Origin of the sequence: Streptomyces formicae, assembly GCF_002556545.1 — a bacterium.
In the GTDB taxonomy this organism is placed as follows: domain Bacteria; phylum Actinomycetota; class Actinomycetes; order Streptomycetales; family Streptomycetaceae; genus Streptomyces; species Streptomyces formicae_A.
Genome location: NZ_CP022685.1, coordinates 3,562,498 through 3,616,411, shown reverse-complemented (window position 1 = coordinate 3,616,411; position 53,914 = coordinate 3,562,498). Strand labels below are relative to the sequence as shown.

The following is a 53,914-nucleotide window of genomic DNA, read 5'->3' as shown; positions in this document are numbered from 1 at the left end:
ATAGCGGTGCGGAGGGTGCGTACCGGGTTTGTCCTGCACTTGTCCCGGCCTGTCCCGGCTGTCCCGGGCGCGGTGCGGGTACGAGTGCGCGTTGGGTTTGGACGGTACGGCGGAGGTGGGCGCGGTGGAAGAACGCAACGACGGTATGGACGAACCGGGTTGGGACGTTGACCCGAGCGATGAGATCAGTTCGGTGGTGGAGTTCGTCGGCCGACAACTCAAACTGCGCAGGGAGGCGGCGGAACTCCGCGTCTCCGACTTCGCGGAGATCATCGGGTACGGGGAGGACCTCATCCGCAAGATCGAGCGCGGGGCACGGATCCCTCGTCCCGAGTACCTGGACAAGGTGGACGGGGTGTTGGGGGCGGATGGGCTCATCTCCTCCATGAAGAAGGAAATGAGGGAGGCCAGGTATCCGAAGAAGGCGAGGGACTTGGCGAAGCTGGAGGCGCAAGCGGTCGAGATCGGGTTGTACAGCAACCACAACATCCACGGGCTGCTCCAGACGGAAGAGCACATGCGGGCGCTCTTCGAGATGCGGCAACCCTCCTTCTCGCGAGGCGAGGTGGAGCGAGGAGTCGCCGCACGAATGGGCAGGCAGGCGATCCTGCAGCGCTCGCCTACCCCAGCTCTCAGCTTCGTGCAGGAAGAGGCGACGCTGCGGCGCTCCATCGGAGGGACAATGGCGCTACGGCGACAACTGGAACACCTTGCGGAGGTAGCCCAGTTGAGGGGCGTCACCTTCCAGGTGATGCCGCTCGACTGTGAGAGCCATGCCGGAATGGGAGGCCTGATCGAAGTGCTGAAGTTCCGTGACGGCACGGGAGTTGGGCGCTCCGAGGGGGCGTTCGGCGGCCACCCTGTCTCCGACCCGAAGCAGCTCAGGATCCTGGAGTTGCGCTATGGGATGATCCGGACTCAGGCTCTCAGGCCACGGGAGTCGCTGGCCTTCATCGAGCGAATGCTGGGAGAAACATGATCGGCAAGGTCTCTGTCGGGGGCGCCTCCGGGCTTGCGTGGTTCAAGAGCAGCTACAGCAGCAGTAGCGAAACGGACGACTGCGTCGAGGTAGCCACAACCCCCCACACCATCCACATCCGCGACTCCAAAACCCCCACCGCCCCCCACTTCACCGTCACCCCGAACGCCTGGTCCGCCTTCCTCACGTACACCCAACGCTGAAGGCCCAGGGGCCAGCAGGACGTAAGACCAAGGGACCAGCCAGACCCCGCCTCCCGACAGGGGTAACACGCCCCTACGCCTCTTACTCTGGCCGCATGACCGACACTGGCGTCGCCGCCGACCCCACATCCCCGCCCAGCCCCCCGCAGGGACCCGGCGGCGTACTGGCCAAGCCCTACCGCGCCCTCAGCATCGGCATCGTCTCCGTCGTCCTCCTGATCGCCTTCGAGGCGACCGCCGTCGGGACCGCGATGCCCGTCGCCGCCCGCGAGCTCGACGGCGTCTCGCTCTACGCCTTCGCGTTCTCGGGGTACTTCACCACCAGCCTCTTCGGCATGGTGCTCAGCGGGCAGTGGGCCGACCGGCGAGGCCCCCTCGGGCCACTCACCACTGGGATCGGGCTCTTCGCCGCGGGGCTGCTCCTGAGCGGGACCGCGGGCGCGATGTGGCTGTTCATCGTCGGACGCGCCGTCCAGGGGCTCGGTGGCGGCCTCGTCATCGTCGCGCTGTACGTGATCGTCAGCCGCGCCTACCCCGAGCACCTGCGGCCGTCGATCATGGCGGCGTTCGCGGCGAGTTGGGTGGTGCCCTCGGTGGTGGGTCCCCTCGTCTCCGGGACGGTCACCGAGCACCTCGGCTGGCGCTGGGTGTTCGTCGGCATTCCCCTCCTCGTCGTCGCGCCGCTCGCCCTCGCGCTGCCCGCGATACGCAGGACCGCCTCCGGTCCTGTCGACCCGGACGCGCCCGTCGCCGCGTTCGACCGGCGTCGTATCCGTCTCGCGCTCGGGATCTCGCTGGGCGCGGGGCTGCTCCAGTACGCCGGGCAGGACCTGCGGTGGCTCTCGCTCCTGCCCGCCGCGCTCGGCGCGGCCGTCCTCGTGCCCGCCGTCCTCGGGCTGCTGCCCAAGGGGACGTACCGGGCCGCGCGCGGGCTGCCCTCCGTGGTGCTGCTGCGCGGCGTCGCCGCCGGGTCGTTCATCGCGGCCGAGTCGTTCGTACCGCTGATGCTCGTCACCCAGCGCGGGCTGAGCCCCACCATGGCCGGGCTCTCGCTCGCCGTGGGCGGCGCGACCTGGGCCCTCGGGTCGTACGTGCAGTCCAGGCCGCGCATGGAGCCCTACCGGGGGCGGCTCGTCGCCTTCGGGATGGTGCTCGTCGCCGCCTCGATCGCCACCGCGCCGACCGTCCTCATCGCGTCCGTACCCGTGTGGATCGTCGGGGTCGCGTGGGGCTTCGGGTGCTTCGGCATGGGCATGGTGATCGCCTCCACGAGCGTGCTGCTGCTCCGGCTCTCGCCGCCCGCCGACGCCGGGTCGAACTCGGCCGCGCTCCAGATCTCCGACGGCCTCTCGAACGTGCTCCTCCTCGCCGTCGGCGGCGCCGCCTTCGCCGCGCTCGGCGGCGGCACGGTGGGCGCGGCACACGGGGCCTCCGACGTGAGCGCGTCCCACCCGGGCGCCTTCGTCGCCGTGTTCCTGCCGATGGCGGCGGTCGCCCTGGCCGGGGCCTGGATCGGCACGCGGCTCAAGGAGCGGACGGACACCGAGCGGACCGTCTGAGACGTCCTCGCAGGTGAGCGTGTGACACCCGTCGCACCCGCCCCGGCACCCGCCCCGATCTCACGGGTACGTCAACACATCACCGGTAAGGTGGCCCGGTTGTCATACGTGCCGCCGACCTGCGAACCCGGAGACCGTGACTACCACCAGCACCGCCGCCAACTCCTCCCACCACCTCTCGCCCGCCTTCCCGGGGCGCGCTCCCTGGGGCACAGCGAACAAGCTGCGTGCCTGGCAGCAGGGCGCGATGGAGCGGTACCTCCAGGAGCAGCCGAGAGACTTCCTCGCCGTCGCCACCCCCGGCGCCGGCAAGACGACGTTCGCGCTCACGCTCGCCTCCTGGCTGCTGCACCACCACGTCGTGCAGCAGGTCACCGTGGTCGCGCCGACCGAGCACCTGAAGAAGCAGTGGGCCGAGGCGGCCGCCCGTATAGGCATCAAGCTGGACCCGGAGTACAGCGCGGGCCCGCTCAGCAAGGAGTACCAGGGCGTCGCCGTGACGTACGCCGGTGTCGGCGTGCGCCCGATGCTGCACCGCAACCGCTCCGAGCAGCGCAAGACCCTCGTCATCCTCGACGAGATCCACCACGCGGGCGACAGCAAGTCCTGGGGCGAGGCGTGCCTGGAGGCGTTCGAGCCCGCCACCCGGCGCCTCGCGCTGACCGGTACGCCGTTCAGGTCCGACACGAACCCGATCCCCTTCGTCCAGTACGAAGAGGGCAACGACGGCATCCGGCGCTCCTCGGCCGACTACACCTACGGCTACGGCAGCGCGCTCGGCGACGGCGTCGTGCGGCCCGTCATCTTCCTCTCCTACTCCGGCAACATGCGCTGGCGTACGAAGGCGGGGGACGAGATCGCGGCGCGGCTCGGCGAGCCCATGACCAAGGACGCGGTCAGCCAGGCGTGGCGCACCGCCCTGGACGCGCGCGGCGAGTGGATGCCGAACGTCCTCAAGGCCGCCGACAAGCGGCTCACCGAGGTCAGGAAGGCCATCCCGGACGCGGGCGGCCTCGTCATCGCCTCCGACCAGGACTCCGCGCGCGCCTACGCCAAGCTGATCCGCGAGATCACCGGGACCAAGGCGACCGTCGTCCTCTCCGACGACACCGGCGCCTCGAAGCGCATCGACGACTTCGCCGAGGGCACCGACCGGTGGATGGTCGCGGTCCGCATGGTGTCCGAGGGCGTCGACGTGCCGCGCCTGGCGGTCGGCGTGTACGCCACCACCATCTCCACGCCCCTCTTCTTCGCGCAGGCCGTCGGCCGTTTCGTACGGTCCAGGCGGCGCGGCGAGACCGCGTCCGTCTTCCTGCCCACCGTGCCCGACCTGCTCGGCTTCGCCAACGAGATGGAGGTCGAGCGCGACCACGTGCTCGACAAGCCGAAGAAGGACGGCGAGGAGGACCCCTACGCCGAGTCCGAGGCCGAGATGGACGAGGCGAACAAGCAGGAGGACGAGGACACCGGCGAGCAGGAACAGTTCTCCTTCGAGGCCCTCGAGTCCGAGGCCGTCTTCGACCGCGTCCTCTTCGACGGCGCCGAGTTCGGCATGCAGGCGCACCCGGGCAGCGAGGAGGAGCAGGACTACCTCGGCATCCCCGGGCTCCTCGAACCCGACCAGGTGCAGATGCTGCTCCAGAAGCGGCAGGCCCGGCAGATCGCGCACAGCAAGAAGAAGCCGGACGAGGAGGCCGACCTCCTCGAACTGCCCGCCGAGCGGCGCCCCGTGGTCTCCCACAAGGAACTCCTCGGGCTCAGGAAGCAGCTCAACACGATGGTCGGCGCGTACGTCCACCAGAGCGGCAAGCCGCACGGCGTGATCCACACCGAGCTGCGCCGCACCTGCGGCGGGCCGCCGAGCGCGGAGGCGACGGCGGGGCAGCTGCGGCAGCGCATCGAGAAGGTCCAGGAGTGGGCCACCCGCATGAAGTGACCCCTTCCGGCCCGGGCGGGGCGGGGAGCGGGGTGTTCCGACTGCGGAGGGCTTGTGCGGAGGTCGTGCAAGCCCTCCGTGCCGTGTGCCCCGCGTAACGGGGCAAGTGGGGGCGCTAGGGGCGCCGCGGTGCCCGGATTCTGGACGAAGTCTTCCGCTCAGCGGGACGGCCTCGCTAATGTCCCCGCAAAGCACACGCCCCGTGGCAGCGCCGCCGCGGAGCGCAGCCGGTGTTCCGACCGGCGGCCTCTGACGCGCGTCGCCCACGGGACCGGCGACGCAACCGCCGCGTAGGGGGGCCGCCGACCCTCACCTAAGGAGTGGGCGTCGTGACCGCGGAGACTTCCCAGACGCTCGACAGAGGACTGCGCGTCCTCAAGCTGCTGGCCGACACCGACCATGGCCTGACGGTCACCGAGCTGTCCAACAAGCTCGGCGTGAACCGCACCGTGGTCTACCGCCTGCTCGCCACGCTGGAACAGCACGCCCTCGTCCGCAGGGACCTGGGCGGCCGCGCCCGCGTCGGCCTCGGCGTGCTGCGCCTGGGCCGCCAGGTGCACCCGCTGGTGCGGGAGGCCGCGCTGCCCGCGCTGCGCTCGCTCGCCGAGGACATAGGGGCCACGGCGCACCTGACGCTGGTGGACGGGACGGAGGCGCTCGCGGTCGCCGTCGTGGAGCCGACGTGGACGGACTACCACGTGGCCTACCGGACCGGCTTCCGTCACCCCCTGGACCGGGGCGCCGCGGGCCGCGCGATCCTCGCCGCCCGCCAGGGCCTGGTCACCGACCCCGGCTACGAGCTCACCCACGGGGAGCTCGAGGCGGGCGCGAGCGGGGCCGCGGCGGCGTTGGTGGGGGTGACGGGGATAGAGGGCAGCGTGGGGGTGGTCATGCTGTCGGACTCGGTTCCGGAGCGGGTGGGGCCGCGGGTGGTCGACGCGGCGCGCGAGGTCGCTGACGCGTTGCGCTGAGGAATAGCTGAGGAATAGCCGAGGAATATCAGCCCGTCCGGCGATTGAGGACGAGCCCGGCGCAGCCGGCGACGGGCAGCACCCCGGAGCCGACCGGCCGGAGCACGTTAGATTGGCACCGTGCTCTCCTCCCTCTCTCGTCTCACGCGTCCCCAGGCCATCGCCCTCTGCGCACTCCCCGTCGTCGCGCTGCTCGCCGTCGCCGGGTTCGCGCCGTTGCCGTTCGCCGTGGCGCAGCCCGGTGGGACGGCGGACGTGCTCGGGAAGTACGAGGGGAAGCCGGTCCTCAAGATCACCGGCGCGCCCACCCGGGAGACGAAGGGCGAGCTGCGGATGACGACCATCGTGGCCACGGGGCCGCAGATGGACGTCCGCCTCGGCGACGTGCTCGACGGCTGGTTCCGCACCGACCGGGCGGTGATGCCCAAGGAGGCCGTCTACCCGGTCGGCGACAACGAGAAGGAAGTCGAGAAGCACAACCTCGGTGACATGAAGGAGTCGCAGGACGACGCCACGAAGGCGGCCCTGGCGTATCTGAAGGCGAACGGCATGGACGGCACCGAGAAGGTGAAGGTCGACGCCGACCTCGGTAAGATCGGCGGGCCCAGCGCGGGCCTGTTCCTCTCGCTCGGCATCATCGACAAGCTGGACGGCGACGGCAGCGGCGGCGACCTCACGGGCGGCCGCAGCATCGCGGGCACCGGCACGATCAAGGCCGACGGCAAGGTCGGCCCGGTCGGCGGCGTCTCCATGAAGACGCAGGGCGCGTGGCGCGACGGCGCGAAGGTGTTCCTGGTCCCGAAGGCGGAGTGCGGGGACGCTCAGGCGGAGCTGCCGAAGGGGATGAAGCTCATCCCGATCACTACGCTGTCGGGCACGGTCGACGCGTTGCGGGCCCTGGAGAAGGGCGAGAAGGTCCCGAGCTGCTGATCAGCCGGAGGCCCAACTCGACCATGGTCCAGCCCAGTTGAGCGCGGAGCACGGCGTGGCGCTGGGGGCGGGGAGGTGCCGTGCGGTGTAATTCCTCGGCGCGCTCGCGGTGCAGCATCAGGTGGATGTCGGCGTGCATGACGTGCCCCTCTCAGTCGTTGTCGGCCAGTGGCCTGGCGGGGAAGATGTGGGAGTGCACGCGCACCTGGGCGGCGTCCGGTGCGCCCTCCTCGGGCGCCAAGTCGCGGTAGCTCTCCATGAGTTCACTCACCTTGTGGCTCAGCTCGCGGACCTGCGCGGGCGTCAGGCGCAGGGTGAAGTCGCTGGTGTCCGCCGCTTCGTCCCACTCCTGTGACCACTCGTGCCGCGTGGCGATCCAGGTGTTCACCTCCTGCGCGCGCTGCGCGGCGTACTCGTACAGGAGCGTGCTGAGCGCGCCCTGCACCTCGGGGTCGCGGTCGCGGATGAGGTCCTCGTCGGTGCGCGTGCCCTGGTGGGCGGAGCGCCACCACCGCTCCCTTCCCTTGCCGCGCTCCGGGTCGTCCTCGACGAATCCGTACTCCGCGAGCTGGCGCAGGTGGTAGCTGGTCGCACCGCTCGACTCGCCCAGCCGGGCGGCGAGTTGGGACGCCGTCGCCGGTCCGTCGAGGCGCAGGGAGCTGAGCAGGCGCATGCGCAGCGGGTGCGCGAGGCCGCGCAGTGAACGTGGGTTGAGGTGGTGGACGTTGCGGGTCGGCGGCTGCGGGTCTTCCGTCATGCCCAGCAGCGTAGAGTTGCAAAGACTCCGTTGCAACAGTTTTTGCAACGGAGTCTTTGCAACTCGCCACACGCCGCGCAGCGTTGGCTCACTCCTTGACGAAGCCCTCCTTGATCAGCCAGTCCTTCGCCACCTCATGAGGGTCCTGACCCTCCACGTCCACCTTGGAGTTGAGGTCCCGCGCCACCGTGTTGTTCAGCTTCGCGGTGATCGGCGCGAGCACCTCCGCCATCTCCGGGTACTTCTTGAGGGCCTTGCTGTTCATCTCGGGGGCCGCGTTGTAGTTGGGGAAGAAGTGCTTGTCGTCCGCCATCACCGACAGGTCCATCGCCTTGATGCGGCCGTCCGTGGTGAAGACCTCGCCGAACGTGCACGATCCCTTGGAGACCTGCGTGTAGATGATCCCGGTGTCCATCTTGGTGATGCTGGAGCTGGGGATCTTCATCCCGTACGCCTTCTGCATGCCCGGAAGACCGTCCTCGCGCGAGGAGAACTCGCTCTCCACGCAGAGCGTGACCGCCTTCGGGTCCGACTTGGAGAGGGCCGCCACGTCGGAGAGCGTCTTCGGCTTGTACTTGGCCTCGTTCTTCTTGTTGATGGCCAGCGCGTAGGTGTTGTTGAGCGTGGCGGGCGGCAGCCACGTGATGCCGTTCTTCAGGTCGGCGTCCCGCACCGCCTGCCACTGCTTCTGCGGGTCGGTGATCGGCTTGGAGTTGCCCTGGTAGGTGATCCACGCGGTGCCCGTGTACTCGTACATGGCGTCCGCGTCACCGCCCTTGACCGCCTCGCGCGCGCCGATCGAGCCCTGGATCCCGGTGCGGTCCAGCACGTCCGCGCCCGCCGCCTCGAACGCGATGCCCATGATCGCGCCGAGGATCAGCTGCTCGGTGAACTCCTTGGAGGTGACGGTGAGGTCCGCGCCCTTCAGCGGCAGGCCCTTGCCGATCGAGCCCGGCTTGACGTCGTCGACCATCGGGCTGCCGCTGGTGAGCCCGCACCCGGCGAGCAGCGCCCCGGCCACCGTCGCGATGACCCCCGTACGCAGCGAGATCCTCATGACCGCACCTCCAACCCGCGCGGACGCAGGAACAGTTCGGCCAGGGACGCCAGCCAGTCCACGAGCAGCGCGAGCGCGATCGTCAGGATCGAGCCGAGCATCAGGACCGGCATGCGCTGATTGGTCATACCCGTCGTGATCAGGTCGCCCAGGCCGCCGCCACCGCCGAAGGTGGCGAGCGTCGCGGTGCCCACGTTCAGGACGAGCGCCGTCCGCACGCCCGCGAGGATCAGCGGTACGGCGAGCGGGAGTTCGACCTTGCCGAGCACCCCGAGCTGCGACATCCCGATGCCGCGCGCCGCTTCGAGGAGCGTCGGGTCGTTCGCCTTGAGGCCCGCGATCGTATTGGAGAGCACCGGCAGTACGGCGTAGATGATGATGCCGATCAGGGCGGCCTTCTCGCCGATGCCGAGCCAGATCACCAGGAGCGCCAGGAGGCCGATCGCCGGGGTCGCCTGCCCGATGTTGGCGAGCGCCATCGCGGCGGGGGCCGCCTTGCGCAGCTTCCTGCGGGTGAGCAGGATCCCCAGCGGGATCGCGATGATCAGTACGAAGAAGGTCGAGATGGCCGTGAGCTCGATGTGCTGGCGGAGCCTGAGCCACACGTTGCCGTCCGCGAGCGCGTTCTTCGAGATCGAGTCCAGGTCCGCCTGCCGGAACCACCACCAGGTGCACAGCAGGATCACGGCGAGGACCGCGGGCAGGAAGACGAGCTTCTGCCAGCTGACCCGCGGCGGCTGCTTCTCGGGCGCCACGGGCGGCGGCGCCTCCTGCTCGCCCTCGCCGATGTCCCGGAAGGCCAGGCCCTTGACCTCGTGCTCGCCCACGGGGCGGCTCTGCGAGACGTCCTTGGGGGAGGGTTTGCGGTCGGGGATCCGGGGTGTGTTCCCCGGCGGCGGGGGCGTCATGCCTTGCCCTCCCCGCCGTCACCCTCCTGGGCCAGATGCGTCAACTGGGCCCGCTGTTCCTCCAGTTCGTGCTGGTGCTCCACGGCTTCGAGCCGGTCGGCCTCCAGCATCTCGTGCACGGAGTTCATCAGCGTCTCCATGTCGACCACGCCCGTGTACTCGCCGCGCCGCCCGGTCACCGCGACCCGGCCCGCGTTGTCCGTGAGCACTGCCTCCAGGGCGTCGCGCAGGGTGGCGTCGCGGGTCACCGTGTCGTGCACGAGGGTGCCCGCGCGCGCGAGCGAGCCCTTGGCGCGCATCAGGTCGCCGCGCCGCAGCCACTTGTAGGGGCGGCCGCGCTTGTCGAGCAGGAGCAGTTCGTTGGTGCCGCCCGCGCGCAGCTTGTTGAAGATGTCCTGGAGCGGGTCGTCGATCGTCACCGTGGGCACGTCGGCGATCTCCACATCGCGTACGCGCGTGAGGTTGAGCCGCTTCAGGGCCGCGCCCGCGCCCACGAAACCGGAGACGAAGTCGTCGGCGGGGTTGGTGAGGATCGCCTCGGGGGTGTCGAACTGCGCGATGTGCGAGCGCTCGCGCAGCACCGCGATGCGGTCGCCGAGCTTGATGGCCTCGTCGAAGTCGTGCGTGACGAAGACGATGGTCTTGTGCAGCTCGTGCTGGAGCCGGATCAGCTCGTCCTGGAGGTGGTCACGGGTGATGGGGTCGACGGCGCCGAACGGCTCGTCCATCAGGAGTACGGGCGGGTCTGCCGCCAACGCCCGCGCCACGCCCACGCGTTGCTGCTGTCCGCCGGAGAGCTGACGCGGATAGCGGCCGTGGAACTCGCCCGGGTCGAGCCCGACGAGGTCGAGCATCTCCTCGACCCGCGACTTGATCTTCGACTTGCTCCAGCCCACCATCTTCGGCACGAGGGCGATGTTCTGGGCGACCGTCATGTGCGGGAAGAGCCCGGAGGACTGGATCGCGTAGCCCACCTTGCGGCGCAGCTTCACCGGGTCGATGTCGGTGACGTCCTCGCCGTCGATGCGGATGCGGCCGCTGGTCGGCTCGATCAGGCGGTTGATCATCTTCAGCGTCGTCGACTTGCCGCAGCCCGAGGGGCCGACGAAGATGACGATCTCGCCCGCCTTGATCTCCATGTTGACGCTGTCCACGGCCGGTTCGGCGCTGCCCGGGTAGCGCTTGGTGAGGTTCTCCAGCTCGATGGTCGCGCCCGACGTCCCCGAGCTGGTGGAGGCGTCCGCCGCCTCGTCCCGCGCGGTCTCGGTGGTGGTCTCAGACACGGATACCCCTCGAAATCGTGAGCCTGCCGATCAGGACGTACGCGGCGTCGAAGAGCAGCGCGAGGATGATGATCCCGAGCGTGCCCGCGAGCACCTGGTTGATCGCGTTCTTGGAGCCGAGCGAGCCGATGCCGCGGAAGATCTCGTTGCCGAGTCCGGGACCCGACGCGTACGCGGCGATGGCGGCGATGCCCATCAGCATCTGGGTGGAGACGCGGATGCCGGTCAGGATCGGCGGCCAGGCGATCGGCAGCTCCACCTTGAAGAGCCGGGCGATCCTGGACATCCCGATGCCCTTCGCCGCGTCGACGAGCGAGGGGTCGACGCCGCGCAGGCCCACGATGGCGTTGCGCACGATCGGCAGCAGCCCGTACAGGGTGAGCGCGATGACCGTCGGCGCCACACCGAGCCCCACGACCGGGATCAGCAGGCCGATCATGGCGAGCGAGGGGATGGTCAAGATGGTGGAGGTCGCGGTGGTGGCCACGTTGCCCGCCCACTCGCTGCGATAGGTGAAGACGCCGATCAGCACGCCGATCACGGTCGCCACGACCATGCACTGGAAGACGGCGCTGGCGTGCTGAAACGCATCCGTCAGCAACTGCTGGTGACGGTTGCCGAGGTAGTCCCAGAAATTCACTGAAGTGCTCACCTCGTTCTGCCGAAGGGGACTCACGGACTGATGACCCCGACCCGCGGGTCTGCGGCGCAGACGCACGGGTCCGTGACTCACGGGTCTTCGGACGCCTGTTCCACCAGCGGAATGATCCGCAGCGGAACGGGATTTTCCATGACGATCGCCGTGGAGGCCCGGACGATGCCATCAAAGCCCACGACCCGGTCGATCACACGTTGGAGATCGGCGTTGGACCGGGCCACGAGACGGCAGAGCATGTCGCCGTGTCCCGTGGTGGTGTGCAGCTCAAGGACCTCGGCCACGCCCGCCAAATGGGCCCGTACGTCCGCGCCCTGGCCCTGTTTGATCTCCAGCGTCGCGAACGCCGTGACGGGGTAGCCCAGCGCGGCCGGATCGACCTCCGGGCCGAAGCCCCGGATGACTCCATTGGACTGAAGCCGGTCCATCCGCGCCTGCACCGTGCCGCGCGCCACGCCGAGCCGCCGGGACGCCTCAAGAACCCCGATACGCGGCTCCCGCGCCAGGAGCACGATGAGCCTGCCGTCCAAATGATCGATCGCCATGCCGCCTCCGGGATGGTCATGATGTACAGATAGCCCGGCCATACTGGTATGTCGCTATGCAGATTGACCACTGAAAACGCGAACTATTGCGCACCTTGTGGAACGGCGGGAGCCTCGGGCCATGGCAACTTCCGCGAACCCCACCCACCCCACCCCCGACACCGCGCGCGAGGCCGATCCCTTCCCGGTCAAGGGAATGGACGCGGTCGTCTTCGCCGTGGGCAACGCCAAGCAGGCGGCGCACTACTACTCCACCGCCTTCGGTATGAAGCTCGTGGCCTACTCCGGACCGGAGAACGGCAGCCGCGAGACCGCCAGCTACGTGCTCACGAACGGCGCCGCCCGCTTCGTCCTCACCTCCGTCATCAAGCCGTCCACCGACTGGGGACACTTCCTCTCCTCGCACGTGGCCGAGCACGGCGACGGCGTCGTCGACCTCGCCATCGAGGTGCCCGACGCGCGCGCCGCGTACGCCTACGCCGTCGAGCACGGCGCGCGCGGCATCACCGAGCCGTACGAGGTCAAGGACGAGAACGGCACCGTCGTGCTCGCCGCCATCGCCACCTACGGCAAGACCCGGCACACGCTGGTGGAGCGCGTCGACTACGACGGTCCATACCTGCCCGGATTCGGCCCCGCGAAGCCGATCGTCGAGCCCCCGGCCAAGCGCACCTTCCAGGCCATCGACCACTGCGTGGGCAACGTCGAGCTCGGCAAGATGAACGAGTGGGTCGGCTTCTACAACAAGGTCATGGGCTTCACGAACATGAAGGAGTTCGTGGGCGACGACATCGCGACCGAGTACAGCGCGCTGATGTCGAAGGTGGTGGCCGACGGGACGTTGAAGGTCAAGTTCCCGATCAACGAGCCGGCCATCGCCAAGAAGAAGTCGCAGATCGACGAGTACCTGGAGTTCTACGGCGGCGCCGGCGTCCAGCACATCGCGCTCGCCACGAACGACATCGTCGAGTCCGTCCGCACGATGCGCGCGGCGGGCGTGCAGTTCCTGGACACCCCGGACTCGTACTACGACACGCTCGGCGAGTGGGCCGGTGAGACCCGTGTGCCGGTCGAGACGCTGCGCGAGCTGAAAATCCTCGTCGACCGCGACGAGGACGGCTACCTGCTCCAGATCTTCACCAAGCCGGTGCAGGACCGGCCGACGGTCTTCTTCGAGATGATCGAGCGGCACGGGTCCATGGGATTCGGCAAGGGGAACTTCAAGGCGCTCTTCGAGGCGATCGAGCGTGAGCAGGAGAAGCGGGGCAATCTGTAACGGCGGGCTCTTGGCGGGGCTCGTCGCGGGCTGCGCCCAGCTCGTCCTCAATCGCCGGACAGGCTTGATCTGTCCGGCGATTGTGCGTTCCGTTGCGGCTAGGGTGCGGGCATGGCCAGGATCAACGACGTCGGTGGCATGCAGGGCTTCGGGGCGCTCGACACCAGCGACGACACCGAGCCCTTCCACGCCGACTGGGAAGCGCGCGTGTTCGCCCTGAACAGCGCACTCGTACGGGAAGGCGTCTACAACCTCGACGAGTTCAGGGACGCCGTCGAGACGATGGAGCCCTCCGCGTATCTGGCGGCCTCGTACTACGAGCGCTGGTTCCACGCGATCCGCACGCTCCTGGACCGCAAGGGCGTCGTCGCCATGGCGGAACTCGATGACTGACCGCTTCAGGCCCGGCGCCCGCGTGCGCACCGCGCGCCACGACCCGCCCCACCACACCCGCCTGCCGCGCTACGCCCGCGGCAAGCACGGCGTGGTCGTCGAGCCCGAGGGCCGCCATCCGCTGGCCGACGTCCGCTCGCAGGGCAGGGACGACGCGCCCGTCGAGCAGGTCTACGCCGTGCGGTTCGCGGCGCGCGAGCTGTGGGGCGAGGGCGATCACCACGTCGTACTCGACCTGTGGGAGAGCTACTTGGAGAACCCGGAGGACGGGACGTCATGAGCGGTACGCACGCGGACGCGCTGATCTCACGCCAAGTACGGCGCCTGGAAACCCTGTTGGAGGACCGGGCCGTCGTCGTCGGCGCCGCGCTCGACGAGATGCTCGACGCCTTCCTGAGCGGCGCTACCCCGCTCAACGGTGCCCGGGTCGTCGCGCGGGCCTGGACCGACCCCGCCTACAAGGAGCGGCTGCTCGCCGACGGGACCGCCGCGGTGGCCGAACTCGGCTACGCGGCAGGGGGAGTCCAGCCCCAGCGGCTGCGGGTCGTCGAGAACACGGAGGACACCCACAACGTCGTGGTCTGCACCCTGTGCTCCTGCTACCCGGTGCGGCTGCTCGGGCCCTCGCCGAGTTGGTACAAGAGCGAGGCGTACCGGTCCCGGGTGGTGCGGGAGCCTCTTGAGGTTCTCCGGGAGTTCGGGGTCGAGTTGCCGTCCACGGTGGCTGTCACCGTCTGGGACTCCAGTGCGGAGACGCGGTATCTGGTGCTGCCTCGACGGCCTGCTGGCACGGGGGCTCTCGCCGAGGAGGAACTGGCCGGTCTTGTCACCCGGAACGGGTTGATCGGGACCTCGGTTCTCTGAGTGCGTTGGCTGCGGGCCGTTGTGGCTTGTCGCGCAGTTCCCCGCGCCCCTTAAGGGGCGCCACTGGTGGAGCCGGGGCGTACATCTCCTCCGGGCCGCCCTCCGGGGGGTCGCCCAGGGCCGTCAGGGCCTCCTGTGCCGCGGGGGCGTAGAGCGGGGAGAAGAAGGGGTTGAGGCGCAGCGCCTCGCCGAGATGTCGTCGCGCCGCGCCGTACTCGCCGAGCTCCCGCTCGATCTGCCCCCGGTGGTAGGCGAACAGGGCGCTGCGCGGGCCCTTCTCCATCGCCTTCGTGACCAGCTTCAGGCCCGCCTCGCCGTCGCCGGAGCGGTGCAGTGCCCAGCCGAGCGCGTCGGCCGTCGCGGGGCTGCCGTGCCGCTTGTACTCGGCGGTGAGGCGCTCCACTGCCGCGTCCGCGTCCCCGTGGTCCGCCTCGAACAGACCGAGCACGCGCTCGTTGTTCACCCCGTCCGCGCTCTCCTGCCGCACCCGCGCCCGCAGCACGTCGTACTGCGCGCGTGCCGCCGGGGCCAGCTTCAGCGACTCGTACAACTCGCCCAGTTCCAAGGCGTATTCGGGCATCGGCTGCTTGGCGAGTGCCGAACGGTAGGCCTGTAGCGCGTCCGACGAGCGGCCGAGCGCGGCGAGGGCACGGCCCCGGCCCGCGAGGGAGGGGTGGTGCTCCGGGTCGGCCGCGAGCGCCGCGTCGTAGTAGCGCAGCGCCTCCGTCGGCTCGCCCCGCTCCCAGGCGAGCTCGGCGACGCGGTACAGGCACGCCGCCTTCTCCGCCGGGGCCTCGGCGAGCGCCGCCGCGTCGGCGAGCGCGGCGCCCGCGTCCTCGCGCCAGCCCCGGTCCCGGTAGACCTGCCCCGCCCGCGTCATGACCGAGGGGCCCGAACCCAGTTCCTGGAGGGACTCCAGCGCCCTGCCCACCGCCTTGGCGTCGCCGAGCCCGCTGTAGGCGTCGATCAGCGCCGGGTACGCCGTCCACCGCTTCGGCGCCTGCCGGACCGCCTGCTCGCCCCAGGTGCGGGCGGCACGGTAGTCGTGCCGGGCGTTGGCCAGCGTCGCGAGCCCCGTCAGGGCCTCGGCGTTGCCGCGCGGCCTGGCCTTGAGCGAGGCGCGCAGGGCGTGCTCGGCCTTCGGGTAGTACGCCACGTCGGCGGTCCGCACGCCCCGGGCGACGTACGCCGAGCCGAGCACCGCCCAGGACTGGTCGTCGCGGGGGTGGGCCCGCACCTGCGCCTCGCGCTCCCCGATGAGCGCCGTCAGATCGGGCAGGGCAGCGGGGACGCCCGCGCCCACGGCCACCATGGCGCGTCCGGCGGGCCCGAGCGCGGGCGGCGCCGACTTCCCGTCCGAGGAGGGCAGCAGCACCAGGACGCCGCCGAGCACGACGCTCCCCGCGACGGACGCGATCACCAGACGCTTCACCGAGGGCCTCATGACGATCACTGTGCGGCAGTGACGTCCATATGAAGAGCACATCCCGGCGGCACGGAACGGCGTCGCACACGGGTTCACACCGATGGCCCCGGGTGCGAGGCTGTGATCATGAGCCGCACACTCATCGAACTCCTCCACGAGGGCCTGCCCGCCGAGGCGGTCCTCACGGATCCCGACGTCACCGCCGCGTACTCCCACGACATGGCGAGCTTCTGCGAAGCGGGCGTCCCCGCCGCGGTCGTCCTGCCGCGCACCGTGGAACAGGTCCAGCACGTCATGCGCACCGCCACCGAACTGCGCGTCCCCGTCGTCCCGCAGGGCGCGCGCACCGGCCTGTCGGGCGCGGCCAACGCCAGCGAGGGCTGCGTCGTGCTCTCCCTGGTCAAGATGGACCGCATCCTGGAGATCAGCCCCGTCGACCGGATCGCGGTCGTCGAGCCGGGCGTCGTCAACGCCACGCTCTCCCGCGCGGTCGGCGAACACGGGCTCTACTACCCCCCGGACCCCTCCAGCTGGGAGACCTGCACCATCGGCGGCAACATCGGCACCGCATCGGGCGGGCTCTGCTGCGTGAAGTACGGAGTCACCGCGGAGTACGTCCTCGGGCTCGACGTCGTCCTCGCCGACGGCCGCTTGATGAGCACCGGACGCCGTACCGCCAAGGGCGTCGCGGGATACGACCTGACCCGGCTCTTCGTCGGCTCCGAGGGCAGCCTCGGCATCGTCGTCCGCGCCGTGCTCGCGCTCAAGCCGAAGCCGCCGCAACAGCTGGTCCTCGCCGCCGAGTTCGGCTCGTCGAAGGCCGCCTGCGACGCCGTGTGCAAGATCATGGAGGGCGGTCACGTCCCGTCGCTCCTGGAGCTGATGGACCGTACGACCGTGAAGGCCGTGAACGACCTGGCCCACATGGGCCTGCCCGAGACCACCGAGGCGCTGCTGCTCGCCGCCTTCGACACCCTGGACCCGGCCGCCGACCTCGCCGCCGTCGGCGCGCTCTGCGAGGCTGCGGGAGCCACCCAGGTGGTCCCTGCCGAGGACGTGGCGGAGTCGGAACTCCTGCTCCAGGCGCGGCGGTTGTCCCTCACGGCACTCGAAGCCGTCAAGGGCACCACGATGATCGACGACGTGTGCGTACCGCGCACCGCGCTCGCCGACATGCTCGACGGCGTCGAGCGCATCGGTGAGAAGTACGGCCTGACCATCGGGGTCTGCGCGCACGCGGGCGACGGCAACACGCATCCCACCGTCTGCTTCGACGCGGCAGACCCCGACGAGGCACGGCGTGCCCGCGAGTCCTTCGACGAGATCATGGCCCTCGGCCTGGAACTCGGCGGCACCATCACCGGCGAGCACGGTGTCGGGGTCCTCAAGAAGGAGTGGCTGGCACGCGAGATCGGCCCGGTGGGAGTGGAGATGCAGCAGGCCGTCAAGGCGGCCTTCGACCCGCACTCACTCCTCAACCCGGGCAAGCTCTTCTGACCCCGGGTCAGCTCTTGGCTCTCCGCGGTCGCCCCCGTGGCGGCGGAGCTCACTCACCGTCCTTGGACTCGTCCGAGGGCCAGGGGTCGCTCAGCCACAGCTCGTCGGCGTGGCCGCGGCCGGGTGTGGGTGCGAGCAGCTCGGCGAGGCCGTCGTCGATGCCGAGCTGCTCGGACTCAGAGCCCGGAGGAACCACCCGCAGCGTCCGCTCCAGCCAGGCGGACACGGCCGCGGCGGGGGCTTCCAGGAGGGCGTCGCCGTCCGGCGAGCTGAGCGCCATCAGGACGACGCTGCGCCCCTCCACCTTCGTGGGCCAGACGCGTACGTCACCGTGGCCGCAGGGCCTGAACACCCCCTCCACCAGGAGCTCGCGGGCGAACGTCCAGTTCACCGGGTGCTCCGAGCCGATGTGGAAGGCGATGTGGACGGCGTAGGGGTCGTCGGTGCGGTAGGTGAGGCGGGCCGGGACGGGGATGGCCCGTTCCGGCGAGAGGACCAGCTTGAGTTCGAGCTCGCGTTCCACCACAGAGTGCATGTCGTGTGCTTCCTTTCCTCGTGCGGGCCCTGGGAGCGGACCCGTACGAGTGGAGAGCGCGAGATCGCCGGAGCATTACGCGGGTTCCGGAAAATTTCTTCGCGGACTTTTCGAGGGGCACGACGAGGTGCGCGAAGAGGTGCCGGGCCGGGGGTGCGCGGCACGCGGGGGATGTGTGGGGAGCGTGCCCGGAAAGTGGTCCGTAGGGCGGGACCGGCCCAGTGGGACACCGGGGTCTGATAGATGTGGAGCACCTAAAAGACCCCCGAGCAGATACGGGACGACGGACATGAGCGCCCCAACTCCGGCCCCAGGCGACGACAGGCCCCGCGAAGGCTACTACCCGGATCCGTCCATTCCCGGATATGTCCGGTACTGGAACGGTGCCGCCTGGGTGCCCGGTACGAGCCGTCCCGCGCCGACCGACGGCGAACCCCTGCCCGCGCCGCCCGGAGCGGGCCAGGTGGCCCCCGCGGCCCCGGTGTTCCCCGCGCCCGCCGAGGAGACGGGGCCCGTCTTCTTCGACGAGGAGTCAGCGGGGGAGCCGTCGGCAGGACTTGGGGCCGACCCCACGTCCGGAACCGCCTCCGCCACTGACCCCGCCGCTGCTTCCGCCTCCGCCTCCGCCGCCGACTCCGCGCAGCACGGTGCGCGTCCCGAGCCCGCGTCCGCCTGGCAGGCCGACGCCACCCGGCAGTCCGGCCTCGGCAGTGAGGCCGAGCGGCGCATCTCCTGGGGCGCTCAGGGACAGACCGACCCGCGCGTACCGAGCGACGCGGCGGTCCAGGGCACCCCCGAGGCCGCCCAGGCACCACAGCAGTCGCAGTCGCCGCAGCAGCCCAAGACCCCCGAGCCCGCCGCCCCCGCCGACGACCACGGCAGCCCCGGGACCGTCGCGATCCGCGCCATCAAGCCGGGTGCGCCGAAGCCGCCGTCCGGCGAGGGCACAGTGACGTTCCGCCGCCCGACCGGGCCCGTGCGGCCCGCGGGCGCCGCGAGCCCCGCGGGTCCTGTGGCGGGCAAGCCCGGCGGCTCCGCCACCCCCGCCGCGTCCGGCGGCACCGAAGGCACCATGGCGATCCGCGCGCTGCGGCCCAAGTCCGCCTCCGTACCGCCGCAGGCCGCCGCGCCCGCGCAGCCCCAGCCTCAGCCCCAAGCGCAGCCCCAGCCCCAGCAGTCGGTGCCGCAGCAGGGCGGCGCCCCCTCGCCCGTTACCCAGGGACCCGGCGGCGGCCAGCCCTCCTGGGCCCAGCAGGTCCACCAGCTCGCGGGACCCGCGCCGGGCGCCGAAGGGCAGCCCGTCGTGCCGTGGAAGCCGGTGGCCAGCGACCCGTTCGGCGCGCTCGCGCAGGCCCAGGCATCGGCCAGGCCCGCCGGGCTCGGCAGGCGGCTCGCGGCGCGGCTCATCGACACCGTCGTCCTGGCCGCCGTCACCGGCGCCGCGGCCCTGCCGCTCGGCACCAAGGCCGCCGACCACGTCGACAGCAAGATCGACGCGGCCAAGATGTCCGGCGAGCAGACCACGGTCTGGCTGCTGGACGGCACCACCGCGGGCTACCTCGGCCTCGTCCTCGCCGTCCTGCTGCTCTTCGGCGTCGTCTACGAGGCGCTGCCCACCGCCAAGTGGGGCCGCACGCTCGGCAAGAAGGTGTGCGGGATCGACGTGCGGGACATCGAGGGGCACGAGACGCCGTCGTTCGGGGCGGCGCTGCGCCGGTGGCTGGTGTACAGCGTGCCGGGCGTCCTCGTGATCGGTGTCGTGGGCGTGCTGTGGTGCCTCTTCGACAGGCCCTGGAAGCAGTGCTGGCACGACAAGGCGGCCGGTACGTTCGTCGCGGGATGACGTCGGGCCCGGGAGCGGCGTGACCCGTACGCGCCCGGTGGGGTAACCCGGTCAGCCGCTCGCCGGATGCGGAGCGTGGTCCTTCACGGTCGACTCGGGCCATGAGCACCGAACCGCCGCAATACCCGCCCCCGGACGACGACCCGTTCAAGAAGCAGCCGCCTCAGCAGCCCCCGCAGGGTGGCGGCTCCCCGTACGACACCCCGCCGCCGGGCGGCGGCTCCCCCTACGGGGGCCCGCCCGGGCCGGGCGGCGGAGGCTCGCCCTACGGCACCCCGCCGCCGCCCCCGCCCTACGGCGGCGACCCCTATGGCTCCGCCGGTGGACCCGGTGGCTACGGCGGGCAGGACCCCCTCGCCGGGATGCCGCCACTGGCCGACAGCGGAAAGCGGGTGCTCGCCCGCATCATCGACATGATTCTGGTGGGCATCGTCGTCGGCCTGTTGTCGTGGCTCTTCGGCACGGCCGAGTACGACATCGACCCGGACAAGGTGAACACGGGCAAGTCGTTCGGCCAGTCCCTGCTGGCCGCCGTGCTCTACATCGCGTACGACAGCTTCATGATCTCCAAGTCCGGGCAGACGCTCGGCAAGAAGTGGCTGGGCATGCGCGTCGCGAACCTCAACGACGGGGCGACGCCCACCCTGCAGACGGCGCTGGCCCGCGCGGCCGTGCTCTGGCTGCCGTTCGCCTTCTGCTGCGCCTGCATCTGGACGGCGATCTGCGGCGGCTGGAGCTTCTTCGACAAGCCCTACAAGCAGGGCCTGCACGACAAGGCCGCGAAGACAGTGGTGGTCAGCGCCTGACACACCTGACACACAGAGGCGGTCGGCACCGAGCTGTCGACGCCAGGTGCGGCGGTGGCACCTGATCCGGCGGGTCCGTGGGTACGGGCCCGCCGTTTCGCTGTTCCGAGTGCGGCGTCCCGCTGTTACGAGTGGGCGGCCGTCTCGCTCGCCACGGACTCGGCGAGCACGCCGCGCTGCGCGGGCACTCGCTCCTCGGTGGGGGCGGGCAGGGTCCTGGCGGCGGGTGCGGCAGGCTTGGGGAACGGGACCGTCAGCGCCACCAGCAGGCCGAGGCCGAGCGCGGCCAGGGCTATCACCGCGATGCCGACCCCGGAACTGGTCTGGGAGAGCAGCAGCATGGCGAGGGTGGAGAAGACGACGGTCACGGAACCGTAGGTGATCTGTGCGGTGGTCGGACGAGGCATGGGACGAGGCATGACGTGATCCGTCCTCGGCGGTGATCCCCCCACGCTTTTGGCCATGAGGGTGAACGCGGATGTAGGAAACGGCTGTATGCGAATCAAAGGGGGCTCGACGGCGGCGACTTGGGATGTGTCGCCTCGCGCGGTAGCGCACCGTCGATTGACTCTATTCCGCTGCATGCCCGACGGGAACGGCTGGTAAGCGTGACCTAACCCACGGTGCCGGAGCACAGGGGGCGCACGGGTTCACGGCGTCCAGTAAGTGGACGGTGCGACGCGCCCGTTGACCTTTTCCGTGGGGGAGTGCCTCCTGTCCGGATACCGGATCCCGCGGCCTGCATAGTGCACTTGGCCTGTTCAAGTCAAGGTCTGTCTTTTCTCCCGTACTTCCGGTCGAATGTCGTCACTTGTGACGCGTACATCGCGCGCGGACCTCCTCCGACCGGGATCTCGGTCCGCCAATTCTCGCGCGGGCGCGGGGGAGGACAGCATCAAGTGACAGTCAGAACACGGGCGTTCAGAGCCACCGCGGTGGCCGTGGCGATGGCCGCGGCCGCCGCGACGTACTCGGCGGCGACCGCGACGGCCGACAGCGGCACCTCGGGCGGGGCACCGGCCGTCGACCGGCAGGACCCCTCCAGGGTCAAGGCCCAGGTCGACCACGACCTGGACGGACCGTTCAGCAAGCAGCAGGCGCAGCAGCGCAAGGCCGCCCTGCAGCAGGTCGTCGCGGGTGACGCCAAGGTCCAGAAGAAGGGCGGCTCCCAGGTCGTCAAGCTCGACGACAAGAAGTACGTCGAGCTCGGCAGGGAGAAGACCGACAAGATCTTCACGATCCTGGTGGAGTTCGGGGACAAGGTCGACGACACGACCATGTACGACCCGGACGGTCCCGATGGCCCCGAGCCGCCGGTCAAGAAGTACGGCGGCAAGCCGGGACCGCTGCACAACAAGATAGCCAAGCCGGACCGTGCCAAGGACAACAGCACGGCCTGGCAGAAGGACTACAACCAGAAGCACTTCCAGGACCTGTACTTCGGGAAGGGCAAGGACTCCAAGGGCAAGAAGAAGGAGTCCCTGAAGACCTACTACGAGAAGACCTCGTCCGGCCGCTACTCGGTCGACGGTGAGGTCTCCGACTGGGTCAAGGTCGACTACAACGAGGCCCGTTACGGCTCGAACTACTGCGGCGACACCAACTGCCCGAGCGTCTGGGACGCGGTCAAGGACGGCGTGACCGCCTGGACCAAGGACCAGAAGGCCCAGGGCCGCACGGACGCGCAGATCAAGGCGGACCTGGCCAAGTACGACCAGTGGGACCGCTACGACTTCGACGGCGACGGCGACTTCAACGAGCCCGACGGCTACATCGACCACTTCCAGATCGTCCACGCGGGCGAGGACGAGTCGGCCGGCGGCGGCGCCGAGGGCACCAACGCCCTGTGGGCGCACCGCTGGTACGCGTACGGCAACGACGCGGGCAAGACGGGCCCCGGCAACAACAAGGCCGGTGGCACCCAGATCGGCGACTCGGGCATCTGGGTCGGCGACTACACGATGCAGCCGGAGAACGGCGGCCTCGGCGTCTTCGCCCACGAGTACGGCCACGACCTCGGCCTGCCCGACCTGTACGACACCTCGGGCAAGGGCGAGAACTCGGTCGGCTTCTGGTCGCTGATGTCGGCGGGTTCCTGGCTCGGCACCGGCAAGGACGCCATCGGTGACCTGCCGGGCGACATGACGGCCTGGGACAAGTTCCAGCTGGGCTGGCTCGACTACGCCAAGGCCAAGGCCGCGACGACCTCCGAGCACAAGCTGGGCGTCTCCGAGTACAACACCCGGCACCGTCAGGCGCTCGTCGTCGACCTGCCGAAGAAGGCCGTCACCACCACGGTCACCAAGCCCACCGAGGGCTCCAAGCAGTGGTGGAGCGACCAGGGCGACGACCTCAAGAACACCCTGACGCGCTCGGTCGACCTGACCGGCAAGTCCAAGGCCGAGCTCTCGCTCGACGGTTGGTGGGACATCGAGGCCAACTACGACTGGCTCTACACCGAGGTCTCGACGGACGGCGGCGCCAACTGGACGCCGGTGGACGGCACCGCGGACGGCAAGCCGATCCCGCGCGACGCCGGTGACAAGCCCGCGTTGACCGGCGCCTCGGCCAAGTACAAGAAGCTCCTCTTCCCGCTCGACGCCTACGCGGGCAAGAAGATCGACGTCCGCTTCCGCTACTCCACGGACGGCGGCGCGGGCGGCAAGGGCTTCGCGGCCGACGCCATCGCGGTCACCGCGGACGGCACCAAGCTCTTCGAGGACGGCGCCGAGGGCGACGACAACGGCTGGACGGCGAAGGGCTTCTCGCGCATCGGCGAGTCCTTCACCAAGAAGTACGACCAGTACTACCTCGCCGAGAACCGCCAGTACGTCTCGTACGACAAGACCCTCGAGGTCGGCCCGTACAACTTCGGTTCGAAGGCCCGCCCGGACTGGGTGGAGCACTACCCCTACCAGACGGGCCTGATGGTCTGGCAGTGGGACACCTCGCAGAAGGACAACAACACCAGCGCCCACCCGGGCCAGGGTCTGATCCTTCCGGTGGACGCCCACGCCAAGCCGCTGAAGTGGTCGGACGGCACGGTCCTGCGCAACAAGATCCAGCCGTTCGACGCGCCCTTCAGCAAGTTCGCGACGGACAAGCTCACGCTCCACAACGCGGACGTGGCGCTGAAGGTCAAGTCCCAGAAGGGCGTCCCGGTCTTCGACGACCGCAAGGGCACCTACTGGTACAAGGAGAACCCCACGGGAAGTGTCAAGGTCACTGACACCAACACTCAGATCAAGATCATCAAGCAGCCCAAGGACGGCTCGACGATCACGGTCCAGGTGGGTCCCTCCACGAAGTAATTAGCGTTTCTGCAGGTCAAACCATGATCGGCCGTCGCCCTCTAGCGGGCGGCGGCCGATCGTGTTTAGGTGCGTGCTGTGGCTTTCTTATTGACGCGGGGTCCGGCCAGGGATCTCGCGCGATGTCTCACGGGGGTGTGACGAAGCATGTCCGCAGGAGGTTTCTGCAAGCTGCCGAACGGCAGCGTGGTGGTGGCACTGACCCTGCCGAGCCCGTCGCCGGGCGAGGGCACGGTCCGCATGATCGTGCACGCCGTGAACCGCGCCAGGGCGCTGACCCGGCTGCGCAACCTCGGCATGCGGGCGGTGTACCTCCGCGGCAACGCGGAGCCGCCGACCCCTGACGAGGTCACGGCGGTCCTGCACCACCCCGACGGCCTCATATGGCGCACGGCACCGGACGACGCGAGGGAGCTGTGGCACCCGATCAGAGCGCTGCGGAGACAGGGTGGCGCGGGCAGAATCAGCCCCTCCGGGGTCTGAGCCCGGGGCCCGAAATCCAGCCCCTCCGGGGTCTGAGCCCGGGGTCCGAAATCCAGCCCCTCCGGCGTTTGAGGAGCGGGGTCCGGGGCGGAGCCCCGTGTCAGGTCAGACGACGGGCTTCCCGATCAGCTCGACCCCGGCCGAGCCCAGCTCGGCCATCGCCGCAGCAGTGGTGGACTCCGAAACCCCCGCCGTCAGGTCCAGCAGGACGGTAGTCCTGAACCCCTCCCGAGCCGCGTCCACCGCAGTAGCCCGAACGCAGTGATCCGTGGCGAGCCCCACCACGTCCACCTCCGTGATCCCCCGCTCCCGCAGCCAGTCCGCGAGGGACACCCCGTTCTCGTCGGTGCCCTCGAAGCCGCTGTACGCCGCCGAGTAGGCCCCCTTGTCGAAGACCGTGTCGATCGCGCCGGAGGCGACGGCGGGGGCGAAGTTCGGGTGGAAGCCGACGCCCTCCGTGCCCGCCACGCAGTGCGGCGGCCAGGAGTCGACGTAGTCCGGGTGGTCGGAGAAGTGGGCGCCGGGGTCGACGTGGTGGTCACGGGTGGCCACCACGTGCCGGTATCCGGCCGGGGCCTGGCCGATGAGCTCGGTGATGGCGGCGGCCACGTCCGCCCCACCGGCGACCGCGAGGCTGCCGCCTTCGCAGAAGTCGTTCTGCACATCGACGACGATCAGGGCGCGGCGCATGGCGGGTGTCCTTCGGCTCGGCAGGGCGGGGATCGGTGGGGGACTCGGCCGGATGAACCGAGAGTAGAGACTTCACGTACGTCGCGGGAAGGGGCGTTTGACGGGCTCCTGTTGCCCGGGTGACGCCCCTTCCCCGGAGCGTCGGATGTATTCCGTCAGGCGTGTGCCGTCAGAGGTATTCCGTGGGAATGACGGCCTCGCCCCGGGACAGCTGGGTCGCCGAGAGCGGCAGCCCCGCCCGGGCCGCCGCGTGCCGGTCGCGGACCGCGTCGAGCGGCTCGCGGGCGACCACCTCGCCGCCCTTGACCAGCTCGACCAGGAGCTGCCGGTCGGCGAGCGCGGGAGGCACGGGCCCGGTGCCCACGACCTCGGCCTCGGCGACGCCCTGCTCGTCGGTCCTGCGCGCGGCCCACTTGCGCCCGCCCAGGGAGCTCTTGGCGCCGAGCGACTTCTTCGCGACGGGTTCGAGCGGCGCCTCGGCGTCCGCCGAGTGGGCGCGGGCCACCAGCTTGTAGACCATGGAGCAGGTGGGGTGCCCGGACCCGGTGACGAGCTGGGTGCCCACGCCGTACGCGTCGACGGGCGCCGCGGCGAGCGAGGCGATGGCGTACTCGTCGAGGTCGGAGGTGACGACGATCTTCGTCTTCGTGGCGCCGAGCTCGTCCAGCTGCTGGCGCACCCGGTGGGCGACCAGGAGCAGGTCACCGGAGTCGATGCGCACCGCGCCGAGCTCGGGCCCCGCGACCTCGACGGCGGTGCGGACGGCCTCGGTCACGTCGTACGTGTCCACGAGCAGGGTCGTGCCGGGGCCGAGCGAGTCGACCTGGGCCTGGAACGCGTCGCGCTCGTTGTCGTGCAGCAGGGTGAAGGCGTGGGCGCTGGTGCCGACGGTGGGGATGTCGTAGCGGAAGCCCGCCGCGAGGTCCGACGTGGTCGCGAAGCCCCCGACGTACGCGGCGCGGGACGCGGCCACGGCGGCCAGCTCGTGGGTGCGGCGCGCGCCCATCTCGATCAGCGGGCGCTCACCCGCGGCCGACGACATGCGGGACGCGGCGGCCGCGATCGCCGAGTCGTGGTTGAGGATGGAGAGGATCACGGTCTCCAGGAGCACGCACTCCGCGAAGGAGCCCTCGACGCGCAGGATCGGCGAGCCGGGGAAGTACACCTCGCCCTCGGGGTAGCCCCAGATGTCGCCGCCGAAGCGGTACGAGGAGAGCCATTTGAGGGTCGCCTCGTCGACGATGCGGCGCTCGCGCAGGAAGTTGATGACGTCCGCGTCGAAGCGGAAGTTCTCGACGGCGTCCAGGACGCGGCCCGTTCCGGCCACCACGCCGTAGCGGCGGCCCTCGGGGAGTCTGCGGGTGAAGACCTCGAAGACCGAACGCCGCTCGCCCGTGCCCGCCTTCAGCGCGGCCTGCAGCATCGTCAGCTCGTACTGGTCGGTGAAGAGCGCTGTCGACGGAACATCCACCGGCAGGCCAAGGTCCGCTGTGTTCATAGGAAGGATGCTACCCCGCATTTCGTCACTCTGACGATTTCAAGGGCCGCGCGGCGAGGACGGTCCCGCGGAAGGGCTGCCGTACGGGAGGGCATTTGTGCGAGGCCCCCCTCGGGGTGGCAGCATGGGACAGGTGAGTACGGCTCCCGCAGAGATCACCCGACCCGATTCGGACGAAGAGGTACACGTCGTCCCCGAGCCGGACGTCCCCTGGATCACGCTCGTGCACAACGACCCCGTGAACCTGATGAGCTACGTGACGTATGTGTTCCAGACGTACTTCGGGTACTCCAAGGAGAAGTCCACGAAGCTGATGATGGACGTGCACCACAAGGGCCGCGCGGTCGTCTCCAGCGGCAGTCGCGAGGAGATGGAGCGCGACGTCCAGGCCATGCACGGCTACGGCCTCTGGGCCACCCTTCAGCAGGACCGCAAGTAGTGGCCCGCCCGCAGCGCACGGACCGGAAGCAGCGACGCATCTGATGCCAGGACACTTCGAACCCATCCCCGGGGGCGGCGCCGCCGTCGCGCTCGACGAGGTCGAGATCTCGATCATCCGCTCCCTCGCCGTGCAGCTCCTGGAGCTGATCGGTCCCGGCCCCGGCGGTGAGCCCTCCGACGATCCGCTCGCCGAGCTCTTCGCCGAGGGTCCGAGCGAGCCGCCCACCGACCCGGTGATGATGCGTCTGCTCCCCGACGCCTACGGCGGTCCCGGCAGCGAGCAGGGCGCCGTCGGCGACCCGGAGGAACTGCGCGCGTATTCGGCCGAGTTCCGGCGCTTCACGGAGAACGACCTGCGGGCCAAGAAGCGCGACGACGCCCTGGTCGTGATCCGCTCCCTGGACGCGATGACGGCGTCGGGCGAGGGCGGAGCTGTCCTGAAACTGTCGGTCGAGGAGTCGCGGCACTGGCTCGGCTCGCTCAACGACCTGCGTCTCGCGATCGGCACGCGCCTCGACGTCACCGACGAGGAGGACGCGGATCTGCTCTACCGCCTCCCCGACTCCGACCCGCGCAAGCCGATGGTGATGGCCTACCTGTGGCTCGGCGGGCTCCAGGAAACGCTGGTCGAGACGTTGCTGGAGCAGTGACCCGGGCATCGCGGGGCGGGCACTCCCGAGACTCGGTGTATATAGCAGTATTCTGCGGCGCTCCCGCACCGTTCGCTCAGCGGACGCTCAAATCCGGATAACGATCCCGTCAAGCCAGTGCCCTTTTATGGCGGCGCAAGAGAACTTTGTCCGCTTCTTCCAGTGACGTGAGCCACATGTGGCTCAAAGCGTCACTGTTGCCGCCGTGATAAATCTTCACGACCACTCGGCGACGCCACCCATGTCGCCGGGGGCGCTCCAGCCGGCAGACCGCCGGTAGCACTCCATTCCATATCCGGGGGGATCAGGACCTGATCCGCAGCCACAACGCAGATGTGCGGGCGCGGATCAGCATGGAGAAAGGCGTCACCATGACCTCAGTGCAGGTCGAAGAGCATCACGACGGCAATGAGGCCGGGCAGTCCGCCGCCGGGCAGTCCGGCGAGGGCGAGGGTTACCAGCGCGGGCTCGGGGCCCGGCAGATCCAGATGATCGCGATCGGCGGTGCCATCGGCACCGGCCTGTTCCTCGGCGCGGGCAAGGCCATTCACAAGGCCGGGCCCAGCCTCATCCTGGCGTACGCCATCGCGGGCCTCGTCATCTTCTTCATCATGCGGGCGCTCGGCGAGCTCCTCATGTACCGCGCCGTTTCGGGCTCCTTCTCGGAGTACGCGCGTGAATTCATCGGCCCGTTCTTCGGGTACGTGACCGGCTGGACGTACTGGCTCTTCTGGGTCGTCACCGGCATCACGGAAGTCACGGCGGCCGCCCAGTACATGCAGTACTGGACACATGACTCCATTCCGCAATGGGGATACGCGCTGATCTTCACGGTCATCCTCTACGGCGCCAACCTGATCTCCGTGAAGCTCTTCGGCGAGCTCGAGTTCTGGTTCTCGATGGTCAAGGTCACCGCGATCATCGGCATGATCCTGATCTGCGTCGGCATCCTCACCATCGGCTTCTCCGACGCCGGTGACACCGCCTCCGTCACCCACCTGTGGGACCAGGGCGGCTTCTTCCCCAACGGCATCGGCTCCACGCTGATGACGCTGCAGATCGTGATGTTCGCCTTCCTCGCCGTCGAGCTCGTCGGCGTCACCGCGGGCGAGTCCAAGGACCCGAAGACCGTCCTGCCCAAGGCCATCAACACCGTGCCGTGGCGCATCGCCGTCTTCTACGTCGGCGCGCTCATCATGATCCTCTCGGTCGTCCCGTGGACGGAGTTCGTGCCGGGCGTCTCGCCGTTCGTCGCCGCCTTCGACAAGATGGGCCTCGGCATCGGCGCGGCGATCGTCAACTTCGTCGTCCTGACGGCCGCGCTCTCCTCCTGCAACTCCGGCATGTACTCCACCGGCCGCATGCTGCGCGACCTGGCGATGAACGGCCAGGGCCCGAAGTTCTTCACCAAGCTCACGAAGAACGGCCTGCCGCTCGTCGGCACGACCTTCTCCGCCGCGCTGATGCTGGTCGGCGTCTGGATCAACTACCAGTGGCCGGGCGAGGCGTTCAACTACGTCGTCTCCTTCGCGACCATCTCCGGCATGTGGGCCTGGATCATGATCCTGGTCTGCCAGATCAAGTACCGCCGCAAGGCCGACCGCGGCGAGCTGCCGCAGTCCACCTTCCGGGCGCCCGGCGCCCCGTACACGAGCTGGTTCGCCCTCGCCTTCATCGGCATGGTGATCGTGATGATGGGCATCGACAAGGACGCGCGCATCTCGCTCTACGCGGCTCCCGTCTGGGCCCTGATCCTGGGCGTCGGCTACCTGGTCATGCAGCGCGGGAACCCGCAGGCGTCCGGCGGCAAGGCCGAGTCGCAGGACGCGGTGAAGTAGCGCGGCAACCGCTGGATCCCAGCATGTGGGCCGGTTCGTACCACTCCTCGGTACGGACCGGCCCCTCTGCTTATCCTGGCTGCCATGCTGACCATCACCCAGGCCCTCCACGACCAGATCGTCGCGCACGCGCGCCAGGACCACCCCGACGAGGCCTGCGGTGTGGTCGCGGGCCCGGAAGGCACCGGCCGCCCCGAGCGCTTCATCCCGATGCTGAACGCGGCCCGCTCGCCCACGTTCTACGAGTTCGACTCGACCGACCTGCTCAAGCTCTACCGCGAGATGGACGACCGCGACGAGGAGCCGGTGATCGTCTACCACTCGCACACCGCGACCGAGGCCTACCCCTCGCGCACCGACATCACCTACGCCAACGAGCCCGGCGCGCACTACGTCCTGGTCTCCACGGCCGACACCGACGACGCGGGCCCCTTCCAGTTCCGCTCGTACCGGATCGTGGAGGGCGAGGTCACCGAGGAAGAGGTAAAGGTCGTACAGGCATACTGAGCTTTACTCATGAGGGCGGCAGGAGCCAGGAAGCCGGTGCGAACCCGGCACGGTCCCGCCACTGTGACCCCACCCCGCACCGGGGGCGGGGGAGTCAGGAACTGACCTGCCGCCTTCCTCCACGCTACGCAGGGGACGCGGAAATCCCCTGGAGGAGGCAGCTCAGCCATGTCCCGCCGTCACACCGGCATACGCGCGCTCGCCGCGGCCACCCTGCTCGTCCCGCTCGCCGCATGCTCCTCCTCGGACTCCGACGGTGACACGAAGCCCGCCGCCAAGGCCGCCGGATTCCCGTACACCGTCACCAACTGCGGTGTGAGGACGACGTACGACGCACCGCCGAAGCGCGCCGTCACCATGAACCAGCACGCCACCGAGGTGATGCTGGAACTCGGCCTCGAGGACCGCATGGCGGGCACGGCCTACCTCGACGACAAGGTCCTGCCGAAGTACGCGAAGGCGTACGACGCCCTCCCCGTCGTCGCCAAGGAGTACCCCTCCTACGAGAAGCTGCTCGCCGCCAACCCCGACTTCGTGTACGGCGGTTACGCGAGCGCCTTCCTCTCCAGCGACGGCCGCAGCCGCTCCGCGCTCGCCAAGTCGGGCATCGAGAGCCGCCTGAACGTCGAGGGCTGCGCGAAGCGCCCCGTCACCATGAACGACGTCTTCCGCGAGGTCCGCGAGGTCGGCGCCACCTTCGGGGTGCGCGACCGCGCCGACAAGTGGGTCGGCGGCGCCGAGCGCGAACTGGCTGCCACGACCAAGAAGCTGAAGGGCAAGAAGCCCCGTTCCGTCTTCGTCTACGACAGCGGCGACAAGACGGCGTTCACGGTCGGCGGCCGGGGCATCGGCAACGACATCATCGAGCGGGCGGGCGGCCGCAACATCGTCGCCGACGTCGACAAGTCCTTCGCCGACGCCTCCTGGGAGACGGTCGTGGACCGCCACCCCGAGACCATCGTGATCCTCGACTACGGCGCGACGACGGTCGCCCAGAAGAAGAAGCGCCTCCTCGACGACCCGGCCCTCGCGGACGTCCCCGCCATCAAGAACAAGAGCTTCGCGGTCCTGCCGCTCTCGGACATGGTCACGGGAGTACGAGCACCCAAGGCGGTGGAGAAGCTGGCGGCGCAGCTGTGAGCGACCAGCAGACCCAGCCTCGGGTGACGCAGCCCGCGGGGCGGATCTTCCAGCCCGTCCGGCGTTTGAGGACGAGCCCGAAGGGCGATAGACGCAGGTCCCGGGGACAGCACCTGTTGATCTGCGCAGTCCTTGCGACAGCCCTCGCGGCAGCGATCATCGCCGGGCTCGCCCTGGGCTCCGTCCGCATCCCGCCAGGGGACGTCATGGAGATCCTCACGGGCCGCGCGGACCCCTCCCCCTTCAGAACCATCGTGCTGGACGTGAGACTCCCCAGGGTCCTGCTCGGCGCAGCCGTCGGCGCGGGACTCGCCGTCATCGGCACCGTCCTCCAGGCCCTCGTCCGCAACCCCCTCGCCGACCCGTTCCTGCTCGGCGTCTCCTCGGGCGCCTCCGTCGGCGCGGTCGGCGCCATCGTGCTCGGCGGCACCTTCGGCGTCGGCTCGGCCCTCGCGACCACCGTCACGATCCCCGCCGCCGCCTTCGCGGGCGCGCTGGTCTCACTGGTCCTCGTCTACTCCCTTGCCAGGAGCGGCGGCGGCTTCGCGACCGGGCGCCTGATCCTCGCGGGCGTCGCCGTCTCGTACATCCTGACCGCCCTGACCAGCCTCATCCTGGTCACCGCGGACAGCGCGGACCACCTCAAGGAAGTCCTGTACTGGACGCTCGGCGGCCTCGGCAGCGCCCGCTGGGACATGCTCGCCCTGCCCTGCTGCGCCCTGGTCGTCGGCACGGCCCTGCTCATGGCGCTCGCCCGCCCCCTCGACCTGCTGCTCGTCGGCGAGGAGGGCGCCACCGTCCTCGGCCTGGACACGGCACGCTTCCGCGCCGCGGTCTTCGTCTTCGCCTCCCTCCTGACCGGCGTCCTGGTCGCGTACAGCGGGGCCATCGGATTCGTCGGCCTGATGGTGCCGCACGCCGCCCGCATGCTCGTCGGCGCCGCGCACCGCCCGCTGCTCCCCGTGGTGGCGCTGCTGGGCGCGGTCTTCCTGGTCGTCGCCGACCTCGCCGCGCGCACCGTCGCCGCGCCGCAGGACATCCCCGTCGGCGTGCTCACCGCGCTGACCGGAGGCCCGTTCTTCCTCTGGCTGCTGCGGCGGCGCACCGAAGGAGTCCCGGCATGACCGACCAGAACGCTCCCGTGGGGGAACTGCGCACCGAGGGGATCTCGTACGAGATCGACGGCAGGCGCCTGGTGGACGGCGTCGACCTCACCGCGGCCCCCGGCGAGACCGTCGGCGTCGTCGGCCCCAACGGCAGCGGCAAGACGACGCTGCTGCGCTGTGTGTACGGCACCCTGCGCGCGTCCGGCGGCCGTGCCCTCCTGGACGGCGACGACCTGGGCGCGATGTCCGCGAAGGCGCGCGCCAGGCGCCTCGCCACCGTGCCGCAGGACGGGCAGGCCGCCTTCGAGCTGACCGTCGAGCAGGTGGTCGCCATGGGCCGCTCCCCGCACAAGCGCTTCTGGGAGGCGGACACGGCGGCCGACGAGGAGCTGGTGCGGGCCGCGCTCGACCGGGTCGGGGTCGCGGCCCTCGCGCACCGCGCGTTCCCCTCGCTCTCCGGCGGCGAACGCCAGCGCGCCCTGATGGCCCGCGCCCTCGTGCAGCGCCCCACCCTCGTCGTACTCGACGAACCCACCAACCACCTGGACATCCGCTACCAGCTCGAGATCCTCTCCCTGGTGCGGGACTTGGGCACGACGAACCTGCTCGCCCTGCACGACCTGAACCTCGCGGCGTACTACTGCGACCGCCTCTACGTCCTCGACGGCGGCCGTCTCGTCGCCTCGGGGGCGCCGAAGGAGGTGCTCACGGCCGAGCTGCTCGCCACCGTGTACGGAGTGACGGCCGAGGTCAGCACCCACCCGGTGACCGGCGCCCCGAACGTCGTCTATCTGCCGCCGCCCGCATCCTGAACGGATTCCGTCCACCAGGTGAGATCACATTCCGGGATCCGGACCGGGAATCGATACGATGACCGCATGGTTCCCCATGACGTGAGCGAAGAGACGAAGAGCGCACCGCCCGTGCTGCTTGTCGCGCGCCTGCACGTCGACCTGTGCCGCCTCGCCAGCGCGATCTGTTCCGGCTGAACCGTTCCGCCGCACGGCCGTGTGCCGCGGCGTCGCATTCTCGTACGCAGCACCGCAAGGATCAGGGCCGCCGCGCGCCCGCCACCCGCACCATCGACTCCCGACAGGAGCCCGCCATGGCCATCGAGGTCCGCATCCCGACCATCCTCCGCACCTACACCGACGGCGAGAAGGCCGTCCAGGGCAGCGGAGACACCCTCGCCGAGCTCTTCACCGACCTCGACTCGCGGCACGCGGGCATCGCCGAGCGCATCGTGGACGACGGCAAGCTGCGCCGCTTCGTGAACGTGTACCTCAACGACGAGGACGTCCGCTTCCTGGACGGCATCTCCACCAAGCTCGCCGACGGCGACAGCGTCACGATCCTGCCGGCCGTGGCCGGCGGCATGGTCTAGGCCCGATCCCGGATGCCTCGCTACGACTCCCCGCTCGCCGCGGTCGGCAACACGCCGCTCGTCCGCCTGCCGCGCCTCTCCCCGTCGGACGACGTCCGCATCTGGGCCAAGCTGGAGGACCGCAACCCGACCGGATCCATCAAGGACCGCCCGGCCCTCCACATGGTCGAACAGGCGGAGAAGGACGGCCGGTTGACGCCCGGCTGCACGATCCTGGAGCCGACCTCGGGCAACACCGGCATCTCGCTCGCCATGGCGGCCAAGCTCAAGGGCTACCGCATCGTGTGCGTCATGCCGGAGAACACCTCGCAGGAGCGGCGCGACCTGCTCGCGATGTGGGGCGCCGAGATCATCTCGTCCCCCGCGGCGGGCGGCTCCAACACGGCCGTACGCGTGGCCAAGGAGCTGTCCGCCGAGCACCCGGACTGGGTGATGCTCTACCAGTACGGCAACCCCGACAACGCGGGCGCCCACTACGCCACGACGGGCCCGGAGATCCTCACCGACCTCCCCTCCATCACCCACTTCGTGGCGGGCCTCGGCACCACGGGCACGCTCATGGGCGTCGGCCGCTACCTCCGCGAGCAGAAGCCGGACATCAAGATCGTCGCGGCGGAACCCCGCTACGACGACCTCGTCTACGGCCTGCGCAACCTCGACGAGGGCTTCGTCCCCGAGCTGTACGACGCCTCCGTCCTGACCACCCGCTTCTCCGTCGGCTCGGCCGACGCGGTCACCCGCACCCGCGAACTCCTCAAGGAGGAGGGCATCTTCGCGGGCGTCTCCACGGGCGCGGCGCTGCACGCGGCCATCGGCGTGGGCCGCAAGGCGGTCGCGGCGGGCCAGCCCGCCGACATCGTCTTCGTCGTCGCCGACGGCGGCTGGAAGTACCTGTCGACGGGCGTCTACACGGCGGAGACGACCGAGGCGGCGATCGAGACGCTCCAGGGCCAACTCTGGGCGTAGGGCTCCGGCCGCCCCGGGGAGCTGCCCATCACCGGCTCCGCCGAGTTCGTCCTCAAACGCCGGACGGGCTGAATTCCCCCCGCCGCCGCACGGTTGGGAATCTCCCGCCGGGTGGGCTGAGATTCCCCCAGCGGACGGTTGGGAATCTCCCGCCGTACGGGCTGGCAATCTCCCGCCGGAGGGGCTGGGAAATTCAGCCCCTCCGGCGTTTGAGGAGCGGGGTCCGGGGCGGAGCCCCGTGGGACGGCGGGTCAGCCCGCCAGATACCTGACCTGGTCCCAGAGCGCCGGATCCACCACCCCGGCCCTGCGCCGGAACTCCCAGAGGGAGACCTCCCTCAGCTCGTCCGTTTCCAGAAAGCTCGCCCGGCCCCGCACGTCGCCCACGACACCCGGCGGCAACGGAATCACCCCCGGCCGCTCGTCGTGGTACTTGCTGGTGATCTTCGCGACCACCGCACGCTCCCCGCGCACGGACAGCACGAGACAGGGCCTGTCCTTCCCGCCGGGCCCGTCCTCGTACGGCACCCGCGCCCACCAGATCTCCGCGGGCCGGGGCGCGGGCGACCGCCCCCGGGGCCCCCGCGGCGGGCGGGTCCGACCCGGCGGTCGGGTACTCCGCTTCCGGTGCCCGCGGCCCCACCCGTCCACCAGCGTGACGACGAGCGCGAGCACCACCACGGCGGCCAGCGCGAGCCACCAGGACGTGTCCATACCGACGACGGTACCGGCGCACGCCCCCCGCCGCCCACCGCATCCCGGGCGCCCCACAAGCCCCCCGAACCGGTGACACCGCAGGTGAGTTCCCCCACAACGGCCCGCGACGGAGGAGCGACCAGGGCTTTTGCGCCTTACGCTCGACGGACCGCACACCCCCCAGCTCTTCTGCCAGCGCGGAGGTCCCAGCTTCATGAAGCTCACCGTCGTCGGCTGCTCGGGGTCGTTTCCGTCCGCGGAATCGGCCTGCTCGAGCTACCTCGTCGAGGCCGACGGCTTCCGGTTGCTGCTCGACATGGGCAACGGCGCCCTCGGCGAGCTGCAACGCCACATCGGTCTCTACGACCTCGACGCGATCTTCCTCAGCCATCTGCACGCCGATCACTGCATCGACATGTGCGCGTACTTCGTGGCGCGCTACTACCGGCACGAGGGCGGCCGCTGCGCCCCCATTCCGGTCTACGGCCCCGAAGGCACCGAACAGCGCCTGACGACCGCGTACGCGGACACGCCCTCCGCCTCCTCGATGAGCGAGGTCTTCGACTTCCACACGGTCAAGCCGGGCTCGTTCGACATCGGCCCCTTCTCCGTACGTACCGAGAAGGTCTGCCACCCCGTGGAGGCGTACGCGATCCGCGTCGAGCACGAGGGCCGCTCCCTCACCTACTCCGGGGACACGGGCACCTGCGACGTCCTGGACGAACTCGCCGCGGGGAGCGACCTGTTCCTCTGCGAGGCGGCGTTCACGCACGGCAAGGAGAACATCCCCGACCTGCACCTCAACGGCCGCGAGGCGGGCGAGTCCGCCACCCGCGCGGGCGTGGGCAGGCTGCTGCTCACCCACATCCCGCCGTGGACGGACCCGCAGATCAACCTCGCGGACGCCCGCGCGGCCTACGCGGGCCCCACCGCGCTCGCCGCGCCCGGCGCGACGTACGAGATCTAGGCCGTGGCCGTACGACGGTAGCCGCGGCCGCCCAGCGCCATCCTGTTCCAGGTGTGGCGGCGGCCGCGGATCGCCACCGAGTAGTCGTACATGACCTCGGGGTCGCACATCCCCGGCAGGAACGAGTCGCCGAAGTGGTGGGCGTCGATGCCCACCTCCTTGGCGGTCAGGGCGAGTTGGGGCACCACGTTCGCGTGGCTGCCCTCCTGGCTGGTGCCGATCGCGCCCATCACCACCGCGCCCGCGTCCTGCACGGCCGCCACCGCAGCGGCGGCCAGCTCCTTGGTGACGCCCGGCAGCGTGCCCGGCAGGGGCATCACGACGCCGTCCGCGCCCGCGTCCACCAGACCCGTGAGACGTTCCACCGTGACCCGCTCCGGGTGCCCCGCGTGGTGCATCTTGCCGCTCCACAGCGCCACGTCGTCGCCGAGCCCGGCCCGCAGCTCCTCGGTGACCCGCGCGAGCCCCTCGTAGGACCCTCCCGTGCCCGGGTTCGCCGTCAGGCAGAGCATCGCCGCACCCATGTCGATCAGCCGCTTGGCGTACTCGGGCTTGGCGCGGCGGATCTCGGGGACGTCACCGGGCTCCAGGTTGATGCCGACGGGGCGGCCGATGTACGCGGCGAGGTCGGCGATGGAGGCGAAGGTGCCGAGGCCGGGGAGGTCCAGCTGCTCGCCGTCCCAGGCGCGCTCGATGAGGTTCAGGACGACGATGTCGGCGCCGAAGGACGCGACGAGCTCGGCGTTGTGCACACCGGGCATGCCCGGCATCGGGATCAGGGCGGCCCGGTCGGCGAACACCTCGGCGACCATGGTGCGGCCCTCGGCGGCGGCCACGGAGGCGGTGAGCTCGCGCCCGCGCAGGGCGGCGAGGCGCTCACGGTCGAGGTCGAGAATGCGGGTGGTCATGGGGATCCAGCCTCTCCGGGGTCGAGCACGTGAGGGAAAATCAGCCCCTTGGGGGTCCCCCCTGCTCTTTAAGAGCTTGGGGGAGTTTGAGGAGCGGGGGTCCGGGGGCGGAGCCCCCGTGGGACGGCGCGTGTCACGTCGACGCTACGTGGCGGCGCACAGGAAAGGGCCCGGGCGTTGGTCACCAACGCCCGGGCCCTCCGCCCTGTTCAGCTGAGCCGCAGGCTACTTCGCCTCGGCCTTCTGGAGCTCCGCGAGCTCCTCGTCGGACTCGCGGCCCGGCGTCGGCAGGTTCCACTTGGTGATCGCGAAGCGGAAGACCACGTAGTAGAGCGCCGCGAAGCAGAGGCCGACGACGGCCAGGCCGATCGGCTTGGTGGCCGCGCCGAAGTTCAGCGCGTAGTCGATGAATCCGGCGGAGAAGCCGAAACCGTCCTTCATGCCGAGCGCCCAGGTCAGCGCCATGGAGACACCGGTGAGCACCGCGTGGATCGCGTACAGGACCGGCGCGATGAACATGAACGTGAACTCGATGGGCTCGGTGATGCCCGTGACGAACGCGGTGAGCGCGAGCGAGAACATCATGCCGCCGACGACCTTGCGGCGCTCGGGACGGGCGCAGTGCGTGATCGCGAGGCAGGCCGCGGGGAGCGCGAACATCATGATCGGGAAGAAGCCGGTCATGAACTGGCCCGCGGTCGGGTCGCCCTCCAGGAAGCGCGGGATGTCGCCGTGCTTGCCGTTGTAGTCGCCCGCCTGCCACCAGGGGAAGGAGTTCAGGAGGTGGTGCATGCCGATCGGGATCAGCGAACGGTTGGCGACGCCGAAGATGCCCGCGCCCACGGCGCCCGAACCGACCAGCCACTCACCGAAGTTGTGCAGACCGGCGCCGAGCACCGGCCAGATCAGACCGAAGACGATGCCGAGGACCAGACCCGCGAAGGACGACAGGATCGGGACGAGACGGCGGCCGCCGAAGAAGCCCGCCCAGTCGGGGAGCTTGGTCCGGTAGAACTTCTGGTAGAGCAGGGCCACGACGATGCCCATGACCACACCGCCGAGCACACCGGCGTTGACCGGGGCGGCGTTCTCGACGATCTTCCCGTCGACGACGGCCTGCACCTTCGGCAGGTTGCTGTCGGTGAAGGTGGCGAGCACCTTCTGGAAGACCAGGTAGCCCGCGACGGCCGCGAGGCCGGTGGAGCCGTCGGACTTCTTGGCGAAGCCGATCGCGATGCCGACGCAGAACAGCAGCGCGATGTTGTCGATGATCGCGCCGCCGCCGGCCGACATGTAGCCGGCGATCTTGGTGATCCAGGTCGGGAAGGACTCCCGGCCGAGCATGTCGTCGGCGCCGAGCCGCACCAGGAGCGCGGCGGCCGGCATCACGGCCACCGGCAGCATGAGGCTGCGGCCGATGCGCTGCAGCACCGGCATCACGCCGGAGCCCTTCTTCTTGGCGGCCGCGGGGGCGGCACTGGCCGTGGACACAACTTCCTCCAGTGGGCAAGGCGCCGCCTGGGACAAGGAAGTGGGGGACGGCGGCGTCTCCGGGGGACGCGGCGAGAAGGCCGCGTGGTCTACACCAATTAGTGGTGTAGACCTGTTGTAGCACGGTGAAGGTGACGTAAGGAACCCGCGATTCCTGTGGGCTGGGCCATATCCGTATATGACAGACCAAAGGCCCCCGGACCTGAGGTCCGAGGGCCTGCTGGAGGGGGAGGAGAGCTCCCCGGGAGGGGTCTCTACGCCTTGGTCTGCTCCCGGTCCAGGGCCTCCGCCTCCTCCTCCGGTTCACGTCCGGGCGTCGCCAGATTGAACTTCACGATGACGAAGCGGAATAGCGCGTAGTACAGCGCGGCGAAGCACAGACCGATCGGAATGATCATCCATGGCTTGGTCGCGAGGCTCCAGTTGATGACGTAGTCGATCAACCCCGCGGAGAAGCTGAAGCCGTCCTTCACGCCCAGCGCCCACGTCACCGCCATCGACACACCGGTGAGCACCGCGTGGATCGCGTACAGCAGCGGCGCGATGAAGAGGAACGAGTACTCGATGGGCTCGGTGATGCCCGTGACGAACGACGTCAGGCCGACCGAGAGCATCATGCCGCCGACCACCTTGCGGCGCTCGGGACGGGCGCAGTGCGTGATCGCGAGGGCCGCGGCGGGCAGCGCGAACATCATGATCGGGAAGAAGCCCGAGGTGAACTGGCCCGCGGTCGGGTCGCCCGCCAGGAACCGGTTGATGTCACCGTGCACGACCGTCCCGTCAGGCTTGGTGAAGTCGCCGAACTGGAACCACACGAACGTATTGAGGAACTGGTGCAGGCCGATCGTGAGCAGCGCGCGGTTGGCCACGCCGAAGATGCCCGAGCCCAGCCAGCCGAGGTCGACGAGCCACTTGGAGAAGCTGGTCAGCGCGTCACCGATGGGCGGCCAGATCCACACGCAGATCCCGGCGAAGACCAGGCCGATGAAGGCCATGATGATCGGTACGAGGCGGCGGCCGTTGAAGAAGCCGAGCCAGTCGACCAGCTTCACGCGGTGGTAGCGCTGCCAGAACCAGGCGGCGAGCAGGCCCATCACGATGCCGCCGAACACCCCTGGGTTCTGGTAGGCGGCCTGCGCGGACGTGCCGTCCTCGTTCACGCACAGACCGCTCCACATCCCCGCGCCCGCGAAGTCCGCGCCCGCCGGGCAGTCGTCGGGGAAGGCCCGCAGGACCGCGTAGTACACGAGGAAGCCCGCGACCGCGGCGAGCGCCGTGGAGCCGTCCGCCTTCTTCGCCATGCCGATCGCGACGCCGATGCAGAACAGCAGCGGCAGGCCGAGCGAGGAGTCGAGCAGCGAGCCGCCCGCCGCGGCGAAGACCTTCGCGACGTTCGTCCAGCCCAGGCCGTCGTCGCCGAACACGTCGGGCTGGCCGAGCCGGTTGAGGATACCGGCGGCGGGCAGCACCGCGATGGGCAGCTGAAGGCTGCGGCCCATCTTCTGGAGACCTTGGAACAGGCCGTTCCACCACTTCTTCTGTGGCACCGCGGCGGCGTCGGAGCTCATCGGCGTCCTTCCCGGAACAAGCCTGGTTTGGCGGTCGTTGAAAACTGGTGTAGACCAGTTGCGGAAACGGGTGGGAACCGCCCGATGAGGGACGGCACCTTGATCGTCATCATTGGGCACGACTGCCGTAACCGCCCGCGAAGATGGTCCAACCGTGCGTTACCGTGACAAAGCGGACCTACGGTGCGTCGAGGCCGCATCCTTTAAAAGCAGGGAGAAACACCATGGCCAGCAAGGCTGAGAAGATCGTTGCCGGGCTCGGCGGCATCGACAACATCGAAGAGGTCGAGGGCTGCATCACCCGCCTCCGCACCGAGGTCAAGGACCCGGCTCTGGTCGACGACGCCGCCCTCAAGGCCGCCGGCGCCCACGGCGTCGTCAAGATGGGCACCGCCGTCCAGGTCGTCATCGGCACCGACGCGGACCCGATCGCCGCGGACATCGAAGACATGATGTGAGTCGCTGACCCGCCGACTCGCTGAGAGAGGCCCCGTCCAGCACACGGACGGGGCCTCTGGTTTTAGCCCGTCCGGCGTTTGAGGACGAGCGCGAAGCGCGACAGGGGGGTCTGGGGGCGCAGCCCCCAGGGGACAGCACCCCGGGGTACCGCCCAAAGGCTAGGCTCAACGCATGTCTTCAACGCCCCGCATCGACGGCCGCACCCCCGAACAGCTCCGCCCCATCACCATCGAGCGCGGCTGGAGCAAGCACGCCGAAGGATCCGTCCTCGTCTCCTTCGGCGACACCAAGGTCTTCTGCACCGCGTCCGTCACCGAAGGCGTCCCGCGCTGGCGCAAGGGCAGCGGCGAGGGCTGGGTCACCGCCGAGTACTCCATGCTGCCGCGCGCCACCAACACCCGCGGCGACCGCGAGGCCGTCCGCGGCAAGATCGGCGGCCGCACCCACGAGATCAGCCGCCTCATCGGCCGCTCGCTCCGCGCCGTCATCGACTACAAGGCCCTCGGCGAGAACACCATCGTCCTGGACTGCGACGTCCTCCAGGCCGACGGCGGCACCCGCACCGCCGCCATCACCGGCGCGTACGTCGCCCTCGCCGACGCCATCACCTGGGCCCGGGGCAAGAAGCTCATCAAGCACGGCCGCGAGCCGCTGACCGGCACCGTCTCCGCCGTCTCCGTCGGCATCGTCGGCGGCGTGCCGCTCCTCGACCTCTGCTACGAGGAGGACGTGCGTGCCGACACCGACATGAACGTCGTCTGCACCGGCGACGGCCGCTTCGTCGAGGTCCAGGGCACCGCCGAGGCCGAGCCCTTCGACCGCAAGGAGCTCAACGCGCTGCTCGACCTCGCCGTCGGCGGCTGCGACGAACTCGCCGCCTACCAGCGCGCGGCGCTCGAAGGCACGCTCACCACTCCGTGACCACCGGGGCGGAAGCAACCAACAACCCCCTCGCGGGCGTTGTTAGGAGTACGTAAGAGTACGGGCGCACGGACGAACGCCGTGCGCCCGTACGCACCCTGGGGAGGGACCGAACCATGGCCGCGCGCCACCGCCGTATCGCCACCGCTGTCGCCACCGTTCTCATCGCCGTGCCCGGCGGCATCGGCCTCGTCGGCTGTGACGCCGTCTCGAAGGCCCTCGACTGCGTCCAGACCGCCGACACGATCGCCGACAGCGTCACCGACCTCCAGCAGGCCGTGGAGAACGCCGGCGACAACCCGGCCGAGGCGGACAAGGCGCTCGACGACATCGGCAAGAACCTCGACAAGATCGGCGACAAGACCGACAACACCGACGTCAACAAGGCGGTCGACGACCTCGACAAGGCCGTCGACAACGTCCGCGACGCCGTCAAGAAGGGCGACGCGACTCCCGACGTCTCCCCGGTCACGGACGCGGCGGGCGAACTGACGAAGGTCTGCACGCCGTGACGGACGCGGGTCGCGCCCCGGGATACTGGACGGCATGACCCGCCTCATCCTCGCCACCCGCAACGCAGGCAAGCTCACGGAACTGAAGGCGATCCTCGCCGACGCAGGGCTCACTCACGACCTCGTCGGCGCGGACGCCTACCCCGAGATCCCCGACGTCAAGGAAACCGGCGTCACCTTCGCCGAGAACGCCCTGCTCAAGGCACACGCCCTCGCCCAGGCCACGGGCCTGCCCGCGGTCGCCGACGACTCGGGCCTCTGCGTCGACGTCCTCAACGGCGCCCCCGGCATCTTCTCCGCCCGCTGGGCAGGCCGCCACGGCGACGACCAGGCCAACCTGGACCTCCTCCTCGCCCAACTCGCCGACATCGCCCCCGAACACCGCGCGGCCCACTTCGCCTGCGCGGCAGCACTCGCCCTCCCCGACGGCACGGAACGCGTGGTCGAGGGCCGCCTCCTGGGCACCCTGCGCACGTCCCCCTCGGGCACGGGCGGCTTCGGCTACGACCCGATCCTCCAGCCGGAGGGGGACACCCGCACCTGCGCGGAGCTGACGGCGGACGAGAAGAACGCGATCAGCCATCGGGGGAAGGCGTTCCGGGGGCTGGTGCCGGTGGTTCGGGAGTTGTTGGGCTGACGGTGCGGATGGCGAAGGCCCGGGCCGCTGGATGCGCGGACCGGGCCTTCGGCGTCGGTACGCCCGGTCGGATTCGAACCGACAAACACGTCGACCTAAACGACGCCGCTCAGCCGTTGGCGCACGGGCGCATGCACCGCCATGGTACCGGGCGCGTGAAGTTTGCCTAGGCTGATCGTCGACGGCCTCCTCGACACCACGTGCTGGTGACCGCGTGGCAATTGGGGCACAGCAGCCGCAGATTCTCGCGCCGGTCGTCGCTCCAGTCGCCGTTGATGTGGTCGATCTCCAGCGTCATGGGATCTCCGAGCCATTCAGGGCCGGTCCCGCACTCGGCACACTCCTCGGGTACGCCCATTTCGCGGAGGGCACGGCGTAGCAGCACCGTCCGTGTCCGGTGCTTGCCGTCGTGTCGAACGAGAATGGCCCCCGGCCGTTTGATGAGGGCCGGGCGGGATTTCCCACGCTGATGGGCCTGCCCCAAGAAATGTGCAGTCGTGAGGCGCTCTTCGGTAATCCACTGACGCAACAGCGCACGTTGCCTGCCGTTGTCAGGGCGCTCCAGGCGGCGAAGCGTCTCCGCGATCGAGGTGGACTCCGCGACCGCGGCACGCAGCTCGTCGCGCTTGGGCTGAACTCGCCTGCCGGAGGGGCTGAAGTGCGAGATGTCGATGCCGAAGTGAGTGAAGCGCCCGATGAGGTAGCGGTGCAGCGTTTTGTACGGTCGGGTGCCGAAGTAGGCGATGACCTCATCGAGGTTCGCGCACCGTCCGGCTGCCTGCTCCAGCTTCTCTCGGGTGTACTGCACGCCGCTGCTCATGAAGCGTCGCTCTTGGGCCGTCGCTTGCCGCGCCCCCGGTAACTATCCGTCGTCGAGTGGCAGTTGGGGCACAGAAACCGAAGGTTCTCGATGCGGTTGTCCCGCCAGTTGCCGTCGATGTGGTCGACCTCAAGCGGGAGCGGATGGCCTCTCCATACCGCCTCAGTGCCGCAGCGAGCGCACCGCTCAGGCACCCCCAAGGCTGTCATCGCACGCTTGAGGCGATCGCTGGGGATGCGCCGGGTGTGAGCGGCTGTTTGCCGAACGAGCAAAGCCTCTGGTGTCCGGCAGCGCCGGGCATCGCTGCGCCGTGCCGGTGCCTGAAAGTGCGACGTGTCGATCCCGTACGCCTTGATCCGGCGGTTGATGTGGGTGTGCTGTCCGCCCACGAGGTCGAGCCCGAGTCGGCGCAACACTTCGTACACGCTCGTGGAGTCGGCGACCACTGGCTCCAAGATCTCCCGGGTCCACCGCGCCCCCTCCCGCTCGAAGTGCGACGTATCCACTCCGAGCTTCTTCATCCGCTCGTGGACGTACCGTCGCGTCGAACTCTTCGGATCCACCCCCAGCCTTCTCAGCGCCTCGGACAACGTCCGTGACGAGCGTGCCGCCTCCTCCAGGCGCTCCCTGGTGTACGGACTAATCGGCATGTCACCCTCCCCTCCCGGCCACTCGTTCGCAGCCTCGTACGGACTAACGAACCGTTAATCGGATGGTCACCTCCGAAATGCGGAACGGCCCGCCCCACTTGGAAGTGGAACGGGCCGTGGCGGCAGGAGAGGGGGTGGTCGTCAGAACTTCGGAGCCGGAGTCTGGGCCTCCACCATCTCCGCCGCCTCCTCCTTCGTCTCCACCGACGGAGGCGACCCCTCCAGCGGCTTCTGGGCCGTTTCCTTCATGCAGGCCACCGCGATGACGCCGACGACCGCCGCCGCCATCGAGTAGTACGCCGGGATCATGTCCGTGCCCGTGATGCTGATCAGGGACGTGATGACCAGGGGGGCCGTGCCGCCGAAGAGGGAGGCGGAGAGGTTGTAGCCGACGGAGAGGGAGCCGTAGCGGACCGAGGTGGGGAAGAGGGCGGGGAGCGTCGCCGACATCGTGCCGAGGAGGCAGACCAGGGAGAGGCCGAGCAGGAGCATGCCGCCGGAGACCGCGATCAGGCTGCCCTGCTTGATGAGGAGGAACGCGGGGATCGAGACGACCAGGAAGCCGACCATGCCCGTCATCAGGAGCGGCTTGCGGCCGAAGCGGTCGGAGAGGCGGCCCACCTGGGTGATGATCAGCATCAGGATCACCATGGTGGCGATGAGGATCAGGAGGCCGTGCGAGTCGTCGTAGCCGAGCTCGTCGGAGAGGTACGTCGGCATGTACGACAGGAGCATGTAGTCGGTGATGTTGTACGCGCCGACCAGGGCGATGCAGAGGACCAGCTTCGGCCAGTGGTCGCGGAAGATCTTGGCGAGGTCGCCCTTGGCCGTGGTCTCCACGGTGGACGCGCCTTCGGAGGCGGAGTGGAAGGTCGCGTCCTCCATCTTCTGGAACGCCGGGGTCTCGTCGAGGCGCAGCCGCAGGTAGAGGCCGACGAGGCCGAGCGGGCCCGCGACGAGGAACGGGATGCGCCAGCCCCAGGACTCCATGGAGTCGGAGCCGAGGGCGCTGTTGAGGATGAGGACGAGGCCCGCCGCGCCGGTGTACCCGGCGAGGGTGCCCATCTCGAGGAAGCTGCCGAAGTAGCCGCGGCGCTTGTCGGGCGCGTACTCGGCGATGAAGGTGGAGGCGCCGCCGTACTCACCGCCCGTCGAGAAGCCCTGGACCAGGCGGAAGAAGATCAGCAGGACCGGCGCCCAGAAGCCGATCGTGGCGTAGGAGGGGATCAGGCCGATGGCCAGCGTGCCCACTGCCATCAGGATCATCGTCAGCGCGAGGACCTTCTTGCGGCCGATCTTGTCGCCCATGGGGCCGAAGACCATGCCACCGATGGGGCGCACCAGGAACGACACCGCGAAGGTGGCGAAGGACGAGACCAGCTGGACCGTGTCGTTCCCCGAGGGGAAGAAGACGTGGCCGATCGTCACGGCCAGATAGCTGTAGATGCCGAAGTCGAACCATTCCATGGCGTTGCCGAGCGAGGCCGCTTTGACCGCCCGCTTGACCGCGGCCTCGTCCGTGACCGTGATGTCGGTGCGGCGCAGCGGCGGGTTCTTGCGCCGTCTGACGGCCCGGAAAAGCGCGCGGTGGCGCTTGACCGCCTCGGTATCGGCCTCGGTCTCTTCGTGGGCCGCCATGGAGTGGTTCCTTTCGTTCTTCGGGCAGATCCCCTTGAGATCACTTGCTCGAAGAACGCCGACGCAAACGAAGGCCCCCCGGGAGAGGGGCCTTCGTCACACGGCAAAAGGGGAGGGAACGGCTCAGACGCCGAGATCCCGGATGATCTTGGCCACGTGCCCCGTCGCCTTGACGTTGTAGAAGGCGTGTTCGACCTTGCCCTGCTCGTCGACGACCACGGTGGAGCGGATGACGCCCGTCACCGTCTTGCCGTACAGCTTCTTCTCGCCGAAGGCGCCGTACGCCTCGAGCGTCGCCTTGGAGGGGTCGCCGACCAGCGTGACCTTGAGGTTCTCCTGCTCGCGGAACTTGGCGAGCTTCTCCGGCTTGTCGGGGGAGACGCCGATGACGTCGTACCCGGCGGCCGCGAGCACGTCGAGGTTGTCCGTGAAGTCGCAGGCCTGCTTGGTGCAGCCGGGGGTGAGGGCGGCCGGGTAGAAGTACACGATGACCTTGCGGCCCTTGTGGTCGGCAAGCGAGACGTCCTTGCCGTCGGCGTCGGGCAGGGTGAAGGCGGGGGCGGTGTCGCCCGGCGTGAGTCGCTCGCTCATGTCTCTCGGTCTCCTCGCAACGGTGCAGTGACGGTCATGAGCGTAATGGGGGTGCCGTGGGGTGCGGTGACCGCGAAGCTGACAGACTGTGGGACAACGGACTGTGGGTCACACATCCACAGACCGTCGGATACGACGACTCTCGGACACGACCACGGAGGCAGCGCGGTGTCGGATGCGGATGCCAGGACCCCTGCGCAGATCGAGGCGGACATCAAGCGCCGGCGCGGCCAGCTGGCCGAGACGCTCGACGAGATCGGAGTGCGCGTCCACCCCAAGACGATCGTCGGCGACGCGAAGGCGAAGGTCGCCGCGAGCGTGGACAACTCACTGGGCCGGGCGTACGTCGGAGCGAACCGCTTCGTCTCGGACGTGAAGGGCCAGCTCGTCTCGGAGGACGGTTCGCCCCGGATCGAGCGGATCGTCCCGGTGGCCCTGGTGGCGGTGGGCCTCGTGGGGCTCCTCGTGGTGAGCTCCCGGCGCCGCAGCGGCTGAACGGGCAGGTGGCAACGGCGACCCGGCGGCCCATGGCCGGGCGGGGGACAGGTAGGTTTCGGGGCGTGAGCGAGAAGACCCACCACGACGACAAGCTGCCGATCCGCATGCTGCACGACCGTGTGCTCGTGCGGCAGGACACCAGCGAGGGCGAGCGGCGCTCCGGCGGCGGCATCCTGATCCCCGCGACCGCGGCCGTGGGCCGACGGCTCGCCTGGGCCGAGGTGGTCGCGGTCGGGCAGAACGTGCGCGCGGTGGAGCCCGGCGACCGGGTCCTGTACGACCCGGAGGACCGGGCCGAGGTCGAGGTGCGGGGCGTGGCGTACGTCCTGATGCGTGAGCGCGATCTGCACGCCGTGGCCGCGGACCGGTTCGAGGGCTCGGAGGACTCGACGGGCCTGTACCTGTAACACGTCTCGCGGAGGGGCTGGTGACCATCGTCACCAGCCCCTTTCGCATGGGCTTTGCTACCTTGGGGGGACCCCGACGAGACGCGCCGTACCGGGCTTCCGCAAAGACGACGCACCCGTTGATTCCGCGTTTCACGTTGTCGGAGGTGCCGTCATGGCCTGGGTTCTGCTGATCATCGCCGGTCTGCTCGAAGTGGGCTGGTCGATCGGGATGAAGTACACCGAGGGGTTCACGCGCCTGTGGCCCAGCGTGTTCACGGGGGCCGGGATCGTCGCGAGCATGATGCTTCTGTCGCACGCGGCCAAGACGTTGCCCATCGGTACGGCGTACGGCGTGTGGGTCGGCATCGGCGCGGCGGGTGCGGCGGTGCTCGGCATGGTGATTCTCGGTGAGCCGGTCACCGCGGCGCGGATCTTCTTCGTGTGCTTGCTGCTCGTGGCCGTTGTGGGGCTGAAGGCGACCTCCGGGCACTGAGGCGTTGGCTCGGTGGGGAACTGCGGGCCCGCTTGGGCTGGTCGCGCAGTTCCCCGTACCCCTGAAGGGGCGCCCCTAGCCGTCCGTCAGGCCGCCTAGCGCCCCGCCGTCCGTGGTTCCGCCACCCGGTGTGCCGCCTGTCTGGCCGCCTTGGTCGGCTCCTCCGTCGGTGGTCCCGCCATCCGTGGTGCCGCCGTCGGTCGGGCCGCCGGTCGTGGTGCCGCCGTCGGTGGGACCGCCGGTCGTGGTGCCTCCGTCCGTGGGACCGCCGGTCGTCGTGCCGCCGTCGGTCGGGCCGCCGGTCGTGGTCCCGCCGTCCGTGGGGCCGCCTGTCGTGGTCCCGCCGTCGGTCGGACCGCCGGTCGTGGTGCCGCCGTCCGTGGGACCGCCGTCGGTGGTGCCGCCGTCCGTGGTGGCGCCGCCCGTCGTCGGGTCGGGGATCTCGGGGACGTCCGCGCCCTGTTCGAGCTCCAGGTCGAAGTCCTTGACGGGCTTGCCCTTGAGGGCGGCCTTGGTGAACTGGGCCCAGATCCGGGCCGGGTAGGCGCCGCCGTTGATGCGCTGCTCGCCGAGCGCGCCGTAGAGCGGGGTGTGCGCCCCGGTGTCGGGGTCCTGGCCCATCACGGCGACGACCGTCGCGAGGTTCGGGGTGTAGCCCGCGAACCAGGCCGCGGTGTCGTTCTCGGCGGTGCCGGTCTTGCCCGCGGCGGGGCGGCCCGCGCCCTGCGCCGCCGTGCCGGTGCCGCCCTGGACGACGCTCTGCAGGATGGACGTGGTGGTGTCGGCGGCCTCGCGGGTCACGGCCTGCTTGGTCTTCTGCCCGGGCAGCTCGACCTCGTCGCCGTTCTTGGTGATCTTCTCGACGATCGTGTACGTGCCGTGCTTGCCGTGGTTGGCGAGCGTCGCGTACGCCTCGGTCATGTCCAGGACGCTCGCGGTGGACGGGCCGAGCGCGATGGAGGGGGACGCGGTGAGGTCGGGGGTGCTCTCCGGGACGCCGAGCGCGATCGCGGTGTCCTTGACCTTGTCGGAGCCGACGTCGACGGCCATCTGCGCGTAGACCGCGTTGACGGACTTGTCGGTGGCGGCGCTCACCGTGACGTTGCCGTAGCTGACCTGGTCCTCGTTCTCGGGGGCGTAGGTGCCGCCGCTCCAGCCCTGTACGGGGCGCTTGTTGGTGCCGTCGTAGACGGTGTTCGGGGTGATGGTGCGGCCGTCCTGGGTGACCGAGCCGTTCTCGACCGCAGAGGTGAACACGAACGGCTTGAAGGTGGAGCCGACCTGGTAGTCGCGGCGCGTCGCGTTGTTGACGTACTGCTTGGTGTAGTCGATGCCGCCGTACATCGCGACGACCTTGCCGGTGGCCGGGTCGATGGAGGCGCCGCCCGCGCGGACGTTGCGGTCGACCTTGCGCGCCTTCTTGTCGACCTTGGACATCACCTGGTCCTCGACGGCCTTCTCGAAGGACTTCTGGTTGTCCTTCTGGAGGGTGGTGGTGATGCGGTAGCCGCCCTTGGCGAGGGTCTCCTCGTCGATGATCTTGTTGCTCGTCAGATAGTCCTCGACGGCCTTGACGACGTAGCCGCGCTGCCCGGACAGGCCGGAGGTGCCCTTGGCCTCGTCGGGCACCGGGAACGTGGTGTCCTTGCGTTCGGACTTGCTGAGCCAGCCCTCCTTGACCATGCCGTCCAGGACGTAGTTCCAGCGGCCGGCCGCGCGCGGCTTGTTCTCCGGGTGGGTGGCGACGTCGTAGGCGTTGGGGGAGTTGAGGAGCGTGGCGAGGTAGGCGCCCTGGGCGACGCTCAGCTTCTCGACGTCCTTGCCGTAGTACGCCTGGGCGGCGGCCTGGATGCCGTACGCGTTGCGGCCGAAGTAGCTGGTGTTGAGGTAGCCCTCCAGGATGTCGTCCTTGCTCACCTCGCGGTCGAGCTTGATCGAGATGAAGAACTCCTTCACCTTTCGGGTGACGGTCTGCTCCTGGCCCAGGTAGTAGTTCTTCACGTACTGCTGGGTGATCGTGGAACCGGACTGCTTGCCCTTGCCGGTGACGGTGTTCCAGGCCGCGCGGAGCATCGCCTTCGGGTCGACCGCGGACTCGCTGTAGAAGTCGCGGTCCTCGGCGGCGAGCACGGCGTGCTGGACCTTCAGGGGGATCTGCTTGAGCGGCACCTTCTCGCGGTTGACCTTGCCGTCGCGGGCGAGTTCGGTGCCGTCGGCGTAGAGGTAGACGTTGCTCTGCTTGGTCGCGGCGGCGTTGGCGGGCGGGATGTCGACGAGGAAGTAGCCCGTCATGAACGCGCCGATGCCGAGCAGGACGACCAGGAGGAAACCGCCGAGGACCATGCGCCAGGTCGGGAAGATCCGCCGCCAGCCCTTGCGCTTGGGGCGCTTGGGCTTCTTCGGCTTCTTGCCCTTCGCGCCCTCGCCGCCCGGCTCCTGTGCCGCACCCTCGGGGGTGTCCTTCGGGGCGTCAGCGGGCGTCTCCCCGGGCTCCCGGGGCGCCCAGCCCTGGTGCCCTGCGGAACCCTGCTGCTGCGGCTCGTCGCTCATGTCTCGCGGAACTCCCGGTTAGCGTCGTACGTCCAGTACGCCTCGTAAACCCCCATTGCACACCGTCGTGACACCCGTTCCCGACCAGGCACGCGCCCCCGGGTCGAAAATGCCTGGCACGAGCGACCCCGATCGCACTAGGCTCCAGCGCTTTGGCCCGATTCGGGGCGAGGCTCACGCTGAAAGGGATGCTCGTGCGCGCAGGACGGTTCCGTTTGTACGCGGCCGTCGCCAAGGGAGGGTTCCGGAGGTACTCGACGTACCGCGTGGCGACCGCGGCCGGGGTGTTCACCAACACCGTCTTCGGCATCATCCTCGCCTACACCTACATCGCGCTCTGGGACGAGCGTCCCGGGCTCGGCGGCTACGACCAGTCGCAGGCGCTCACCTATGTGTGGCTCGGCCAGGGGCTGCTCACCGTGATGTCCCTGATGGGCGGCGGTTTCGAGAACGAGCTGATCGAGCGGATCCGCACCGGGGACATCGCCGTCGACCTGTACCGGCCCGCCGACCTGCAGACCTGGTGGCTGTCGGCCGACATCGGCCGCGCGGGCTTCCAGCTGCTCGGCCGAGGCGTCGCGCCGCTGGTGGCGGGCGCCCTCATCTTCGATCTGACGCTGCCCGCCGAACCCCTGCGCTGGGCGGCGTTCCTGCTGGCCGTCCTGTTCGGCGTGGTGGTCAGCTTCGCGATGCGCTTCCTGGTGGCGCTCTCCGCGTTCTGGCTGATGGACGGCGCGGGCACCATCCAACTGGCCTCCCTGGCCGGTGTCTTCTTCTCCGGGATGCTGCTGCCGCTGAACGTCTTCCCCGGCGCGCTCGGCGAGTTCGCCCGCGCGCTGCCCTGGTCGGCGCTGCTCCAGGTGCCCGTCGACGTGTTCCTCGGCACCCAGTCGGGCGCGGGGCTCGCCCGGCTGTACGCCTTCCAGCTCGGCTGGGCCGCCGTCCTGCTCACGGCGGGGCGGCTGCTGCAGAACGCGGCGACCCGACGGGTGGTGGTCCAGGGTGGCTGACCTGGCACAGGTGCGCGAAGGGTTGCGCACCTACCGGCTGATCTCCGGCATGTGGATCCGCTCCCTCATGGCGTACCGCGTGTCGTTCGCGATGACCGCGCTCGGCAACTTCGCGGTGACCGCGTTCGACTTCGCCGCGATCCTGCTCATGTTCTCCCAGGTGGACCGGCTCGGCGGCTACTCGCTCGCCGAGATCGCCCTCCTGTACGGCGCGTCGGGCACCGCGTTCGGCCTCTCGGACCTCGCCATGGGGTCCATGGACCGGCTCGGCAAGCGGGTCCGCGACGGCACGCTCGACACGCTCCTCGTGCGGCCCGCCCCGGTCATCGCGCAGGTCGCGGCGGACCGCTTCGGGCTGCACCGGATCGGGCGCGTCCTTCAGGGCGCGCTCATCCTCACGTACGGGCTCGTGGTCCTGGACATCGGATGGACCCCGCTGAAGGTCCTGATGATCCCGCTGATGGTGCTCAGCGGAGCGGCGATCTTCGCGTCCTTGTGGGTGGCGGGCGCCGCCTTCCAGTTCGTGGCGCAGGACGCGGCCGAGGTGCAGAGCGCCTTCACGTACGGCGGGAACACGATGCTCCAGTACCCGCCGACCCTGTTCAGCAAGGAGCTGGTGCGCGGTGTCACGTTCGTGCTGCCGCTCGCCTTCGTGAACTGGCTGCCCGCGCTGTACGTCCTCGGGCGGCCCTATCCGCTCGACCTGCCGGAGTGGACGGCGTTCCTGCCGCCGCTGGTCGCCGCCGCATGCCTTGCCCTGGCCGGTCTCGCTTGGCGCACCGGTCTTCGTTCGTACCGCAGCACTGGGAGCTGAACTGCCGTGGAGAGTGCCGGGAGCGCCGAGAGCGCCGGAAGTGCCTTCATCGAACTCGACGGCGTCGAGAAGGTCTTCGACGTACGCAAGAAGACGGGCTTCATGCGCCGCGAGAAGCACGAGGTGCGGGCCGTCGACGGCATCTCCTTCACCGTGCCGCGCGGCGAGATGGTCGGCTACATCGGGCCCAACGGCGCGGGCAAGTCGACGACGATCAAGATGCTGACGGGGATCCTGACGCCCAGCGGCGGGCGGCTGCGGGTCGCGGGGATCGACCCCTCGCGCGAGCGCACGCGCCTGGCCCGGCGCATCGGCGTGGTCTTCGGCCAGCGCACCACGCTCTGGTGGGACCTGCCGCTGATCGACTCCTACCGGCTCATGCACCGCATGTACCGGATCCCCGACAAGCGGTTCGCGCGCAACCTCGACCGGTGCGTCGAACTCCTCGAACTGGGCGCCCTGTTGGACGTCCCCGTGCGCCAGCTCTCGCTCGGGCAGCGGATGCGCGGCGACATCGCGGCGGCGCTCCTGCACGACCCCGAGGTGCTCTACCTCGACGAGCCGACCATCGGCCTCGACGTGATCAGCAAGGCGAAGGTCAGGGGATTCCTGCGGGACCTCAACGCGGAGGCGGGCACGACGGTGCTGCTCACCACGCACGACCTCACCGACATCGAGCAGCTCTGCAAGCGCGTGATGGTCATCGACCACGGCCGCCTCATGTACGACGGCGCGCTCTCCGGGCTGCACGAGGTGGGCGAGAGCGAGCGCACCCTCGTGGTGGACCTGGAGCGTGAACTGCCGCCCATCGAGGTCGAGTCGGCGCGGGTGGTGAAGGTGGAGGGGCCCCGGCAGTGGCTCGCCTTCCCCGCGGCGGAGTCGGCCGCTCCCCTTGTCGCGCGGATCGCCGCCGAGTACCCGATGGTCGACCTCTCCGTCAGGGAACCGGACATCGAGGCGGTCATCGCCAAGATGTACGCGGAGAAGGCGACCTCGTAAAGTGCACGTATGAGTGACGAACTCCCTGACCTCCGGGCCTCCGACGCCGACCGCGAGCGGGTCGCCGAGCAACTCCGCGAAGCGATGGCCGAGGGTCGCCTCGACATGACGGAGTTCGACGAGCGCCTCGACGCCACCTACAAGGCGCGTACGTACGGCGAGTTGGCGCCCATCACCAGGGACCTGCCGAGCCACCACGACGCCAAGGTGTCCATGGTGAAGCACCCGGTGAGCGACGACCCCGCCGCCATCGACTGGTCCGAGCGGATGGTGCGCGGCGAAGCGTCCTCGACCATGGGCTTCGCCTTCTGGAGCGGGTTCAGCCGCAAGGGCGGCTGGGTGGTCGGCCGCGTCTTCACCGCCTTCACGATGTGGGGCGGCGGCGAGATCGACCTGCGCGAGGCGCGGTTCACGGAGCGCGAGGTCGAGATCCGCTGCTTCACGATCATGGGCGGCATGCAGGTGATCGCGCCGCCGGACCTGACCGTCGTGGTGAAGGGCTTCGGCATCATGGGCGGCTTCGACGACAAGGCGACCGGCGAGGGCACGCCCGGCTCGCCCCGCGTCGTCGTCAAGGGCTTCGCCCTGATGGGCGGCGTCGGCGTGGACCGCAAGATCCGCAGGATGGAAAAGCTGCGCCTCAAGGAGGAACGCCGCCGCGAGCGCTTGGAGCGACGCAGGGACTGAGGAGGCGGGGGGGGCGCCCCTCAAGGGGCGCGGGGAACCGCGCGCCCGGCCCCCACGCGCCCGCGGCCGAACAAGGACCTCAGAGCTCCGCCGCGGCAGACCCCTTCAGGTGAGAGAGGTTGAACGTCTCCGCCATCCGGCGATAGCCCGCATCGGACGGGTGCAGATGATCCCCGGAGT

58 protein-coding genes, 1 tRNA gene and 2 riboswitches (1 of these 61 cut by a window edge) are annotated in these 53,914 nt (G+C 69.8%); of the genes, 37 read left to right on the top strand and 22 right to left on the bottom strand.

The annotated features are described in order from the left end of the window. The first annotated feature begins 145 nt into the window (after positions 1–145). The 6 genes from KY5_RS15565 (at position 146) to KY5_RS15540 (ending at position 6,578) form a co-directional block, all read left to right on the top strand. Positions 146–979, top strand: a complete 834-nt coding sequence (locus KY5_RS15565; protein ID WP_098242816.1) for a helix-turn-helix domain-containing protein — start codon at positions 146–148, stop codon at positions 977–979. Further along, positions 976–1,182 (top strand): DUF397 domain-containing protein, encoded by a 207-nt coding sequence (locus tag KY5_RS15560; RefSeq protein ID WP_098242815.1) that lies wholly within the window; start codon positions 976–978, stop codon positions 1,180–1,182. Before KY5_RS15565 ends, KY5_RS15560 begins: the two co-directional genes overlap by 4 nt. Before the next feature lie 95 nt (positions 1,183–1,277). Next, entirely contained in the window at positions 1,278–2,741 is a 1,464-nt protein-coding gene (locus KY5_RS15555; protein WP_098242814.1) for an MFS transporter, read from the top strand. 136 nt (positions 2,742–2,877) lie between these two features. Beyond that, a complete protein-coding gene (locus tag KY5_RS15550; RefSeq protein WP_098242813.1) occupies positions 2,878–4,677 on the top strand; it encodes a DEAD/DEAH box helicase in 1,800 nt (599 codons plus the stop codon). A 329-nt stretch (positions 4,678–5,006) separates the two neighbouring features. Beyond that, on the top strand, positions 5,007–5,648 hold the full coding sequence (locus tag KY5_RS15545; protein ID WP_098242812.1) for an IclR family transcriptional regulator: 642 nt from the start codon (positions 5,007–5,009) through the stop codon (positions 5,646–5,648). A gap of 120 nt (positions 5,649–5,768) precedes the next feature. Beyond that, positions 5,769–6,578, top strand: a complete 810-nt coding sequence (locus tag KY5_RS15540; protein ID WP_098242811.1) for a S16 family serine protease — start codon at positions 5,769–5,771, stop codon at positions 6,576–6,578. A gap of 151 nt (positions 6,579–6,729) precedes the next feature. Here the strand turns inward: KY5_RS15540 and KY5_RS15530 are convergent, their stop codons facing one another. From KY5_RS15530 to KY5_RS15505, 6 genes are all read right to left on the bottom strand, one after another. After that, positions 6,730–7,335 (bottom strand): ArsR/SmtB family transcription factor, encoded by a 606-nt coding sequence (locus KY5_RS15530; protein WP_098242809.1) that lies wholly within the window; start codon positions 7,333–7,335, stop codon positions 6,730–6,732. An 88-nt stretch (positions 7,336–7,423) separates the two neighbouring features. After that, positions 7,424–8,392, bottom strand: a complete 969-nt coding sequence (locus tag KY5_RS15525) for a glycine betaine ABC transporter substrate-binding protein (RefSeq protein ID WP_098242808.1) — start codon at positions 8,390–8,392, stop codon at positions 7,424–7,426. Further along, on the bottom strand, positions 8,389–9,300 hold the full coding sequence (locus KY5_RS15520; protein WP_098242807.1) for an ABC transporter permease: 912 nt from the start codon (positions 9,298–9,300) through the stop codon (positions 8,389–8,391). Before KY5_RS15520 ends, KY5_RS15525 begins: the two co-directional genes overlap by 4 nt. Continuing rightward, positions 9,297–10,583: a betaine/proline/choline family ABC transporter ATP-binding protein gene (locus tag KY5_RS15515; RefSeq protein WP_098242806.1), complete on the bottom strand. Its 1,287-nt coding sequence runs from the start codon at positions 10,581–10,583 to the stop codon at positions 9,297–9,299. The genes KY5_RS15520 and KY5_RS15515 overlap by 4 nt, the downstream gene beginning before the upstream one ends. Then, the gene (locus KY5_RS15510; RefSeq protein WP_098242805.1) at positions 10,576–11,223 is read right to left on the bottom strand and encodes an ABC transporter permease; all 648 of its coding nucleotides are present in this window, start codon (positions 11,221–11,223) and stop codon (positions 10,576–10,578) included. The genes KY5_RS15515 and KY5_RS15510 overlap by 8 nt, the downstream gene beginning before the upstream one ends. A gap of 89 nt (positions 11,224–11,312) precedes the next feature. Further along, positions 11,313–11,783: an Lrp/AsnC family transcriptional regulator gene (locus tag KY5_RS15505; RefSeq protein ID WP_055549677.1), complete on the bottom strand. Its 471-nt coding sequence runs from the start codon at positions 11,781–11,783 to the stop codon at positions 11,313–11,315. Positions 11,784–11,904: 121 nt separating this feature from the next. On the opposite strand from KY5_RS15505, the gene hppD reads away from it, so the two are divergent. The 4 genes from hppD to nthA all read left to right on the top strand — a co-directional run bounded on the left by hppD (position 11,905) and on the right by nthA (position 14,316). Then, complete coding sequence (gene hppD, locus KY5_RS15500) at positions 11,905–13,059, top strand: 4-hydroxyphenylpyruvate dioxygenase (RefSeq protein WP_098242804.1); 1,155 nt, start codon at positions 11,905–11,907, stop codon at positions 13,057–13,059. A 111-nt stretch (positions 13,060–13,170) separates the two neighbouring features. Continuing rightward, positions 13,171–13,452, top strand: a complete 282-nt coding sequence (locus KY5_RS43070; protein ID WP_098242803.1) for an SH3-like domain-containing protein — start codon at positions 13,171–13,173, stop codon at positions 13,450–13,452. Next, positions 13,445–13,732 (top strand): SH3-like domain-containing protein, encoded by a 288-nt coding sequence (locus KY5_RS43065; RefSeq protein WP_324962339.1) that lies wholly within the window; start codon positions 13,445–13,447, stop codon positions 13,730–13,732. The genes KY5_RS43070 and KY5_RS43065 overlap by 8 nt, the downstream gene beginning before the upstream one ends. Then, entirely contained in the window at positions 13,729–14,316 is a 588-nt protein-coding gene (nthA, locus tag KY5_RS15485; protein ID WP_098242801.1) for a nitrile hydratase subunit alpha, read from the top strand. Before KY5_RS43065 ends, nthA begins: the two co-directional genes overlap by 4 nt. On the opposite strand, the gene KY5_RS15480 is transcribed toward nthA, so the two are convergent. After that, on the bottom strand, positions 14,279–15,760 hold the full coding sequence (locus tag KY5_RS15480; protein ID WP_234362739.1) for a tetratricopeptide repeat protein: 1,482 nt from the start codon (positions 15,758–15,760) through the stop codon (positions 14,279–14,281). The genes nthA and KY5_RS15480 overlap by 38 nt on opposite strands. 108 nt (positions 15,761–15,868) lie before the next feature. Between KY5_RS15480 and KY5_RS15475 the strand changes: the two genes are divergently transcribed. Next, a complete protein-coding gene (locus KY5_RS15475; protein WP_098247274.1) occupies positions 15,869–17,239 on the top strand; it encodes an FAD-binding oxidoreductase in 1,371 nt (456 codons plus the stop codon). Between the two features lie 49 nt (positions 17,240–17,288). Here the strand turns inward: KY5_RS15475 and KY5_RS15470 are convergent, their stop codons facing one another. Further along, a complete protein-coding gene (locus tag KY5_RS15470) occupies positions 17,289–17,774 on the bottom strand; it encodes an SsgA family sporulation/cell division regulator (RefSeq protein WP_098242800.1) in 486 nt (161 codons plus the stop codon). A gap of 289 nt (positions 17,775–18,063) precedes the next feature. Between KY5_RS15470 and KY5_RS15465 the strand changes: the two genes are divergently transcribed. Both KY5_RS15465 and KY5_RS15460 read left to right on the top strand, forming a co-directional pair. Further along, positions 18,064–19,617 carry an RDD family protein gene (locus KY5_RS15465; RefSeq protein ID WP_098242799.1) on the top strand — a complete coding sequence of 518 codons (1,554 nt, stop codon included), beginning with the start codon at positions 18,064–18,066 and terminating at the stop codon, positions 19,615–19,617. Positions 19,618–19,718: 101 nt separating this feature from the next. Then, entirely contained in the window at positions 19,719–20,423 is a 705-nt protein-coding gene (locus tag KY5_RS15460; RefSeq protein ID WP_098242798.1) for an RDD family protein, read from the top strand. A gap of 125 nt (positions 20,424–20,548) precedes the next feature. Here the strand turns inward: KY5_RS15460 and KY5_RS15455 are convergent, their stop codons facing one another. After that, complete coding sequence (locus tag KY5_RS15455) at positions 20,549–20,830, bottom strand: hypothetical protein (protein ID WP_098242797.1); 282 nt, start codon at positions 20,828–20,830, stop codon at positions 20,549–20,551. 492 nt (positions 20,831–21,322) lie between these two features. Between KY5_RS15455 and KY5_RS15450 the strand changes: the two genes are divergently transcribed. Both KY5_RS15450 and KY5_RS15445 read left to right on the top strand, forming a co-directional pair. Next, on the top strand, positions 21,323–23,734 hold the full coding sequence (locus tag KY5_RS15450; RefSeq protein ID WP_098242796.1) for an immune inhibitor A domain-containing protein: 2,412 nt from the start codon (positions 21,323–21,325) through the stop codon (positions 23,732–23,734). Positions 23,735–23,881: 147 nt separating this feature from the next. Next, positions 23,882–24,217 carry a hypothetical protein gene (locus KY5_RS15445; RefSeq protein ID WP_098242795.1) on the top strand — a complete coding sequence of 112 codons (336 nt, stop codon included), beginning with the start codon at positions 23,882–23,884 and terminating at the stop codon, positions 24,215–24,217. A gap of 105 nt (positions 24,218–24,322) precedes the next feature. Here the strand turns inward: KY5_RS15445 and KY5_RS15440 are convergent, their stop codons facing one another. Continuing rightward, the gene (locus tag KY5_RS15440) at positions 24,323–24,907 is read right to left on the bottom strand and encodes an isochorismatase family protein (RefSeq protein WP_098242794.1); all 585 of its coding nucleotides are present in this window, start codon (positions 24,905–24,907) and stop codon (positions 24,323–24,325) included. A 169-nt stretch (positions 24,908–25,076) separates the two neighbouring features. After that, entirely contained in the window at positions 25,077–26,405 is a 1,329-nt protein-coding gene (locus tag KY5_RS15435) for a nicotinate phosphoribosyltransferase (RefSeq protein ID WP_098242793.1), read from the bottom strand. A gap of 124 nt (positions 26,406–26,529) precedes the next feature. Between KY5_RS15435 and clpS the strand changes: the two genes are divergently transcribed. The 10 genes from clpS (at position 26,530) to KY5_RS15385 (ending at position 34,437) form a co-directional block, all read left to right on the top strand. Beyond that, a complete protein-coding gene (gene clpS / locus KY5_RS15430; protein WP_055545376.1) occupies positions 26,530–26,844 on the top strand; it encodes an ATP-dependent Clp protease adapter ClpS in 315 nt (104 codons plus the stop codon). A 43-nt stretch (positions 26,845–26,887) separates the two neighbouring features. Continuing rightward, positions 26,888–27,496 carry a DUF2017 domain-containing protein gene (locus tag KY5_RS15425; RefSeq protein ID WP_098242792.1) on the top strand — a complete coding sequence of 203 codons (609 nt, stop codon included), beginning with the start codon at positions 26,888–26,890 and terminating at the stop codon, positions 27,494–27,496. Positions 27,497–27,867: 371 nt separating this feature from the next. Next, positions 27,868–29,334, top strand: coding sequence for an amino acid permease (locus KY5_RS15420; RefSeq protein ID WP_098247273.1), 1,467 nt, complete (start codon positions 27,868–27,870; stop codon positions 29,332–29,334). A gap of 84 nt (positions 29,335–29,418) precedes the next feature. Next, complete coding sequence (locus KY5_RS15415; protein WP_159072530.1) at positions 29,419–29,841, top strand: Mov34/MPN/PAD-1 family protein; 423 nt, start codon at positions 29,419–29,421, stop codon at positions 29,839–29,841. Further along, positions 29,814–29,966, top strand: a riboswitch (cobalamin riboswitch). (Overlaps the previous gene by 28 nt.) Before the next feature lie 43 nt (positions 29,967–30,009). Beyond that, the gene (locus KY5_RS15410) at positions 30,010–30,981 is read left to right on the top strand and encodes an ABC transporter substrate-binding protein (protein WP_098242791.1); all 972 of its coding nucleotides are present in this window, start codon (positions 30,010–30,012) and stop codon (positions 30,979–30,981) included. Between the two features lie 113 nt (positions 30,982–31,094). Further along, positions 31,095–32,105: a FecCD family ABC transporter permease gene (locus tag KY5_RS15405; protein ID WP_098247272.1), complete on the top strand. Its 1,011-nt coding sequence runs from the start codon at positions 31,095–31,097 to the stop codon at positions 32,103–32,105. A gap of 17 nt (positions 32,106–32,122) precedes the next feature. After that, entirely contained in the window at positions 32,123–32,899 is a 777-nt protein-coding gene (locus tag KY5_RS15400) for an ABC transporter ATP-binding protein (RefSeq protein ID WP_098247271.1), read from the top strand. Between the two features lie 66 nt (positions 32,900–32,965). Continuing rightward, positions 32,966–33,076, top strand: a complete 111-nt coding sequence (locus KY5_RS43060) for a putative leader peptide (protein ID WP_324962316.1) — start codon at positions 32,966–32,968, stop codon at positions 33,074–33,076. Positions 33,077–33,192: 116 nt separating this feature from the next. Next, positions 33,193–33,471 (top strand): MoaD/ThiS family protein, encoded by a 279-nt coding sequence (locus KY5_RS15390; protein ID WP_098242789.1) that lies wholly within the window; start codon positions 33,193–33,195, stop codon positions 33,469–33,471. A gap of 12 nt (positions 33,472–33,483) precedes the next feature. Further along, positions 33,484–34,437 (top strand): PLP-dependent cysteine synthase family protein, encoded by a 954-nt coding sequence (locus KY5_RS15385; protein WP_098242788.1) that lies wholly within the window; start codon positions 33,484–33,486, stop codon positions 34,435–34,437. A 251-nt stretch (positions 34,438–34,688) separates the two neighbouring features. Here the strand turns inward: KY5_RS15385 and KY5_RS15380 are convergent, their stop codons facing one another. Beyond that, positions 34,689–35,150 carry a type II toxin-antitoxin system PemK/MazF family toxin gene (locus tag KY5_RS15380; RefSeq protein WP_098242787.1) on the bottom strand — a complete coding sequence of 154 codons (462 nt, stop codon included), beginning with the start codon at positions 35,148–35,150 and terminating at the stop codon, positions 34,689–34,691. A gap of 196 nt (positions 35,151–35,346) precedes the next feature. On the opposite strand from KY5_RS15380, the gene KY5_RS15375 reads away from it, so the two are divergent. Next, complete coding sequence (locus tag KY5_RS15375) at positions 35,347–36,099, top strand: MBL fold metallo-hydrolase (protein WP_098242786.1); 753 nt, start codon at positions 35,347–35,349, stop codon at positions 36,097–36,099. Here the strand turns inward: KY5_RS15375 and KY5_RS15370 are convergent. From KY5_RS15370 to KY5_RS15360, 3 genes are all read right to left on the bottom strand, one after another. Further along, positions 36,096–37,007, bottom strand: a complete 912-nt coding sequence (locus KY5_RS15370) for a PEP phosphonomutase (protein WP_098242785.1) — start codon at positions 37,005–37,007, stop codon at positions 36,096–36,098. The two genes, KY5_RS15375 and KY5_RS15370, sit on opposite strands and share 4 nt — an antisense overlap. Positions 37,008–37,232: 225 nt before the next feature. Beyond that, positions 37,233–38,498, bottom strand: a complete 1,266-nt coding sequence (locus KY5_RS15365) for a PTS transporter subunit EIIC (protein ID WP_098242784.1) — start codon at positions 38,496–38,498, stop codon at positions 37,233–37,235. Between the two features lie 254 nt (positions 38,499–38,752). Then, positions 38,753–40,066 (bottom strand): PTS transporter subunit EIIC, encoded by a 1,314-nt coding sequence (locus KY5_RS15360; RefSeq protein WP_098242783.1) that lies wholly within the window; start codon positions 40,064–40,066, stop codon positions 38,753–38,755. 224 nt (positions 40,067–40,290) lie between these two features. Between KY5_RS15360 and KY5_RS15355 the strand changes: the two genes are divergently transcribed. The 4 genes from KY5_RS15355 to rdgB all read left to right on the top strand — a co-directional run bounded on the left by KY5_RS15355 (position 40,291) and on the right by rdgB (position 42,595). Further along, positions 40,291–40,524, top strand: coding sequence for a glucose PTS transporter subunit EIIB (locus KY5_RS15355; RefSeq protein ID WP_055553187.1), 234 nt, complete (start codon positions 40,291–40,293; stop codon positions 40,522–40,524). 172 nt (positions 40,525–40,696) lie between these two features. Further along, a complete protein-coding gene (rph, locus tag KY5_RS15350; RefSeq protein ID WP_098242782.1) occupies positions 40,697–41,446 on the top strand; it encodes a ribonuclease PH in 750 nt (249 codons plus the stop codon). A 116-nt stretch (positions 41,447–41,562) separates the two neighbouring features. Then, complete coding sequence (locus KY5_RS15345) at positions 41,563–41,958, top strand: hypothetical protein (RefSeq protein WP_055553181.1); 396 nt, start codon at positions 41,563–41,565, stop codon at positions 41,956–41,958. A gap of 34 nt (positions 41,959–41,992) precedes the next feature. Further along, positions 41,993–42,595 (top strand): RdgB/HAM1 family non-canonical purine NTP pyrophosphatase, encoded by a 603-nt coding sequence (gene rdgB / locus KY5_RS15340; RefSeq protein ID WP_098242781.1) that lies wholly within the window; start codon positions 41,993–41,995, stop codon positions 42,593–42,595. Between the two features lie 58 nt (positions 42,596–42,653). On the opposite strand, the gene KY5_RS15335 is transcribed toward rdgB, so the two are convergent. The 5 genes from KY5_RS15335 to bcp all read right to left on the bottom strand — a co-directional run bounded on the left by KY5_RS15335 (position 42,654) and on the right by bcp (position 46,294). After that, positions 42,654–42,726, bottom strand: a tRNA-Leu gene (locus KY5_RS15335). A gap of 35 nt (positions 42,727–42,761) precedes the next feature. After that, positions 42,762–43,415, bottom strand: a complete 654-nt coding sequence (locus KY5_RS15330) for an HNH endonuclease signature motif containing protein (protein WP_098242780.1) — start codon at positions 43,413–43,415, stop codon at positions 42,762–42,764. Further along, positions 43,412–44,065, bottom strand: coding sequence for an HNH endonuclease signature motif containing protein (locus KY5_RS15325; RefSeq protein ID WP_098242779.1), 654 nt, complete (start codon positions 44,063–44,065; stop codon positions 43,412–43,414). The genes KY5_RS15330 and KY5_RS15325 overlap by 4 nt, the downstream gene beginning before the upstream one ends. A gap of 141 nt (positions 44,066–44,206) precedes the next feature. Beyond that, entirely contained in the window at positions 44,207–45,703 is a 1,497-nt protein-coding gene (gene proP, locus KY5_RS15320) for a glycine betaine/L-proline transporter ProP (RefSeq protein ID WP_098242778.1), read from the bottom strand. A gap of 123 nt (positions 45,704–45,826) precedes the next feature. Continuing rightward, the gene (gene bcp, locus KY5_RS15315) at positions 45,827–46,294 is read right to left on the bottom strand and encodes a thioredoxin-dependent thiol peroxidase (protein ID WP_098242777.1); all 468 of its coding nucleotides are present in this window, start codon (positions 46,292–46,294) and stop codon (positions 45,827–45,829) included. Positions 46,295–46,462: 168 nt separating this feature from the next. Between bcp and KY5_RS15310 the strand changes: the two genes are divergently transcribed. From KY5_RS15310 to KY5_RS15300, 3 genes are all read left to right on the top strand, one after another. Further along, entirely contained in the window at positions 46,463–46,789 is a 327-nt protein-coding gene (locus tag KY5_RS15310; RefSeq protein WP_234362738.1) for a DUF3618 domain-containing protein, read from the top strand. A gap of 65 nt (positions 46,790–46,854) precedes the next feature. Further along, positions 46,855–47,199: a GroES family chaperonin gene (locus KY5_RS15305; RefSeq protein ID WP_199843091.1), complete on the top strand. Its 345-nt coding sequence runs from the start codon at positions 46,855–46,857 to the stop codon at positions 47,197–47,199. A gap of 55 nt (positions 47,200–47,254) precedes the next feature. Further along, positions 47,255–47,316: riboswitch (guanidine-III (ykkC-III) riboswitch) on the top strand. A gap of 37 nt (positions 47,317–47,353) precedes the next feature. Continuing rightward, positions 47,354–47,674 (top strand): DMT family transporter, encoded by a 321-nt coding sequence (locus KY5_RS15300; protein ID WP_098242774.1) that lies wholly within the window; start codon positions 47,354–47,356, stop codon positions 47,672–47,674. A gap of 75 nt (positions 47,675–47,749) precedes the next feature. On the opposite strand, the gene KY5_RS15295 is transcribed toward KY5_RS15300, so the two are convergent. After that, positions 47,750–50,224, bottom strand: a complete 2,475-nt coding sequence (locus KY5_RS15295) for a transglycosylase domain-containing protein (RefSeq protein ID WP_098242773.1) — start codon at positions 50,222–50,224, stop codon at positions 47,750–47,752. A 188-nt stretch (positions 50,225–50,412) separates the two neighbouring features. Between KY5_RS15295 and KY5_RS15290 the strand changes: the two genes are divergently transcribed. From KY5_RS15290 to KY5_RS15275, 4 genes are read left to right on the top strand one after another with little or no spacing between them, the layout of a single operon-like run. Next, on the top strand, positions 50,413–51,234 hold the full coding sequence (locus KY5_RS15290) for an ABC transporter permease (RefSeq protein WP_098242772.1): 822 nt from the start codon (positions 50,413–50,415) through the stop codon (positions 51,232–51,234). Positions 51,235–51,283: 49 nt separating this feature from the next. Then, the gene (locus tag KY5_RS15285) at positions 51,284–52,048 is read left to right on the top strand and encodes an ABC transporter permease (RefSeq protein WP_098247270.1); all 765 of its coding nucleotides are present in this window, start codon (positions 51,284–51,286) and stop codon (positions 52,046–52,048) included. A gap of 6 nt (positions 52,049–52,054) precedes the next feature. Next, positions 52,055–53,047 carry an ABC transporter ATP-binding protein gene (locus KY5_RS15280; RefSeq protein WP_098242771.1) on the top strand — a complete coding sequence of 331 codons (993 nt, stop codon included), beginning with the start codon at positions 52,055–52,057 and terminating at the stop codon, positions 53,045–53,047. A gap of 9 nt (positions 53,048–53,056) precedes the next feature. Then, positions 53,057–53,734 (top strand): DUF1707 SHOCT-like domain-containing protein, encoded by a 678-nt coding sequence (locus tag KY5_RS15275; RefSeq protein ID WP_098242770.1) that lies wholly within the window; start codon positions 53,057–53,059, stop codon positions 53,732–53,734. 79 nt (positions 53,735–53,813) lie between these two features. Here KY5_RS15275 and KY5_RS15270 read toward each other — a convergent pair whose 3' ends face one another. Continuing rightward, positions 53,814–53,914 carry the 3' end of an SGNH/GDSL hydrolase family protein gene (locus tag KY5_RS15270; RefSeq protein ID WP_098242769.1) on the bottom strand. Its footprint extends 1,222 nt past the window's final position, so 101 of the gene's 1,323 nt are visible here — the last part of the coding sequence; its start codon lies off the right edge, out of view; it ends in the stop codon at positions 53,814–53,816.

What these genes read in the sequence shown, in the direction of transcription:
- KY5_RS15445 (WP_098242795.1), top strand. Translation starts at nt 23,882, where the DNA reads ATGTCCGCAGGAGGTTTCTGCAAGCTGCCGAACGGCAGCGTGGTGGTG.
- KY5_RS15505 (WP_055549677.1), bottom strand. Translation starts at nt 11,783, where the DNA reads ATGGCGATCGATCATTTGGACGGCAGGCTCATCGTGCTCCTGGCGCGG.
- KY5_RS15475 (WP_098247274.1), top strand. Translation starts at nt 15,869, where the DNA reads ATGAGCCGCACACTCATCGAACTCCTCCACGAGGGCCTGCCCGCCGAG.
- rdgB (WP_098242781.1), top strand. Translation starts at nt 41,993, where the DNA reads ATGACCCGCCTCATCCTCGCCACCCGCAACGCAGGCAAGCTCACGGAA.
- KY5_RS15435 (WP_098242793.1), bottom strand. Translation starts at nt 26,405, where the DNA reads ATGAACACAGCGGACCTTGGCCTGCCGGTGGATGTTCCGTCGACAGCG.
- KY5_RS43065 (WP_324962339.1), top strand. Translation starts at nt 13,445, where the DNA reads ATGACTGACCGCTTCAGGCCCGGCGCCCGCGTGCGCACCGCGCGCCAC.
- KY5_RS15410 (WP_098242791.1), top strand. Translation starts at nt 30,010, where the DNA reads ATGTCCCGCCGTCACACCGGCATACGCGCGCTCGCCGCGGCCACCCTG.
- KY5_RS15330 (WP_098242780.1), bottom strand. Translation starts at nt 43,415, where the DNA reads ATGAGCAGCGGCGTGCAGTACACCCGAGAGAAGCTGGAGCAGGCAGCC.
- KY5_RS15285 (WP_098247270.1), top strand. Translation starts at nt 51,284, where the DNA reads ATGTGGATCCGCTCCCTCATGGCGTACCGCGTGTCGTTCGCGATGACC.
- KY5_RS15385 (WP_098242788.1), top strand. Translation starts at nt 33,484, where the DNA reads ATGCCTCGCTACGACTCCCCGCTCGCCGCGGTCGGCAACACGCCGCTC.
- rph (WP_098242782.1), top strand. Translation starts at nt 40,697, where the DNA reads ATGTCTTCAACGCCCCGCATCGACGGCCGCACCCCCGAACAGCTCCGC.
- KY5_RS43060 (WP_324962316.1), top strand. Translation starts at nt 32,966, where the DNA reads ATGGTTCCCCATGACGTGAGCGAAGAGACGAAGAGCGCACCGCCCGTG.
- KY5_RS15470 (WP_098242800.1), bottom strand. Translation starts at nt 17,774, where the DNA reads ATGCACTCTGTGGTGGAACGCGAGCTCGAACTCAAGCTGGTCCTCTCG.
- bcp (WP_098242777.1), bottom strand. Translation starts at nt 46,294, where the DNA reads ATGAGCGAGCGACTCACGCCGGGCGACACCGCCCCCGCCTTCACCCTG.
- KY5_RS15290 (WP_098242772.1), top strand. Translation starts at nt 50,413, where the DNA reads ATGCTCGTGCGCGCAGGACGGTTCCGTTTGTACGCGGCCGTCGCCAAG.
- KY5_RS15325 (WP_098242779.1), bottom strand. Translation starts at nt 44,065, where the DNA reads ATGCCGATTAGTCCGTACACCAGGGAGCGCCTGGAGGAGGCGGCACGC.
- KY5_RS15355 (WP_055553187.1), top strand. Translation starts at nt 40,291, where the DNA reads ATGGCCAGCAAGGCTGAGAAGATCGTTGCCGGGCTCGGCGGCATCGAC.
- KY5_RS15300 (WP_098242774.1), top strand. Translation starts at nt 47,354, where the DNA reads ATGGCCTGGGTTCTGCTGATCATCGCCGGTCTGCTCGAAGTGGGCTGG.
- KY5_RS15390 (WP_098242789.1), top strand. Translation starts at nt 33,193, where the DNA reads ATGGCCATCGAGGTCCGCATCCCGACCATCCTCCGCACCTACACCGAC.
- KY5_RS43070 (WP_098242803.1), top strand. Translation starts at nt 13,171, where the DNA reads ATGGCCAGGATCAACGACGTCGGTGGCATGCAGGGCTTCGGGGCGCTC.
- KY5_RS15345 (WP_055553181.1), top strand. Translation starts at nt 41,563, where the DNA reads ATGGCCGCGCGCCACCGCCGTATCGCCACCGCTGTCGCCACCGTTCTC.
- KY5_RS15370 (WP_098242785.1), bottom strand. Translation starts at nt 37,007, where the DNA reads ATGACCACCCGCATTCTCGACCTCGACCGTGAGCGCCTCGCCGCCCTG.
- KY5_RS15425 (WP_098242792.1), top strand. Translation starts at nt 26,888, where the DNA reads ATGCCAGGACACTTCGAACCCATCCCCGGGGGCGGCGCCGCCGTCGCG.
- KY5_RS15420 (WP_098247273.1), top strand. Translation starts at nt 27,868, where the DNA reads ATGACCTCAGTGCAGGTCGAAGAGCATCACGACGGCAATGAGGCCGGG.
- KY5_RS15455 (WP_098242797.1), bottom strand. Translation starts at nt 20,830, where the DNA reads ATGCCTCGTCCGACCACCGCACAGATCACCTACGGTTCCGTGACCGTC.
- KY5_RS15480 (WP_234362739.1), bottom strand. Translation starts at nt 15,760, where the DNA reads ATGAGGCCCTCGGTGAAGCGTCTGGTGATCGCGTCCGTCGCGGGGAGC.
- KY5_RS15360 (WP_098242783.1), bottom strand. Translation starts at nt 40,066, where the DNA reads ATGAGCTCCGACGCCGCCGCGGTGCCACAGAAGAAGTGGTGGAACGGC.
- KY5_RS15380 (WP_098242787.1), bottom strand. Translation starts at nt 35,150, where the DNA reads ATGGACACGTCCTGGTGGCTCGCGCTGGCCGCCGTGGTGGTGCTCGCG.
- KY5_RS15465 (WP_098242799.1), top strand. Translation starts at nt 18,064, where the DNA reads ATGAGCGCCCCAACTCCGGCCCCAGGCGACGACAGGCCCCGCGAAGGC.
- KY5_RS15275 (WP_098242770.1), top strand. Translation starts at nt 53,057, where the DNA reads ATGAGTGACGAACTCCCTGACCTCCGGGCCTCCGACGCCGACCGCGAG.
- KY5_RS15525 (WP_098242808.1), bottom strand. Translation starts at nt 8,392, where the DNA reads ATGAGGATCTCGCTGCGTACGGGGGTCATCGCGACGGTGGCCGGGGCG.
- proP (WP_098242778.1), bottom strand. Translation starts at nt 45,703, where the DNA reads ATGGCGGCCCACGAAGAGACCGAGGCCGATACCGAGGCGGTCAAGCGC.
- KY5_RS15560 (WP_098242815.1), top strand. Translation starts at nt 976, where the DNA reads ATGATCGGCAAGGTCTCTGTCGGGGGCGCCTCCGGGCTTGCGTGGTTC.
- KY5_RS15460 (WP_098242798.1), top strand. Translation starts at nt 19,719, where the DNA reads ATGAGCACCGAACCGCCGCAATACCCGCCCCCGGACGACGACCCGTTC.
- clpS (WP_055545376.1), top strand. Translation starts at nt 26,530, where the DNA reads ATGGGACAGGTGAGTACGGCTCCCGCAGAGATCACCCGACCCGATTCG.
- KY5_RS15565 (WP_098242816.1), top strand. Translation starts at nt 146, where the DNA reads ATGGACGAACCGGGTTGGGACGTTGACCCGAGCGATGAGATCAGTTCG.
- nthA (WP_098242801.1), top strand. Translation starts at nt 13,729, where the DNA reads ATGAGCGGTACGCACGCGGACGCGCTGATCTCACGCCAAGTACGGCGC.
- hppD (WP_098242804.1), top strand. Translation starts at nt 11,905, where the DNA reads ATGGCAACTTCCGCGAACCCCACCCACCCCACCCCCGACACCGCGCGC.
- KY5_RS15375 (WP_098242786.1), top strand. Translation starts at nt 35,347, where the DNA reads ATGAAGCTCACCGTCGTCGGCTGCTCGGGGTCGTTTCCGTCCGCGGAA.
- KY5_RS15530 (WP_098242809.1), bottom strand. Translation starts at nt 7,335, where the DNA reads ATGACGGAAGACCCGCAGCCGCCGACCCGCAACGTCCACCACCTCAAC.
- KY5_RS15555 (WP_098242814.1), top strand. Translation starts at nt 1,278, where the DNA reads ATGACCGACACTGGCGTCGCCGCCGACCCCACATCCCCGCCCAGCCCC.
- KY5_RS15415 (WP_159072530.1), top strand. Translation starts at nt 29,419, where the DNA reads ATGCTGACCATCACCCAGGCCCTCCACGACCAGATCGTCGCGCACGCG.
- KY5_RS15295 (WP_098242773.1), bottom strand. Translation starts at nt 50,224, where the DNA reads ATGAGCGACGAGCCGCAGCAGCAGGGTTCCGCAGGGCACCAGGGCTGG.
- KY5_RS15520 (WP_098242807.1), bottom strand. Translation starts at nt 9,300, where the DNA reads ATGACGCCCCCGCCGCCGGGGAACACACCCCGGATCCCCGACCGCAAA.
- KY5_RS15440 (WP_098242794.1), bottom strand. Translation starts at nt 24,907, where the DNA reads ATGCGCCGCGCCCTGATCGTCGTCGATGTGCAGAACGACTTCTGCGAA.